Raw genomic sequence first — 45,075 nt, 5'->3', positions numbered from 1 at the left:
AACAGGCTTATCTCCCCCAAGAGTCCACATCGACGGGGAGGTTTGGCACCTCGATGTCGGCTCATCGCATCCTGGGGCTGTAGTCGGTCCCAAGGGTTGGGCTGTTCGCCCATTAAAGCGGTACGCGAGCTGGGTTCAGAACGTCGTGAGACAGTTCGGTCCCTATCCGTCGTGGGCGTAGGAAATTTGAGAGGAGCTGTCCTTAGTACGAGAGGACCGGGATGGACACACCGCTGGTGTACCAGTTGTTCTGCCAAGGGCATCGCTGGGTAGCTATGTGTGGAAGGGATAAGTGCTGAAAGCATCTAAGCATGAAGCCCCCCTCAAGATGAGATTTCCCATAGCGCAAGCTAGTAAGAACCCTGAAAGATGATCAGGTTGATAGGTCAGAGGTGGAAGCGCGGTGACGTGTGGAGCTGACTGATACTAATCGTTCGAGGACTTAACCAAACATAAAAGGCGAAAGCGACTGTACAGCCTCGACAAACACTGGAGGCTCCGACGAAGAAGCGAGATCTTTGCTTCTGAAAGAGGAGGTGAAGTGATCGAAAGGTTAGGAGCTGTAGCTGGACACTATCTTCGTTGAATGTCTAACGTTATCTAGTTTTGAGGGAATAAATTTCCTCTTGAAATTTTCTATAAAAACATTATAATAGTACTTGTCTATAATAATTTGTCTAGTGACTATGGCAAAGAGGTCACACCCGTTCCCATGCCGAACACGGAAGTTAAGCTCTTTTGCGCCGATGGTAGTTGGGGGTTTCCCCCTGTGAGAGTAGGACGTTGCTAGACTTTTATACTGGAGGATTAGCTCAGCTGGGAGAGCACCTGCCTTACAAGCAGGGGGTCGGCGGTTCGATCCCGTCATCCTCCACCATTTTAATCTTTCGGTGTAGCTCAGTTGGTAGAGCAATGAGCATTACATCAATGAATATGCTACGAATTGTACACATCGGGCTGCTACTTGATTTAGCTTCCTGAGATGTGGACACATCAAAGTGCATCATTCAAAACCTTTTATCTTAATCGAGCTGCTATATGAAAAGTCCTTCTGAGATTAGAACGACAAGTTCCAAGTTTGAAACTGAATACTTTTTAAATTATTTATTCGCCGGTGTAGCTCAGTTGGTAGAGCACGACCGAATAAGCATCCTGAATAATCTTCAGCGTACAAATCGAGCCACTGCTTGAATAGACACCCCGAGATTAGGACGACAAGTACCAACGTTTAACTATGAATATTTACTCTTTCTTAATTCGCCGGTGTAGCTCAGTTGGTAGAGCAACTGACTTGTAATCAGTAGGTCGAGGGTTCGACTCCTTTCGCCGGCACCACTTTTGTACAAGCCATTAGCTCAGTTGGTAGAGCACGAAGAATACGCTTCTTGAACATACTTCAGCGTACAAATCGAGCCACTACTTGAATAACATCCTGAGATTTGGACGTCATAGATGCAACAGAAGACGAATACTAGTTATAAATTTGTTAAAATTAATTTCAATACGAGCCATTAGCTCAGTTGGTAGAGCACGAAGAATACGCTTCTTGAACATACTTCAGCGTACAAATCGAGCCACTACTTGAATAACATCCTGAGATTTGGACGTCATAGATGCAACAGAAGACGAATACTAGTTATAAATTTGTTAAAATTAATTTCAATACGAGCCATTAGCTCAGTTGGTAGAGCACGAAGAATACGCTTCTTGAACATACTTCAGCGTACAAATCGAGCCACTACTTGAATAACATCCTGAGATTTGGACGTCATAGATGCAACAGAAGACGAATACTAGTTATAAATTTGTTAAAATTAATTTCAATACGAGCCATTAGCTCAGTTGGTAGAGCATCTGACTTTTAATCAGAGGGTCGAAGGTTCGAATCCTTCATGGCTCACCATTTTATTACTAATTATATGTATGCGGGTGTGGCGGAATTGGCAGACGCGCTAGACTTAGGATCTAGTGTCTTTGACGTGGGGGTTCGAGTCCCTTCACCCGCACCATACGCGGAAGTAGTTCAGTGGTAGAACACCACCTTGCCAAGGTGGGGGTCGCGAGTTCGAACCTCGTCTTCCGCTCCAAAAACAGTCTGCAACCAACCAATGCCGGGGTGGCGGAACTGGCAGACGCACAGGACTTAAAATCCTGCGGTAGGTGACTACCGTACCGGTTCGATTCCGGTCCTCGGCACCATTTGTATGCGCCCGTAGCTCAATTGGATAGAGCGTCTGACTACGGATCAGAAGGTTATGGGTTCGACTCCTTTCGGGCGCGCCATATATATACGGGGAGTAGCTCAGCTTGGTAGAGCACTTGGTTTGGGACCAAGGGGTCGCAGGTTCGAATCCTGTCTTCCCGACCATTAACAAATTATTGGGGCCTTAGCTCAGCTGGGAGAGCGCCTGCCTTGCACGCAGGAGGTCAGCGGTTCGATCCCGCTAGGCTCCACCAATAATAACTCTTTTTACTATGGCGGTGTAGCTCAGCTGGCTAGAGCGTACGGTTCATACCCGTGAGGTCGTGGGTTCGACTCCCTCCGCCGCTACCATATTAGAAAAAATGGACCTTTAGCTCAGCTGGTTAGAGCAGACGGCTCATAACCGTCCGGTCGTAGGTTCGAGTCCTACAAGGTCCACCACCATTATTATATTGGCAATACGGAGGAATACCCAAGTCCGGCTGAAGGGATCGGTCTTGAAAACCGACAGGGGTGTAACAGCTCGCGGGGGTTCGAATCCCTCTTCCTCCGCCATTATCTTATTGGAAAAGAAAAATCAACAAGCATCATTATATTATCGCGGGGTGGAGCAGTCTGGTAGCTCGTCGGGCTCATAACCCGAAGGTCGCAGGTTCAAATCCTGTCCCCGCAACCAATTGGTCCCGTGGTGTAGCGGTTAACATGCCTGCCTGTCACGCAGGAGATCGCCGGTTCGATCCCGGTCGGGACCGCCATTTTACTCAGTTGGTAAAGCACATCTTAATTATATGGCTCAGTAGCTCAGTTGGTAGAGCACGCCCGAATAGGCTTCCCTGAAAATACTTCAGCATACTCATCGAGCTGCTTCTTGCATTAACCTCCTGAGATGAGGATGAAGCTAACAATATTCAATTGCACTTAATGTAATGGATTAACAAATTCTATATGGCTCAGTAGCTCAGTTGGTAGAGCACGCCCGAATAGGCTTCCCTGAAAATACTTCAGCATACTCATCGAGCTGCTTCTTGCATTAACCTCCTGAGATGAGGATGAAGCTAACAATATTCAATTGCACTTAATGTAATGGATTAACAAATTCTATATGGCTCAGTAGCTCAGTTGGTAGAGCACGCCCGAATAGGCTTCCCTGAAAATACTTCAGCATACTCATCGAGCTGCTTCTTGCATTAACCTCCTGAGATGAGGATGAAGCTAACAATATTCAATTGCACTTAATGTAATGGATTAACAAATTATATATGGCTCAGTAGCTCAGTTGGTAGAGCAAAGGACTGAAAATCCTTGTGTCGGCGGTTCGATTCCGTCCTGAGCCACCATTTTTTGTTCATAAATAAGTAACAGTTATATTTATGGCGGTTGTGGCGAAGTGGTTAACGCACCTGATTGTGGTTCAGGCATTCGTGGGTTCGATTCCCATCAGTCGCCCCATTTTCTCATAATATATGCGGGTGTAGTTTAATGGTAAAACCTCAGCCTTCCAAGCTGATGTCGTGAGTTCGATTCTCATCACCCGCTCCAATTTTATCTAATGTAACTTATTAGGGCCTATAGCTCAGCTGGTTAGAGCGCACGCCTGATAAGCGTGAGGTCGATGGTTCGAGTCCATTTAGGCCCATCATACTATTCCACAGTAGCTCAGTGGTAGAGCTATCGGCTGTTAACCGATCGGTCGCAGGTTCGAGTCCTGCCTGTGGAGCCATAATGGGGAAGTACTCAAGTGGCTGAAGAGGCGCCCCTGCTAAGGGTGTAGGTCGTGTAAGCGGCGCGAGGGTTCAAATCCCTCCTTCTCCGCCATTATGATATCGAATTTATGGCCCATTGGTCAAGCGGTTAAGACACCGCCCTTTCACGGCGGTAACACGGGTTCGAATCCCGTATGGGTCATCAAAAAGGCGTAACAAGATTAATCTTGTTACGTCTTTTTTTGATTATAGATAAATAGAAGGCTGCTATTATTAGAACTCGTTCAGTCATGATTTAATCCACTTCGATAATCCGTTATTACTCAGAGTTATGGTAATTTTCCACTTTGAACAAAATGTGTCTTGTTTTTTTATCGACAATATTTGTTTTTTAAAGAAAGTAAACGAATTCTTTAACACTAGAATAATAGTTTATAATAAAATTGCGATTATTGAGCACTATCTAACTACTTATCCTCTATTTGTTTAGATAACACTTTGTTTATCTACACCTTATCCTTGAATCCTACTACCTATTTTTGAATTGTACTACAGGTCACTTTTTCAATAGTAGAATAGTTTTTATATAAAAATAATGTAACCGTTTGCAAATAAAATTACTTATTATATAAAAATAGTTTTTACATGGACAATTAAATATTTTGTAAAATCGTGTCATACAAAACATACTATCACCTACTTAGATTTTCTGTAAAATGAATAATTATAATAAAAATTAGTTATTTTATAGATTCTAGAAAGGATGAATAACAGTGTTATCGACCCTCCCAACTAATTACGATATTCATTTATTTCATGAAGGAAACCTCTTTAAAAGTTATCACTTATTTGGAGCACATATTATACAAGAAAATGGCCAAATGGGTACTCGTTTCAGTGTTTGGGCACCACATGCTGCACAAGTGAATGTAGTAGGGAATTTTAATAATTGGGAAGGAGAGGAACATTCTCTTACTAAAGTGAGTAAGGAAGGAATATGGACCAACTTTATTCCTGGTTTACTTGAAGGTGAAATTTACAAATTTGAGATTATTACAGCTACGGGACAGAAGCTTCTAAAATCTGATCCTTATGCTTTTTTCTCTGAGGTTAGACCCAATACGGCATCGATTATCTACGATCTAAATGGATATAAGTGGAATGATAGCCAATGGAGAAGAACCAAACGAAAAAAAGCTAGTGATGATTTGCCTATATTTATTTATGAAGTCCATCTTGGATCATGGAAAACAAAAGAAGACGGAAGCCATTATTCATACAAAGAATTGGTTAATATACTTATTCCATATGTAGTAGAGCATGGCTTTAGTCATATCGAGCTATTACCAATTACTGAGCATCCGCTCGATAGGTCTTGGGGCTATCAAGGCGTTGGTTATTTCTCTGCAACCAGTAGATATGGTAATCCACATGAACTGATGGCTTTTATTGATGAATGTCATCAACATGGAATTGGAGTATTGATGGACTGGGTACCTGGTCACTTTTGTAAGGACTCGCATGGTTTATATCTATTTGATGGGAAACCAACCTATGAATATAGTTCCCTTTATGATAGGGAAAATGAGGTTTGGGGTACAGCGAATTTTGATTTAAGTAAGCATGAGGTGCGAAGTTTTTTAATATCCAATGCTTTATATTGGATTGATTATTTTCATATTGATGGATTTCGTGTGGATGCTGTAGCGAATATGATTTATTGGCCCAATAGAAATGGTGAGCCAATAAATAATCCATATGCACTTGATTTTTTAAAGAAGTTAAATGAAGAGGTTCATTCGTTTGATAGTACCGTATTAATGATTGCTGAAGATTCCACTGACTGGCCTATGGTTACCACACCAACATCAGAAGGTGGTCTAGGTTTTACGTATAAATGGAATATGGGGTGGATGAATGACATCTTAACCTATATGGAGGCTAGACCCGATGAGAGAAAAGGGCTTCACCATAAAGTAACATTTTCACTATTGTACGCATTTTCAGAAAACTTTATATTGCCGTTTTCACACGATGAAGTAGTACACGGTAAGAAATCGTTGCTTGATAAAATGCCTGGTGACTATTTAGATAAATTCTCACAGTTACGCTTATTATATGGTTTTTTAATTTCTCATCCTGGTAAAAAACTTTTATTCATGGGCGGAGAGTTTGGTCAATTTGCTGAGTGGAAGGATCAAGATCAATTAGATTGGAATTTAGATGAATTTGTCATGCACAAGAATATGAGTGCATATGTTAAAGAGTTGCTCAAAATTTATAAAAAACAACATGCTTTATTTGATTTAGACCATTCATCAGAAGGGTTTGAATGGATTGATGTAAATAATAACGACCAAAGTATTTTCTCTTTTATTCGGAACGGGAAAAGAACGGGTGATCATTTAGTTATTGTTTGTAACTTTAGAAATGTGACTTACCATGATTATAAAATTGGAGTACCTATTGGGACATCCTATAAGGAAATCATAAATAGTGATGATAAGAAGTTCGGTGGTTCAGGGGAAGTTAATAAAGGTGAATTACTATCATCCGAAGGACAGTATCATGGAAAACCATGTCAACTATCTATCACTATACCACCATATGGAGTTTCTATATTACGACCAGTAAAAAAACGAGGGGAGAAAACAAATAATGGTCAAAAAAAAGTGCGTAGCAATGCTATTGGCGGGAGGAAAAGGTAGTCGTCTAAGTACCTTAACCAAAGATATTGCCAAACCAGCTGTTCCATTTGGTGGAAAGTATCGAATAATTGATTTTACACTTAGTAATTGCACGAATTCTGGCATTGATACAGTTGGAGTATTAACACAATATCAGCCGCTAGTATTACATTCTTATATAGGTATTGGAAGTGCGTGGGACCTTGATCGGAAAAATGGTGGCGTGACTGTACTTCCTCCGTATGCAGAGTCTACAGGTGTAAAGTGGTACACAGGGACAGCAAGTGCTATTTATCAAAATGTAACGTATTTAAAGCAGTATGATCCAGAATATGTGTTAATTCTGTCAGGTGACCACATCTATAAAATGGATTATGCTGAAATGCTTGATTACCATATTAAAAGAGAGGCTGATGTATCAATTTCGGTTATAGAAGTGCCTTGGGATGAGGCGAGTCGCTTTGGAATCATGAATACAAACGATGACATGGAGATAAAGGAGTTCGAGGAAAAACCCCTACTTCCGAAAAATAATTTAGCCTCAATGGGAATATATATATTTAAATGGTCTGTGCTAAAAGAGTTTTTAGAAATGGATGATCGTAATCCTGATTCTAGCCATGATTTTGGTAAGGACATTATTCCACATTTATTAGAAGAAAAGAAAAAACTAGTTGCCTATCCGTTTAGGGGGTATTGGAAAGATGTTGGTACTGTTAAAAGTTTATGGGAAGCCAACATGGACCTATTACGAGAGGATTCGCAATTAAACCTATTTGATCATTCTTGGCGAATCTATTCGGTAAATCCAAATCAACCACCCCAGTTTATTGCTCCTACAGCACAAATTAACGAATCCCTTGTGAACGAGGGGTGTGTGATTGAGGGAACAGTGGATCATTCTGTTTTATTTCAAGGTTCGGAAGTTGGTAGTGGGTCATTTATAAAGGATTCAGTTATCATGGCTGATGCTAAGATTGGAAAAAATGTATTTATTGAAAAAGCAATTATTCCATGTAATCTGCAGATACCTGATGGCACTGTTATCCGTTCAGAAAATGTCGATGAAGTCATCTTAGTAACAGAGGAAATGTTAACCGCAGGACAACTATAGGTCATTATTAGTCTAAAAGGATGTGCAAAATGATTAAAAATCTACTTGGTGTTATCGACGCAACTACATACCGAAATGAATTAGAGGATTTAACCATCAACCGTTCAATGGCTGCAATACCTTTTGCAGGTAGATATCGATTAATTGATTTTATTCTTTCAAATATGGTTAATTCAGGTATTGAAAGTGTAGCCATTTTTCCAAGATATCAATATCGCTCTTTAATGGATCATTTAGGCTCTGGGAAGCAATGGGATTTAAATCGTAAGCGAGATGGATTATTCTTCTTTCCGGCATCCGATCTTGATTTGAATGAGGAAATTGGTTCATTTAAACAATTTCAAAACAATATGGACTATTTTTTAAGAAGTACTCAAAAGTATACATTAATCGCTAATAGCTATACAGTCTGCAACATTGATTATAATATGATTTTGAAAAGACATATTGAGGCCGATTGTGATATTACAGAAGTACGTAATCTTGGAAAGTCACTTGAAATGTTTATTTTGGAAACGTCATTACTGATTGATTTGATTACTAACCATAAGAAGACCGGCTATTTAAGTATTTTAGATGTGGTGCGTGATCATCGTCATAGTTTGAAAATATGTGACTATGAATATAGAGGATATGTATCTGTAGTCGATTCAATTAAAAAATACTACACTCATAGTATGGAATTATTACAACCTACTGTTTGGAAACAGCTATTTTTACAATCAGATCCGATTTACACAAAAGTAAAAGATGAACCTCCTACCAAATATACCAAAAACGGGGTAGTAAAAAATTCAATTATTGCTAATGGCTGCATAATAGAAGGTCACGTTGAAAATAGCATCATTTCACGAGCTGTTAAAATTGGAAAAGGTACAATCATAAAAAATAGTATTATCATGCAAAAAAGCTTAATTGGTGAAGATTGTGTGTTAGATTCAGTCATTATTGATAAAGATGTAAGAGTAGAGAGTAATGTGAAACTTCAAGGAAGTGAAATTTCTCCGTACGTAGTTCGAAAAGGAACAATACAAGGAGCGTTGATGAGATCGTGAAAGTGCTATTTGTCGTTTCAGAGTGTGTCCCATTTGTTAAATCTGGTGGCTTAGCAGACGTAGCTGGTGCACTTCCAAAGGAGTTGAGAAGTCTAGGAACTGATGTTAGGGTCATACTTCCTAAATATGGTCAAATCTCTAACCAATTTAAGCAAAACATGGAAAAAGTGAACGAAATGACAGTTAAAGTTGGTTGGAGAAATCAATACTGCGGAATTGAAATGCTAACATATGATGGGATTATTTATTATTTCATCGATAATGAATACTACTTTAACCGAGACAGTTTATATGGCCATTATGATGATGGGGAACGTTTTTCGTTTTTCTGTCAAGCGGTGTTGGAGTCTTTACCTTTGTTAGAGTTTATTCCTGATGTCATTCACTGTCATGATTGGCATACGGGAATGGTCAACTTTCTATTGGAGAATGAGTATAGTACCAATGTAGATTATGCTTCGATTCGGTCTGTGTTTACGATTCACAATCTACAGTTTCAGGGTATCTTTCCAAAAGAAATTTTAGGAGATTTGTTAAATCTTTCTGACGAATATTTCAACCAAGAACAGCTTGAGTTTTATGGGAATGTTAATTTTATGAAAGGTGCTATAGTTTCGTCTGATATTATTACAACGGTTAGCCCTACATATAAAAATGAAATCCAGACTGAGTTTTTTGGAGAAAAATTAGATGGTCTATTACGTGAGCGAAGTGATGCACTGGTTGGCATTTTAAATGGAATTGATGATGACCTGTATAACCCTAGAAATGATATGTTAATAAAAGCACAATACGATCACTCTGCCCTAAAAAATAAGGCGAAAAATAAACGTGCACTTCAAAGATATTTTGGGTTACCAGAAAGAACAGATGTCCCAATTATTTCAATTATTTCTCGGCTAACCGAGCAAAAGGGACTAGAGCTGGTCATTCGCGTGATTGAAGAAATGCTTTCAAAAGATATTCAGTTTATCATTCTTGGAACAGGAGACTACCAATATGAAAATTGTTTCCATACACTAGCATATCGCTATCCAGAAAAATTTAAGGTATTTATAGGCTTTAATGAAGCTTTAGCACACCAACTGTATGCTGGCTCTGACCTATTTTTGATGCCATCAAAATTTGAACCTTGTGGCTTGGGACAATTGATTGCTTTACGATATGGAACGATTCCCATTGTAAGGGAAACGGGTGGTCTTAATGACACCGTCCAATCGTTTAATGAGCATACATGTGAAGGGAATGGATTTAGTTTTAAGAACTTTAATGCCCATGACATGCTGTATACCGTAAACAGGGCAATTGACTTTTACCACAAGAAAATAGAATGGAATAAACTTGTTATTGAGGCGATGTCTAGAGATTATAGTTGGGCTCAGTCAGCGTTTAAATATAACCGGCTTTATGCTGAGTTAATTGCTAGGAGTGGAAGTTATGTTCTCTGACAAAGATGCGTTTAAAAAAGCCTTTTTAAAAAAATTAGAAATGCAATGTGGAAAAAGCTTTAACGAATCAACTGTAAGAGATCAATATAATACACTGGGGAATATGGTAAGGGAATATATAAGTTCTGATTGGATTGTATCAAATGAAAAAAACCGTGGAGAAAATCGTAAGCAAGTGTATTACTTTTCTATCGAATTTTTACTTGGTCGGTTGTTAGGGAATAATCTGTTAAATCTTGGTATTTTTGAAACGGTTGAAGCTGGTTTACTTGATTTGGGAATCAATCTTAGGGATATTGAAGAAAGTGAAGCAGATGCTGGATTAGGAAATGGTGGTTTAGGTAGGTTGGCTGCATGTTTCTTAGATTCCTTAGCATCTTTAAATTTGCCAGGACATGGTTGCGGCATTCGCTATAAGCATGGTTTATTTGACCAAAAGATCGTTGACGGTTATCAAGTTGAGCTGCCAGAACAATGGCTTAGACATGGAAACGTGTGGGAAGTTCGGAAATCAGACCAAGCAATTGAAATTGGTTTTTGGGGAGAAATTGAGACATTAATACATGTTGGGAGACCCACGTTTAGACATGTAGATGCGGAAAAAATTTCAGCTGTACCTTATGATATCCCGGTGATTGGTTATGAAACAAATACGGTAAATACATTACGACTATGGAATGCAGAACCCTCTCCTTTCCCACATAATAAGGATGTATTAGAGTATAAGCGTGAAACAGAATCGGTTTCGGAATTTTTATATCCAGATGATACGCATGATGAGGGCAAGATATTAAGGCTGAAGCAACAATATTTTTTAGTTTCTGCAAGTTTGCAAAGTATTGTACGTAATTTCAGAAATAGAAATGGCAGATTAGATAATTTCCATAACAGTGTGGCAATCCATATCAATGATACACACCCTGTTTTAGCCATTCCAGAGCTGATGAGGCTCTTATTGGATGAAGAAGGAATGGGGTGGGAAGAAGCATGGCATATTACGACAAACACGATCTCTTATACAAACCATACGACATTATCGGAGGCTTTAGAAAAATGGCCGATTTATATCTTTAAACCGTTGCTTCCTCGGATATATATGATAGTTGAAGAAATCAATGAACGTTTTTGCCGGGAGTTATGGAATCGGTATCCTGGTGAATGGGGTCGGATAGAAGAGATGGCTATTATAGCCCATGATCTCGTAAAGATGGCTCATCTAGCAATTGTAGGTAGCTATAGCGTAAATGGTGTAGCAAAGATCCACTCTGAGATATTAAAGCACAGAGAAATGAAATTATTTTATGAATATTTCCCTGAAAAATTTAATAATAAGACAAATGGAATTACACACCGTCGTTGGTTACTGAAGGCTAACCCGCAACTATCTCATTTACTAACAGAAACAATAGGGAATAAATGGATTAATAGCCCTAGTACTTTAATAGAGTTAGAAAGTTATAGATATGATGCTGGGTTTCAACAGAAATTATTTGATGTTAAAATTGCCAGAAAAGAAATCCTGGCCAAACGAATTAAAGCTCAAACCGGAATAACCGTAGATGAGTATTCTATTTTTGATGTTCAAGTAAAACGGCTCCATGCCTATAAACGACAATTATTAAATGTACTACATATCATGTATCTCTATAATCGTATTAAAGAAGATTCGAATTTTACTATATTTCCTAGAACTTTTATTTTTGGAGCAAAGGCATCTCCTGGCTATTATTATGCAAAAAAGGTTATTAAACTTATTAATTCTGTAGCTGAAAAAGTAAATTATGACAAACAACTACGTGGCTTGCTAAAAGTAATTTTTGTTGAGAACTACAGAGTGTCTGTAGCTGAAGATATTTTCCCAGCAGCAGATGTGAGTGAGCAAATTTCAACAGCTAGTAAGGAAGCTTCTGGGACTGGAAATATGAAGTTTATGATGAATGGTGCACTAACAATTGGGACGTTAGATGGAGCGAACATTGAAATTCTTGAAGCAGTCGGTGATGAAAATATCTTTACGTTTGGATTAAAAGCTGATGAAGTGCTTCACTTTAACCAAAACGGGGGATATTACTCTAATGAATATTATCATCATGATAAACGAATTCAGCAGATACTAGAACAATTAATTAATGGTCATTTTCCAGATACGGAGGGAGACTTTGAAGCTATTTATGATTCGTTACTGATGCAAAATGATCAGTATTTCGTTCTCCGTGATTTTTCAGCTTATGTTGCTGCCCAGGAGCGGGTAAATGAAGCCTATCAGGATAAAAGTAGCTGGATAGAAAAGAGTATTACCAATATTGCAAGGTCTGGCAAATTTTCTAGTGATAGGACCATTCAAGAGTATGCAAAGCATATTTGGAATATTAAAGCATAATTTTTTGGAGTAGGTCCTTTTTTGAAGATACCTTCTCACTTGTAATATCTGAAATTATATGTGAAAGATAAAATTTTTACCTGGTTATGGTCTAGCTCCAGGCGCCGTCGAACCTGAGGTCATAAGTCAAACCGTCCGGAAGGTTAAAGAACAATCTTCCGGACGGCTCGTCTTATGCTTAACTTGGGCAGGATGTTTAGTAACGATGATAAAAGCGCTCGATTATTCAATCGTGATCTAATTCAATTTCAACAGATTGGATGTTATCACCATAAACTTTGTTCTCAATTTCAAGTGCGTTCACATCTTCCCCCCTCCTTTCATATCTTCTTTAATTTAACAGTCCTCATTTAAAGAAAGATTATTTTCCGTATTACTATGAAAAATCTGTAAAAATATACTGTCAAAAAATGATGTCGATGGTTATGCGGTAATTGTCGTTGGGTAATTCCTATTTTTCGAGTGAATTTTTAAATTTGTCGCATTTTAGGAAAGTGAAAAGAGTGACAGAATAAATTCAGAAGATTATAATTAATAAAAGTATTTCGCTAAAATAAAATGTGTAAATATTTACAAAAGGAGGAGTCGGATTTGAGTACAGAGGTTGCTATAAAAAAGAAATATTGGCCAAAAACGAAGCGGTGGAGAGTAGTCATTATAATAATTATGACTCTACTATTTCTACTAATAGCAACAGTACTAACTGGGTATTTATTTATTCGAAAAAGTTTACCTGTTGTGAGCGGCGAAGTAACGGTTAATCAGCTAGATGAAAAGGTAACTGTGTATCGTGATAAAAATGGAGTTCCACACATTGAGGCAAAAAATGCTAGGGATTTATACATAGCCCAAGGCTATGTAACCGCACAGGACCGACTATTTCAAATGGATTTATCAAGGAGACAGGCATCTGGTGAGCTAAGTGAAGTTATTGGAAAAAGTACACTTGAAAAAGATAAGTATTTCAGAACACTCGGTTTACGTAGAGCGGCTGAAGATAGTTATGCTATCTACTCCGAAGAAGCTAGGCAAGCATTGGACTGGTATGCTGAAGGAGTGAATGCTTACATAAATGAGGCAGTCGAGAAAAACTCATTACCTATTGAATTCACACTTGCAGGATATGAGCCTGAGGAATGGAGTTCAATTGATTCGTTAACAATCGGAAAATATATGGCATATGATTTAGGTGGACATTGGGAAGGGCAGGCATTTCGTTACTATATGGCACAAAATTTTCCAGAGGAAAAAGTACTAGAGTTATTCCCTGTCTATCCTGAAGATGGTCCAACTGTATTACAAACATTAAAAGATAATCCTCTAGATATAACGAAGAGCTTTGCTTCTGTAGACATTCCAGCTGAATGGAATGGCAGTAATAACTGGGTCGTATCTGGTGCAAAAACTGAATCGGGATTTCCTTATTTGGCAAATGATCCCCATCTAGGTCTTGGGACACCTTCAATATGGTATGAAGTGCAGCTTAAAGCTCCTGATTTAAATGTAAACGGTGTTATATTTGCAGGTATCCCTGGCGTTATTCTTGGAAGAAACGATAATATTGCATGGGGAGTGACTAATGTCGGACCAGATGTTCAGGATTTATATATTGAAAAACGTAATCCGGACAATCCTAATCAGTTTATGTATATGGGAAATTGGGAAGAAGCTGAGGTTATCTCTGAGCCAATTAAGGTTAAGGATGGAGAAACGATTCCATATGAAGTAACGATTACTAGGCATGGACCGATTATATCTGAATTTGCCCAGGATACAAAAACGGATACAGCACTTGCAATTAGATGGACAGCATTAGAACCTTCAACCGAATTGGAAGCTGTATTAAAGTTTAATAAGGCGAAGAATTGGGATGAATTTAAAGAGGCACTAACATATTTTCATACTCCTGCACAAAACTTTGTGTATGCGGATAAGGAAGGAAACATTGCTTATAGAGCAAATGGACTTATCCCTATTCGAAAAAAAGGTGATAGTTCTGTACCTGTACCAGGTTGGACAGATGAATATGAGTGGGATGGGTTTATTCCATGGGGTGAGCTACCAACATTAATTAATCCAGATGAAGGATTTATATCAACAGCAAACAACAAAATTGTTGGTGTAGACTATCCATATCATATTACAAATACATGGGCCCAGCCTTATCGTCAGCAACGAATTCGTGATGTGTTAATGAGTAAAGAAAAACTCTCAATCGATGATATGAAAGAACTTCAATTTGATCAGTACAACCTCCAGGCTCAGGAATTTGTCCCAATATTATTAGAAGCGTTAAAAGGAACAAGTTTACGACCTATTGATGAAAAAGCAAGGGAAATGCTTAGTAAATGGGATTATTATGACACTGTAGAAACTGGGGGACCGTTACTATTCAATTTATGGATGATTGAATTTGCAAATGTCTTATTTGAAAATGACATTCCAGAAGAAATAGCTGATTTTTTCGAAGGTAAGGCACAAATCGTTGATGAGATGATACGCGATGCAGTAAAAGGTAAAGAAGGCATTTGGTTAAAAGATGCGGGTGGATTTGATAAGGTAGTTATAAGCTCTTACCAACGGACAGTTGATAAAATTTCAGAGCTTCAAGGTAATGATGCATCGAAATGGCAATGGGGAGAATATCATGCTGTTCAATTTAGTCACCCACTTTCAGCAATTAAACCATTGAACTACCTCTTTAATTTTAAGAAACCAACTCCGATTGGTGGTAGCCGCGTTACTGTTGAAGCAGCGGGTTGGAATAATACAACTGGGCTGGTGAATCATGGTGGCGCTTGGAGAACTGTTGTTGACTTGGAAAACCTCTCAAAAAGTTATAATGTTGTAGGTCCAGGCCAGTCAGGCAATGTGTTAAGTAATTGGTATGATGATCAAGTGGATGAGTGGACTACAGGTGAATATCACACTACCTATACAGAATCATATGAAAACGAGGAATTAAGGCTCGATTTAATGCCAGGTAATTAAGAAAAGGGCGGGGGCGCCCTGCACTTTTTTAAAGCTAAATTTAGTGTCTAGCTCCGGGCGGGCGCCCTTCGCTTTTCTTAAAAGATAAGAAAGTATAAAAGTTAGTACCTAGTTTTAGTGTCTAGCTCCGGGCGCCATCGGACCTGAGGTCATAAGCCAAGCCCTTCCCGAAGGCAAAGAACGCCTTCAGTCAGGGCTCGTCTTATGCTTGACTTGCACAGGATGTGCTGATGTCGATGTTCGCCACAGGACGTGGCGGGTTTTAATCGATGCGCCGATAGGCGGGCGCCCTGCGCTTTTCTTATTCTCTTGCTTCTGCTTCTTCTTCTGTGTAAGGGTCTTTTTCATAAGCAGGTAAGTCACCAAAGATTGTCATTGTACCTAATTCGTCTAACTCAGTTTCGTATCTTTGATGTTGTTTGTTTGGATAGACTCTGATTTCATTGCCATCAATATCATTTGCAGCAAAGTTTTCATATGCTTCCACATAACCAACTTGGTCATGAGATTCGATATATACATCATTATAATGATCAATGTTTTCATTTATATCAGACGGTGTTTCTGAGGTTCCATACCGGGCTACATCTTGCCAAGAATCCTCAGCGTCATACGCCTCTACATCTTCATCATCAAATTCGAATTTACCAAACGGAGTCATTAACACTCCCTCTTCAATTGGACGATTATGAGAAACAACTTGGTCTGGACTATGATCTTTACAAAAGTTGGTGGTAGGAAGTACTTCTAGACGTTCTTTAGGGATATCAATCCCACATACCTCACATTTACCATATGTTCCGTCCTCAATTTTTTCTAATGCAAGGTATACATCCTTCAGTTCTCTTTCAGTATGGTCATTTAAAGCAATATCTTTTTCTCTTTCATATAATGCACTACCTTCATCTGCAGGATGGTTATCATAGCTTGACAACTCACCCATTGATTCATGGTAGTGTCCATTATCAAGATCAAAATTATCATTTTCTTGTAAACGACGTTCAATATCCTCTTTTGCGTTTATCAACTGTGAACGGAAGGTTGATAATTGCTCAGATGTAAGCATAAAAACACTCCTTCCTATGATTATATAAGTATTATCTGCTGAAAAAGCAAAAAAATAATTGTAAAAAAAAACTTATTTGAAATTGCTTCAAATTTGTATAAGAATAGTTTTTATGAAAAAAAGAGACCAACTCACACGAGTTAGTCCCTAAAATCACACAATATAACTTACGATCAACCCAATTGATAATAAAAACCCGAAGTGGATATTTGTTTGAGCCGTTGCTTTCATAGCTGGCATCATTTGAATGGGCTGTGTTTTACCGATAAAGCCTTTTGTAGCCTGAATAGCTTTAGGAATACTAATTAAAACTAATAAAGACCACACAGATGCTAAATCAACAAATATGAGAACGATAATCCAAATATATGATGTAATAAACATAAGAGCTAAAAATGTAATAGCATTTTTTCTTCCAATTAGAATTGCAAGTGTTTTACGACCGTTTTCTTTATCACCATCAAGATCACGGATATTATTTGCTAAAAGAATAGCTCCAACCAAAATAGAAATGGGTACAGAAATCAAAATAATTGTGGCTGTAATTGTTCCAGTCTGGATATAAAATGATAGTAGGATAATGATAAGACCCATAAACAGCCCAGCAACTAATTCACCAAACGGAGTGTATGCAATCGGCACAGGACCTCCAGTGTAAAAATAACCTGCTGTCATACAGATTGTTCCAATCAAGGCTATCCACCAACTACTGCTCATAGAAATATAAACACCAAGGAGCGTAGCAATACCAAAAAATATAAATGCAAGCCTTAATACTGTATTTGCTTTAATACCATCACGAACGATTGCACCACCTATGCCGACAGACTCAGCGGTGTCTAATCCACGCTTAAAATCAAAGTATTCATTTATCATATTTGTACCAGCTTGAATTAGTAAACAAGCCAATAACATTACAAAAAATAAAGGAATGTCTATTGTTGTTACAAATAAAGCAGAAGCTGTCCCAATGAAAACCGGAATAAATGCTGCAGATAGTGTATGAGGGCGTAATAATCTCCACCATACCTTCCAGTTTGCCATTTTCCTAGGAGAGGATTCTGGTTGTGTCTGTATTTGTGGTTGCATGAATTGTTTCTCCTTTCCTTACTATATAAAATAGAAGGGCAATTAAAGACCTACAAAGCTGTGTGTTTGAATATATACCAACGGACTCTAGGCGGTTGTGGATAAAAGCATGGGTGAATATTTAAGTTACTAAACAAGGGTGAGAGCTATTTTCTTTGTCACGTTGCTCCGCGCCCTTTTCTTCATACAAACTAAGTTTAGATAATTGTCGAATATGTGTCAATTACTTTTAAATGTTTTATGTAATAATCCATATAGTACCAAAGTCCAAATCTCTTTGTTTTCTTATATAAAATAGAAGTAATTTAATCATCACTTAGGAGGTAATACTGGTAAAATCGTGTCTGTTGACACATAATTATATTGAGGTGTATCTTAAAGTTAGCTTACTATGACAACTTATCTGAAATTAAATTTGTCGATTCGACTAATATATAGGTAAATGAAAAAATATTTTAGGTTTTTAATTTAACATTATAATCTATTCATCTACAAAGTTTTTTAATTGGAATAGATTTTTCACGGGGGGATAAAAGTGGTAATCATTCAAGAAAAAAATATAAAAAAGCATCTTAGAAAAGTTGATGATTTACATTCGTATAAAAACTTTAATCCAATACTTGTTAGCGAAGTGAAAAAAGTGGAGAATATTGACCCCCTCAGTTTCTTTATTTCCGGAAAAAAATACTTTCAGGGACAACGTTTTTATTGGAATGACCCTACTAACCATACGGTCATTATTGGTGTTGGTTATTTACATACGATAGAAGTAAACAAATCCTCCGACCGTTTCGGAGATGTCGATCGACAGTGGAAACAAATCCTTGCCAATAGGTACAGAACAAACGATGATGAGGTAATTGGAACAGGCCCAATGTTATTTGGTGGATTTTCATTTGATCCATTAGGAAAAAGAACAAGTTTATGGAAAAAATTCCCTGATGCTAAATTCATCATGCCTACCATAATGTTGTCTATTATAGATGGCGAGTCATGGTTAACAACTAATTATTTTTGTAACGATAGGGAAAATGAAAATAGGTTTTCTGAAGATCTTGAAAATGTTGCAAAAGGTCTACTTGAAGAAAGTGGAAAAGTAGTAGCTAATAACTCTGCTGAAAGTCCTTACCATAAAACAGAAGTTATGCCCGAAGAATGGAAAGCAAGTGTTAGCAAAATTGCTGACAAGATCCAAGCGGGAGAGGTTGAAAAAGTAGTATTAGCAAGGGAAATAAGATTACAATTTGACCAAACAATCGATGCGGCGGTAGTTATAGCAACCCTAAGAGAGCAGCAACCGATGAGTTATACCTTTGCATTTGAAAATGGTGATGATTGTTTTGTGGGCGCTTCACCTGAAAGATTAGTAAGAAAGAAAAACAATGAATTGCTTTCAACATGTTTAGCAGGGTCAATTAAGAGAGGTAAAAGCCTAAAAGAAGACGATGAATTGGGTAATATTCTTTTAAAGGATAAGAAGAATATTATCGAGCACGAAGTAGTAGTCCATATGATAAAAGAGGCAATGAGTGAGGCCTGTGATAAGTTAGAAGTACCCAATAAACCTTCACTTTACAAAATGAGGGACATACAGCATCTGTATACACCAGTTAAGGGAATTGTGAAAGATGGAGTATCATTACTTTCTATGGTACAACGTCTACATCCGACTCCTGCTTTAGGTGGCTTTCCTAAAGAAGTCGCAATGCAGCAAATAAGGGAAATTGAAGTTCTCGACAGGGGCTGGTATGCTGGCCCAATAGGATGGTTTGATGGAAATGACAATGGGGAATTTGCAGTTGCAATCCGTTCGGCTTTACTACAAAGCAAGGAAGCATCTCTTTTTGCAGGTTGTGGTATTGTAGGAGATTCCCAGCCTGAAAGTGAATTTAAGGAAACAGAGATTAAATTTAAGCCAATGCTCTATGCATTAGGAGGAGAGAAAAATGACTCAAAATGATTCACTTACTGCATATGTCGCTTCTTTTGTAGATGAGTTGGTTCGTGTGGGGGTTACAAATGTAGTGATTAGTCCTGGTTCTCGTTCTACTCCAATGGCGATCTTAATGGCTGAGCATCCCAACTTAAACGTATATGTAAACATTGATGAGCGCTCAGCCGCTTTCTTTGCATTAGGAATAGCAAAGGCAAAAAAATCGGCTGTTGCGATTCTTTGTACATCCGGAACGGCAGCGGCCAATTATTATCCAGCAATTGTAGAGGCTAGCATTTCAAGAGTGCCATTACTTGTATTAACTGCAGACAGGCCACATGAACTGAGGGATGTCGGGGCGCCACAAGCGATTGATCAGCTCCACTTGTTTGGTAAGTATGCAAAATGGTTTGTTGAAATGGCGATTCCTGAAGGGTCAGATGAAATGCTTCGCTACGTAAGAACAGTTGCAGCGCGCGCAACAGGAAAAGCGTTAGCTTCACCTGCTGGACCAGTACATTTGAACTTTCCATTCCGTGAACCATTACTGCCTAATCTAAAAATGGACAACCTCTGGAATAAAGGTCAATGTAATCAACCATCACATGTAAACGTTTTAATAGGTGATCCAAAATTAGAAGAGGTTGATATTGAATATCTTTATTCAATCATTGGTTCCAATGAAAAAGGCTTAATCATCTGTGGTGAACATTACGAAGGTAATTTTACAGATTCAGTAGTAAAGTTAGCGGAAGTATTACAATTTCCGATATTAGCTGATCCCTTGTCACAGCTTAGAAGTGGTAGCCATTCAAAGGAATACATAATTGATTGTTACGACGCCTTTTTAAGAAATCATGAATTTATTAATGAATATAAACCAGGAGTAGTTATCCGATTTGGAGCAATGCCAATTTCTAAAGCCTTGCTTTTATATTTAAAATCATTAACTAACTACAAACAAATAGTTGTTGATGGTGATGGAGGTTGGCGCGAACCAACCCTAACAGCTTCCGAGATGGTTTATTGTAATGAAATAGATTTCTGTGAGGCCATAGTTAAGAAAAGGACAAAGGGTAATCATTCATCTTCACAATGGCTGAAAACATGGCTGCATATTAACGAGCGTACAAAAACAAAAATTTATAAAGCAAATATGGGAGAAACTCTTGTTGAGGGAAAAGTGTTTAATGAAATACTTCAACTATTACCAAATGACTCAACAGTATTTGTGGGTAATAGTATGCCAATCCGAGATCTAGATACATTTTTTATCAACAATGAAAAAAATATAAAAGTTATGGCAAATCGAGGTGCAAACGGAATTGATGGAGTAGTCTCTACTGCGTTAGGTGTATGCACAACATCTGATTCTCCACTTGTATTAGTGATTGGTGACTTATCTTTTTATCATGATCTAAATGGGTTGCTCGCTGCGAAACAACATAGAATATCGATTACGATCGTTCTGATTAATAATGAGGGGGGAGGAATTTTTTCATTTTTACCACAGGCAAAGGAGGAAACACATTTTGAAACATTGTTTGGTACTCCAATAGAATTGGATTATAAACATGTGGTAAAAATGTATGGTGGTACTTTTGAAAGAATTCTTTCATGGCAAACCTTCCAACAAGCTTTTGAAAACTCGATTAATACAACTGGTTTATCAGTAATTGAAGTACCTTCAAATAGAGCAGAGAATGTCATGATTCATCGTACTTTGTGGAATCATGTTTCCCAGGAAATATCAAATTTCATTGCAAATGGTGAAATTGAATGAATATTGTCGTAAACCAAAAGTCCTATCATGTCGAAGTTTACGGTAAAGGTGAACCTGTAGTGTTATTACATGGTTTTACGGGTAGCACCCAAACTTGGGATCAGATCTTACCACTTTTACAAAACAATTGTCAATGTATCTTAGTTGACATTATAGGACATGGAAAAACAGATTCACCTACTTATTATTACTTGTATGAAATGGAATCAGTCGGAAATGATATCATCTCAATTTTAGATAAACTGTTAATTAGTAAGACAGCGTTAGTAGGGTATTCGATGGGTGGAAGGCTCGCACTCTCCATTGCTGTTAATCATCCTGATAGAATTAGCAAACTTGTGTTGGAAAGTAGTTCACCAGGCTTGCGATCAGAAGAAGAACGAAGTGCCAGGAAAAAATCTGATGAGGAATTAGCCTTTAAAATTGAGAAGTATGGGATTGATTGGTTTATTGATTATTGGGAAAGCATTCCTTTATTTCAATCACAGAAATCTTTAGCACTTGAAACTCAAACTTTAATCAGGAAACAAAGAGGGCACAATAATGTTATTGGTTTGGCTAACAGCCTTAGGGGAATGGGTACAGGCTCACAGCCTTCCTATTGGGACAACCTATTAACTCTTTTTGTTCCCGTATTATTAATTTGTGGTGAAATAGATGAAAAGTTTTGTTTCCTAGCTGTGGAAATGGAAAAAATGCTACCCAAATCGAGAGTTGAAAAAATAAAAGCCGTCGGCCATGCAATTCATGTGGAAGAACCGAAATTTTTTGGTAAAATAGTAAGTGGGTTTTTATTTGATCAAACATATCATTAAAAATACCAAGCCAATAGGTACTATACATAATTAAGGAGGACAAGCTAATGGCATCATTTGAATGGGTTGCAGAACGCAAGTATGAAGATATTTTATATGAAACGTTAAATGGCATTGCTAAGATTTCAATTAATCGCCCAGAAGTACGAAATGCGTTTCGTCCTAAGACGGTTATGGAATTAATCGACGCTTTCGCTTATGCACGTGATGATTCCAATATTGGGGTTATTGTTTTAGCAGGTGCTGGAGATGAAGCATTCTGTTCTGGTGGAGATCAAAGAGTACGTGGACATGGTGGATATGTGGGTGAAGACCAAATCCCACGTTTAAATGTTCTAGATTTACAACGCCTAATCCGTGTAATTCCTAAACCAGTGGTTGCAATGGTTTCAGGATATGCAATTGGTGGAGGACATGTTTTACATATCGTATGTGATTTAACTATTGCTGCTGATAATGCAATCTTTGGACAAACAGGACCTAAGGTAGGAAGTTTTGACGCTGGGTATGGCTCAGGCTATTTAGCTCGTATTGTTGGTCATAAGAAAGCTCGTGAAATCTGGTTCCTATGCCGCCAGTATAATGCACAAGAAGCTCTTGATATGGGATTAGTTAACACTGTTGTTCCGCTCGAAAAACTAGAGGAAGAAACGGTCCAATGGTGTCAAGAAATGCTTGAGAAAAGCCCAACGGCACTTCGTTTCTTAAAGGCAGCATTTAATGCAGATACTGATGGTCTTGCAGGTCTTCAGCAATTTGCCGGTGACGCAACGTTATTGTACTATACAACTGACGAAGCGAAGGAAGGTCGTGATGCGTTTAAAGAAAAACGCAATCCGGACTTCAAGCAATTCCCTCGTTTTCCTTAATTCGAAGAAAAAAACAGTTTGGTTACTTAACCAAACTGTTTTTTACATTTTTTAAGATTTTCCGCAGAATTTCACTTATATACTCAAATCTTGCTGATAATTGGCGCTATATCTTCACATTAATTATACTTATCTTGAATAGGTCAACAAACAACACTATGATGAGGAGAAAGAATATGAACAACATAGCAGAAACACCAAATTGGTTAAAAAACCGAGCTTTCCTAACACCTAACCGACTTGCCTTAATAACTAATAAGGATAAGTTAACATTTCAACAACTTCATGAAAAAGTACTAATCTTTGCTAAACAATTAGCTAGTCTTGGTATAAAAAATGGTGAAATGACAGCGGTCTTAATGAAAAACAGTACAGAGATGGTTGTTACTATTCACGCACTAAAATACCTAGGGGCAGTCACAGTCCTATTAAATACAAGATTAACAAGCCACGAACTTTTGTGGCAAGTAGTTGATTCAAAACCATCTTTTATACTAACAGAGCTAGAATTTATGAGTAGATTAGAGGTTATTAAGGAAAACAATCCATTAACAGCAATCGTCGAAGTGGAAAAAATTGAATCTCTAGAGCTGGCAGAGTGTGAAATTGTAACTGATTTCCTTATGGATAAAGCCGATACAATTATGTATACATCTGGAACCACAGGTAAACCAAAAGGAGTTATCCAATCCTATGGAAATCATTGGTGGAGTGCAGTCGGCTCTGCACTTAACATGGGGTTACGTGACGATGATTGTTGGTTAGCGGCAGTTCCTCTATTTCACATAAGTGGCTTATCGATTTTAATGAGAAGTGTTATATACGGAATTCCTGTGGTATTGCATGAGAGTTTTAATGTTAAAGATGTAAACGACTCAATACATAAAGATAAGATAACCATTGTGTCAGTAGTTAGTGCAATGCTAACACAAATGATTGAACAACTAGGAAATAATAAGTATCCAAGTCAGTTACGATGCATGCTTTTAGGGGGAGGTCCAGCTCCGAAGCCATTACTCGAAGCTTGCAGAGATCGTTCAATACCTGTATTTCAAACATACGGAATGACAGAGACATCATCACAAATTGTTACTTTATCACCAGAATATAGTTTGAGTAAATTAGGGTCTGCTGGTAAACCATTATTTCCTTCACAGCTGATGATTGTAACAGATGGTAGTGCTTCCTTAGCTTATCAGGCTGGTGAAATTGTTGTAAAAGGCCCAAATGTTACGAAAGGTTATTTAAATCGAGCTGACGAAACAAAGGATGCCTTGCGAGAGGGGTGGTTCCATACAGGTGACATAGGCTATGTTGATGAAGAGGGATTTCTCTTTGTACTTGATAGGCGCTCAGATTTAATTGTTTCTGGTGGAGAAAATGTATATCCAGCTGAAATTGAAGAGGTGTTGCTTACACATTCTGATATTTATGAAGCAGGAGTCATCGGGATTGAAGATGATAAGTGGGGACAAATACCGTGCGCATTTATAATAGGAGATAACCTTAGCGAAAAGGATGTAATTCATTTCTGTGAACATAAACTTGCAAAGTATAAAATTCCAAAGAAAGTATACTTTGTTGATGAGCTTCCTAGAAATGCTTCTAATAAACTAGTCCGCCGTAAACTTTTAGATTTACTCAAATAAAGAGGTGTACACATGAAAATAAAGAAATTGACGCTTCATCTTATTGAGATGGAGCTGGTGTCTCCATTTAAGTCTAGCTTAGGGAAAATAAGTAAAAGAGAAAGTATTTTAGTTGAAGTAGAGGACTGTGATGGAATCATTGGCTGGGGGGAAGTCGTTGCTTTCTCGTCACCTTGGTATACTGAAGAAACGATAAAAACGTGCTGGCATGTGATTGAGGACTTTTTAGTGGATAAACTGTTCGGTATATCGATTACCCACCCAGAAATGCTTCGTGAACTTTTTAAAAGTATTAAGCGTAATCAAATGGCCAAAGCTGGGGTAGAGTCAGCGATTTGGGATCTATATGCAAAGCGTAAGAACTTACCACTAGCACAGGTTTTAGGAGGCACTAAAGAGAAAATTGAAGCTGGTGTTGTAATAGGAATAGAGTCAATTGATTCAATGCTGAGAAAAATCGATAGTCATCTTAATGATGGCTATAAACGATTTAAAATCAAAATAGAACCAGATAATGATATTGCTATCATAAAAATGATACGAAAACATTTTGCTAACCTTCCTTTAATGGCTGATGCAAACTCAGCCTATAGTTTGCAAGACGTCGAAAGGCTTAAGGCACTTGATGAGTATAAATTAATGATGATAGAACAGCCACTTGGTTCTGATGACATTGTTGATCATTCAAAATTACAAAGACAGCTTGAAACGCCTATTTGCCTTGATGAGAGTATTACTTCATTTGAGGATGCTAGAAAAGCGATTGAGTTGGAAAGTTGTAAGGTCATAAACATAAAAGCAGGACGTGTTGGTGGATTGTCAGAGGCTATTAGAATTCACGACTTGTGCAAAGAACATGGTATTCCTGTTTGGTGTGGTGGGATGCTTGAAACAGGTATTTCAAGGGCACATAATATTGCGCTTGCATCACTACCCAATTTCACAATACCAGGTGATATTTCAGCTTCATCACGGTATTGGGAACAAGATATTATCGTACCTGCAGTGACTATTCATAATGGAATGATTGATGTTCCAAAAGGACCTGGAATGGGTTTTGAAATTAATCGAAACGTAATCAAAAGGCATTTAAAACAAAAAAAGGTATTCAGTATGGGCTAGATGCTATTATGTCTAGTCTTTTTTTAAGGTAATAAGTATTTGCACATAGTTTTAGGTCTAGTTCGTGGCGACCTGAGATCTTCTAATTGACTTTCTTACGGAGTAGATGCCATTTCTTTTTCGTTTGTCGAATAAAAATGTTTGACAAAAGTTAGATGAAGCCTTAAATTTTGTATAAGGTAAACTTTTTAGTGAAAAATCATGAAGTGTTCTTTTGGTTAAAATGTTGTTCACATTTTATTCTGTGGCTCATATTGTATATAAGATTATTTAGCGCATTTTTTTTGAATTAAAGTTGCGTTTAGGAAACACTTATAGCTTTATCTAATTGTTGATTTGCAAATACTTATTTCTACATTCAAAACTAATAAAGGGGAGAAGGCATAATGACTGAGGGTGTATTATTTGCATTGGGATTGACTGTGTTTGCTGGTCTTGCAACAGGAATAGGAAGTCTTTTAGCCTTATTAACATCTAAAACAAATACAAAATTCTTATCTATTGCACTAGGTTTTTCTGCAGGTGTGATGATCTATGTATCCATGATAGAAATCTTCGCAAAGGCTAATACTTCACTCTCGGGGGCATTAGGGAAGGAATTAGGTAGCTGGCTTACCGTCGGTGGTTTTTTTGGTGGTATGATTTTAATAGCTTTAATTGATAAATTTATTCCAAAGCAGGGTAATCCGCATGAGCTTAAAAAAGTGGAGGAGATGAGCCAATCATCTGTAAATGGAGCACAAGATCCAGCGTTACTAAAAATTGGTACTTTTACAGCTCTAGCGATTGCGATTCATAACTTTCCTGAAGGTATAGCGACTTTTACATCTGCTTTACAAGATCCCGCTCTTGGGGTTGCCATTGCAATCGCAATTGCCATTCATAATATTCCTGAAGGTATAGCAGTATCAGTTCCTATTTACTTTGCAACAGGAGATAAGAAAAAGGCATTTAAATTATCATTTTTATCGGGTTTATCTGAACCAGTTGGTGCAATCGTTGCTTACTTTTTTCTAATGCCATTCCTCAACGATGTAATGTTTGGCATTATATTTGCTGCGGTTGCAGGAATCATGGTATTTATTTCGCTTGATGAATTATTGCCTGCAGCCAAAAAGTATGATGAAACCCATCTCTCGATATATGGTTTGATGGCTGGTATGGCTGTTATGGCACTTAGTCTACTTTTGATTTAATTTAAGAGTGAAGTAATTTTAAAGAAAAGCGCAAGGAGCCCCCTTATCGGTCCGTCGATTAAAACCCGCCACGTCCTGTAGCGAACATCGACATCAGCACATCCTGTGCAAGTCAAGCATTATAAGAGCCCTAACTGAAAGCGTTTTTTGCCTTCGGGAAGGGGTTGGCTTATGACCTCAGATCCGATGGCGTCTGAAGCTAGACACTAAAACTAGGTACAAATTTTTTACTTTCTTATTTTTGAACAAAAGAAAACACCGGAAACGGTGTTTTCTAAAAATCTGGATCCATTAATCCTAATTCGATTGCACGATCTGCAATAATATTATCCATATCTCTTGGAAGATCCTCAAGTGAGCCAAATTTATATTCCCATAAATTCGTAAAAGAATCCACACAAATAGGAAAAGTCATTTGATTGGCATTTTCCACTTCTTCTTTAAATGAGTTAATGAGGCTATCCTTATTTGTCACAATGCTCCCACCCTTAGCCACTTGTATGTAGGACAACTATACACGAATATTATCTGTAGACTAAATTGGATTTATGAGGTTTATCAAAAAATATTTTCGGCAATAAAATTTATTTTTGTGTTATCAGAGACAGATTTTTCGATATCTAAACATACAGTTGAGAATATTTATCAATAATACATTGACAAGGATAATCATTCTCAATTAATATGGATGTATAGATAATTAGAAATAAAGTGAAACTTCATTCAGTAGAGGTCTTACTGCCCGTTTATGCGGGATAAATTTAGGTATAAAATAATAATTAGTTGGAGGTAGGGAGATGGCTTCATTATTAGTGGTTGGCGCTGATCATTTAGGTAGCATCACGGAAAAACTCATAAATTCCGGTTTTAAAGAGGTTATTCATTTAGATGGCCGAAAAGTGAACATGGTTAAGCGAGAAATACCGGACAATATCGATATTGTTTTTGTCATCACAGATTACATTAATCATAACTTAGCAAAGATAATAAAACAAAAAGCTAGGGAACAAGCAAAGCCAATCTATTTCGTAAAACGTTCATGGAGCTCAATACATAAAGTAATTGATCAGTTACAACCGATTGCTTTTGTCAATTAATAGTGTATTTAGAAGAAAGATAATCATTTAAGATTTGCTATCTTTCTTTTTTTGATTATATACTTTGTATAGTGTTTTTTAGCAAATACTAGCATTAATAGAAAGTTATTGATAAAATATGTACAAAAAGAGGTGGAACCATGCGATTGCTTGAAGAAATAATCGAACACAATCGAAGCTTTGTTGAGAAAGAGGAATTTCAAAAGTATCAAACGACGAAATTTCCTGATAAGCGCTTAGTAATATTATCTTGTATGGATACCCGCTTAGTTGAACTATTACCACAAGCACTCAATTTGAAAAATGGTGATGTGAAAATTATTAAAAATGCAGGGGCGATTGTGGCCCATCCATTTGGAAGTATCATGCGGAGTATTTTAGTGGCTGTATACGAATTAAATGCCGATGAAGTATGCGTGATTGGGCATCGTGATTGTGGTATGAGTCATTTAGATTCTAAAAAGATACTTGATAAAATTGAGGCAAGAGGTGTGCCGACAGATAAAATTGATACATTAAAGTATTCTGGGATTGATTTACACCGTTGGTTTGAAGGCTTTGACAGCGTAGAAGAAAGCGTGGAATTTAGTGTTAACATGATTAAAAAACATCCACTTCTACCACCAAGTATTCCTGTTCATGGTTTGGTAATCGATCCAGGGACTGGGAATTTAGATATTGTTGTGAATGGCTATGAACTTGAAGCGTAACTTTGTAGTTAAGCATGAACTCCTATATGGGTTCATGCTTTTTTAAAGATATAAGAATAATTTGGAGATTATTAAACGGTTTTGTATGATTGAGATTGATAATAAGAGTCAAGGTTATGTTAAAAATATGTTGTAAGTGATATGTGAGGTGAGGGAGTGAAGAAGTTAAGTTTTCTTTTTTTTAGTATATTTATTGTCTTAATTGGGTGTAGCGGTGAAGTCCAAAACACTGGAGAGGTTCATTTTATTGAGGTTGAAATTCAAACTCCTGAAAAGATTGAACCAAATGAAGAAATTGAAATTAGTGCGTTTGTTACACAAGGTGAAGAAGAAGTAAATGATGCCAATGAAGTTAAGTTTGAGATTTGGAAAAATGGCCAAGAGGACCATGAAATGGTTGAAGGTAACCATAAAGGAGAAGGAATTTACTCTATTACAAAGACATTCGACAAGGATGGAATTTATAGTGTAGTAGCACATGTTACAGCTAGGGATATGCACAGCATGCCTAAAAAAGAATTCGTAGTTGGGGACCCAAGCTGAAGCTAGTGAAGAAAATCAGCAAAGATGCTGTGAAAAATGGTCATTCAATACATGAAGATCAACCATATAGTTAGAATTCATGTCAGTGGGGGAGGATGAAGGAAACCCCACTGATTGAAGTTTCACTTTAGTTTGTTCCTTCCTTTTTTAAAAATATAATGAGGGAGTATAAAATTTGTACTTAGTTTTCACCATGAGTATCTAAATCTACTTTTTATCAGGAACATTATCGATACCGCCAGGGTGAAATGGGTGACATTTGGATATTCGTTTAATGGTAAGCCACCCGCCTTTGAATGGTCCAAAACGTTTAATAGCTTCCAAACCATAATGTGAACAAGTGGGGTAGAATCTACACGTTGGTGGCTTAAGAGGAGATAAAAATTTCTGATAAAATCGAATGATTCCGATAAAAAGTAATTTAAGCAATGTGAAGCACTTCCTTTACATAAATGGGGATATATATACTATACTATAATTGTAGATAATAGTAGCTTATAAAAAAATAATCTTAATTCGGTTTAAATAGATGAAATTTATCGGAATTAACGTTATGATAATAATAAGTATTGAAAAGGAGTGGTAATATGCCATCAGTCGAAAGTTTTGAACTTGATCATGATGCTGTAAAAGCACCATATGTTAGACATTGTGGAGTGCACAAAGTTGGAAGTGACGGTGTTGTAAATAAATTTGATATACGTTTTTGTCAGCCAAATAAACAAGCAATGAAGCCGGATGCTATTCATACTCTAGAGCACTTGCTTGCTTTTAATATTCGTAAGCACTCAGAAAAATATGATCATTTTGATATTATTGATATTTCACCTATGGGATGCCAAACAGGTTACTATTTAGTGGTAAGTGGTGAGCCGACTGTAAGTGAAATTGTAGATTTATTAGAAGATACATTAAAAGAGGCAGTTGAAATCACTGAAATCCCTGCAGCAAATGAAAAACAGTGTGGTCAAGCTAGACTACATGATCTTGAAGGTGCTAAACGTTTAATGCGCTTCTGGCTAGAGCAATCAAAAGAAGATCTTCATAAAGTTTTCGGGTAAACAAAAAGATAAGAAAGTATAAAAGTTTGTACCTAGTTTTAGTGCCTAGCTCCTGGCGCCCTGCGCTTTTCTTAATTAGTTTAGGTGTCCAACTCCGAGCCAGTATTGGCCCCGAGGTCAAAAGCCATAAGCGGCCACCCTGCGCCTTTTTTCTTAGTAAATCAGAATTTAAATCGAAAAATTCTTAACGCATAAGTGCAACTACGCTTCTTTGCACAAGGCACTCGGTGAGTTTTTTTACCTAGTTTTTATCACATAAAAGCCAGTTATATCAAAATTTTAGATGATATAACTGGCTAAATACTTTTAACGGTTCTCCGTTTTTATATGACGTTCCTCAATCTTTTCGATAATTTTCTCAACCTGACGAGAATCTTGAATAATGTCTTGTTTGTTTTTATCGATTAATTTCTTGAAACTTAAGTGCATCGCACTTCTTTTTCTCATTTAAATGATCCTTCTTTCTCATATATGCCTTCTTACGATACTAAGTATACAACGAAAAGTCTGACTTGTAAATATTTTACACCTAGTAAGAATTGTAAAAATATATAGATAGTAGAAGTCCACTCCTTTAGGTGTGGGAGTATCACAGAAAAACAAGTAATGCATTGAAAAATGGTCCGAAGCTTTGTTGATAAGGAAATTAATCCATATATTTAGGAATGGGATGCACAGGGGCATTTGAACCAAGTATATTGAAGCAGTTAGCAAAAGAGATAAAATTAAATGCGACTACCATTAAAAATACTACTATTGACAGTCGTTCTGATGGTGATATACTCGTAAAGGGGCATTAGGACAAACACCGATTGAAGTTTTACTTTATAAGAATAAAAACCTTTTATAGGATCGTGGACTTTTCTAGAGGAGCACTCTATTTTCGCCACACAACTGTCTAATTGACAATTGTGTGGTTTTTTTATGCAATGAAAGGGGGAGTTTAATTGAAGAATTGGCATTATGCACTTGTTGTTTTTTTAGGTGGATGCTGTTACGGAGTATTATCGACGTTTGTTAAACTTGCTTACGCTGCTGGATATTCAATGGCTGAGGTAACTGGAAGTCAATTTTTAGTAGGAACGTTAGTAATATGGGGTGTGTGTCTATTTACGAAAAAGGAAAAGATTCATCCTATGCAAGCCTTCAAGATTATATTGGCGGGAATACCAATGGGATTAACAGGGATATTCTATTATCAGTCTTTGCAGACAATCAATGCTTCCCTAGCAATTATCTTCTTATTTCAATTTGTATGGATCGGCACACTGGTAGAATGGATCGTCGATAAAGAAAAACCAACGAAAGGTAAACTAGTTTCTATCGTCATTCTTCTATTTGGCTCAATTCTAGCAGGAGGACTTATTGGGAAAGATGAACTGGTTCTATCTTGGGTAGGAATTTTTTGGGGGATTCTTGCAGCTTTGTCATTTTCAATCTTTATTTTTGTTAGCGGGACTGTTGCAAAAGAGACACCACCCATTCTAAAGAGTGCACTCCTTTCAACAGGGGGATTATTCGTTGTGTTTGTATTTTTTCCACCGATGTTTTTGTTAGATTATCAAGTAGTAAGCGGTGTAGCGCCATTTGGATTGTATCTTGGAATATTTGGTGTAGTTTTACCACCGTTGTTATTTTCGATTGGAATGCCGCATATTGGACCAGGACTTGGCACAATATTGTCAGCCTCTGAGCTTCCAGTTGCTGTTATAATGTCTGCTCTCATACTATCCGAATATGTAGGATTGATACAGTGGTTTGGAGTAGCTCTTATTTTAGGAGGGATTATTATTGGGAATGTAAAATTTTCAAAAGGAACATCACTGAAAAGTTCATTTAAAAATAGAAACTACAAAACCAATATTAATTAAAAATAGTAGGTATACAATCTAGCTCTAGGGCGAATATATAAATAATCTAATAGGGAGGTTGTTAAACTGGATATTAGGATGAGCCTTATGTGTGGGTGGGGGCCAAGGAATGGCGATGATGATTGAACGAGAATAAGGCCGTAGTAATGAAATGTTACTAGTAAAAGATTAGGGACATATAAATTTATAAGAGATTAACAAAAGCCCATGCAAATACACGGGCTTTATTTACATTAAAATTTTGGTGAAATGCGATGCTTAGTAGCTTGTTCAAAAGCGTATGCAACTTTTAATAACGTGGGTTCGCTATATGCTGTACCGGTGAATGTGATACCAACAGGCTCACCTTCACTGGTATAACCTGCAGGAACAGTAATTGATGGATAGCCTGCTTTAGCAGGAATACTAGCACCATAATTATTCGGAAATACAATTACATCGAGTTCATTTTCAATTAAGGCCGAGTCTATTCCTTGTTTAGTTGACAGGTAAATGTCTTGTTCTAATGAATGTATATAATCTTCCTCTGTTAGTGACCCACTTGTTAGTTCTGATTCAATTAGAATCTTTTGTCCATATTTGAGTGTCTCTTCTTTGTGTCCATTGTTAAAAGCAATTACATCCTTTAACGTCCGGATTGGAACGGATGGATGAAGACCATTCAAATACGAATTTAAATCTGCTTTAAATTCGAATGTCAGTACATCATAAGTCCATTTTGCTTTTGTTGAGGGTATGTTAACTTCATCGATCACTGTCATACCGATTTCTTGTAATTTTTGTATCGCTTTATTTAATAGTTCCCGTTTCTCTTCGTTTAGATAGTCAAAATAGACATCTCTTGCTATACCGACTTTAAAGGAACCATGGTATGTATCTTGTAAAAAGGTTGTATAATCAGTTTTAGCAAGCTCACCACTAGTCAAGGTAATTGGATCATTTTCATCAATCCCAATCATTGCGTTTAATAATAAAGCAGCATCTGTTACTGTTCTAGCCATCGGACCTGGCGTGTCTTGACTATGTGAAATAGGAATAATACCAGAGCGGCTCACCAGACCGACAGTAGGCTTTAGACCAACAAGAGAATTTTGACTAGCCGGACTTAAGATTGATCCAGAGGTTTCAGTTCCGATAGCAACAGCAGCAAAGTTAGCAGCTATTGCAGCACCAGAACCAGAGCTAGATCCACCAACATCGAACCTACCGGGACCATATGGATTTAATACCTGTCCACCTCTTGAACTATAGCCGCTTGGCATGCCTTCAGTCATGAAGTTTGCCCATTCTGTCATATTTGTTTTTCCAAGAATAACGGCACCTGCTTTACGCAATTGTCTAGCTACAAAAGAATCCTTCATTGCGATTGAATGCTGTAGCGCAAGTGAACCAGCAGAAGTGTGCATTTTATCAAACGTATCAATATTATCTTTTATAAGTACTGGAATCCCATGTAATGGTCCACGTGATCCGTTTGTTTTCCGTTCCGTATCAAGAGCTATAGCAATATGTAGTGCATCAGGATTTACTTCAATTATTGAATTGATTGTCCTATCATGCTCTGCAATTCTAGAAAGATATAAAAGAATGAGCTCTTTTGATGTTAACTCACCAGATTCCAACTTTACCTGCATGCCTTCAATTGTAGCTTCATTCAACCATGATTCATATAATTCCTTTAGGCGAGGATCCTGCACCTGTTATTCCTCCTTGTTTGAATCGCTTTTATTTTCTTCTTCTACATATTGATTTTCATCAAGCTCGTCTACTGTATGTTTATAGTCATATGCTTTTGAGGTAGTCATAAGTGTAAGAACTAAAACAACAATAACGATAAGTATAGAGATAATAAGGATTGTATACAAAAAAATTATCCTCCTATTTTGTGTTAACAATAGTTTATCACGTTAATGCTAGTAGTTGTTAAAAGAAACAATCATTTATTTATAAAAATCTATTAATAATATTGACAAGTATATGTAGGTTTTGAACAAGAAAAACAGGGTATGTTAAAGGGTAAGGAGGCGAAGGAATTATGGATAATCAATTAACAGTAATAGTAAACAAGCAAATAGCGAATTGGAGTGTTCTTTACATTAAGCTACATAATTACCATTGGTTTGTAAAAGGTCCTTCATTTTTTACACTACATGACAAATTTGAGGAACTCTATAATGAATCTGCCGTTCATATTGATGAGCTAGCAGAACGTTTATTAGCATTGCAGGGTGAACCGGTCGCTACTATGAGAGAAATTTTAGAAGTATCAACGATAAAGGAAGCAAATGGAAATGAAACTGCTGAACAAATGGTTCAAGAGATTACAAATGATTTCAATACATTAACAAATGAACTTAAAGAAGGCATGGGTGTAGCGGATGAAGTAGGAGACGAAACAACAGGTGATATGTTGTTGGCTATTCATCAGAGTCTTGAAAAACATGTATGGATGTTAAACTCATTCTTAGGTAAATAACAAGATGTGACCTCTGACTTTCTATCCTTTTGGATAGAAGGTTTTTTTGTTGTTTAGGAATTTATAAAATTGTAAGTTTGTGTATAACTTCGTGTCTTTGTCTATCTACGTCTAGCTCCAGGCGCCATCGGACCTTAGGTCATAAACCATTTCCTTTAAGAAGGAAAAACCACCTTCTTGAATAAACCGTCTTATGCTTGACTTGCACAGGATGTGCTGATGTCGATGTTCGCCACAGGACGTGGCGGGTTTTAATCGACGCTCAGGTAAGCGGGCGCGCCTTGCGCTTTTGTTATGTTAAGATAGTCTAAATAATAGAAACATTTCGTTTCGTTGTATATAATAGAATCTATGAAGGGAGAGCAGACTTATGGATATTAGTAGTATTATGGCAAATAATGTTGCAGAAATACAAAGAACACTAAGTTCAAACCTTCTAAAAAGTCAAATGGCTACACAGGCTGCACAAGCAACTGTCATGCTTGATGATCTGACGAAGGCACAAGCTTCTACACAACAAGCCCCTCATCCAACACATGGGAACAGACTAGACTTAAAAGGTTAAAATGATAAGCTGGATTTTTATAGCTTCTTTTAATAGAAAAAGTAATGATAGGCTCATAGAGTAGAATAAGGGAGGTATAATGGATGATTGATTTAAGAAGTGATACTGTCACAAAACCGACAGAAGAGATGAGAAGAGCCGCCTATGAAGCAGAGGTTGGTGATGATGTCTATCAAGAAGACCCTACAGTTAGAAAACTTGAAGAAGTAGCAGCAGAGATGTTAGGTAAAGAAGATGCACTTTTTGTTACAAGTGGTACACAAGGCAATCAAATTGCGGTTCTAACTCATTGTGTTCCAGGCAATGAAGTGTTACTGGAGGAGGACTCTCATATATTCTATTATGAAGGTGGAGCTGTTTCGGCATTTGCTGGTGTTCAAACACGAACCATTAAGGGTATACGTGGTGCAATGGATCCTTTGGTGGTAGAAGCAGCAATTCGTGGTGAAGACATTCATGTGCCTGAAACTGGCCTGATTTGCTTAGAGAATACTCACAATCGTGCAGGTGGGGCAATAGTGCCTGTTGAAAACATGGCTGGGATTTATAATGTTTCGAGGAAGTATAATGTGCCCGTCCATTTAGATGGTGCTAGACTTTTTAACGCAGCTGTGGCATTAAATAAACCTTTAACAGATTTTACTCAGTATACAACCTCGGTTCAGGTATGTTTATCAAAAGGCCTAGGAGCTCCCGTTGGTTCAATCATTGCCGGTGATAAACAATTTATTGCAAAGGCAAGAAAATGGAGAAAGCGGCTTGGTGGTGGCTTACGACAAGTAGGAGTTATTGCGGCACCAGGATTAGTTGCACTAACTAACATGGTGGACCGTCTTTCTGGCGACCATGAAAATGCAAAAATTCTAGCTGATGGTGTAAGGGTAATAACTGGATTAGAAGTAGTGAATGAGGTTGATACTAATATTGTATTAATTGATGTCTCTAAAAAAGGTGTAACATCTAATGAGTTCATTGATCTTCTCGAAAAAGAAGGCGTACAGGCTGTCTCATTTGGTCCTAGCCTAGTAAGAATGACCACACATTATGATGTGCCAAGAGAGCAGATTGATAAAGCATTAACTATCCTTCATAAGATTTAAAATTCTAGCGGAAGTCATTTTCCGCTTTTTTTGACTTTTATTAGGTATTGAAACAGAAAAAGGAAATATGTCGCCATAAGACATATCATCCTTTATAATCATAAATCTTCTTAGTGTAAATTTCGAACACTATCAGAGGGCACCATTTTGGTGTCACCAAATTCTTCACGAGCCATCTTTGCCTTTAGTTTTTCAATCATATAAAATCCAACTAAATTATAAAGTTCTTGATCACTCAATTCAGTTATTAGTGTGATCATATCTTCACGGTCAAGCTGTTCAAGAACAGAGAAAGCTAAGATGTCTGCATCCTCTTCGTCACCAGTTAATTTGTTACGATACATCTCGTATAATTCATCAATAAATTTCATGAAATAGCCCCCTCTAAAACCCGATGTTATCAACTAGTATATCGTATCATACTGAAAAAAATGCGAATAAAAAGTTTGTCCACTTAATTCTTTCCTATTTTTTAGTATAAATGACTTTAAGAAAACTCTCTACAAATAAGTATGAAACTAGCCAAAATAATTGGTTAAAAGGATAATTCAAACAGTTTACTATACATATTTCAAGCAGATCTTGAAAAAGCTATGAAAAGGATTGTTAAAGGGGTGAATAAGGTGGATCAATCGAAAAAAACGTATTATGTTACAATTTCATCTGGAGAAATATCGCAACTAAGTACTGCATCTCCATGGGATTATAAAATTGAGGCGACAGATGAGGATGTTGTTCACCTACGAGAGTATTTTGAACAAAGTTATTCATCAGATTGGCAAGGTTTTTTCCGTGCTCACGTCCCATACCTAGAGTACCATCATGATCCTACAAATGATGCAGTTGATGATACAATGCAAAAAGTGTTTAAGATGATTTATGAATTAGGCGATGAAGAAGCTAGAGAGCATATTAAATCACAAAACATTATTACTAAAATTGGGGAATTAGAATAAGAAAGGCCTCGAGCCGATGTCGCCCGGAGCTAGACACTAAAACTAGGTACAAACTTTTATACTTACTTATCTTTAAGAAAAGGTCACTAAAGAAGTGACCTTTCCCAACCGTTATATTTCTTTTGTAAAGATACATCTATCTTCTAATGTTAATTTCTTTAAAACAGCTTGCATTCCTAATGCTGATGGCATTGCTACAATAGGTATAGATACTAATCCCACCCTATACTTTTTCGATAAAATCACTTCCTTGTGTTCAACATATTTTGAAAATTACATTTTTATAAACTCTCGTCTTTGTACTTATATAGTGATTATGTGGTAACATGGAAGAAATATTATTTAATGGAGAAAGAAGTTATTATGATTGTTTTTCAAGATATGTATTTAAATGAAGTTAATTTATCATTTTCAGAACTCCCTTTTTCAAGCGATCCTAAACATGTTTGGGTTATTTGTCGCTACAAAAATAAATGGTTATTAACAGACCATAGTGAACGTGGTCTGGAATTCCCTGGTGGTAAGGTAGAAGTTGGTGAAACGGCCGATGAAGCAGCTATACGCGAGGTTAAAGAAGAAACCGGTGGGGTTGTTTCAGTACTGACATATATTGGGCAATATAAAGTAATAGGTAAAGGTAAAACGATCATAAAGAATATTTATTTTGCAGAGGTTAGTGAGTTAGTTAAACAAGAAGATTATTTAGAGACGAATGGTCCCGTTTTATTGTCCATTCTTCCAAAAAATATTGACAATGATAATAGGTATAGCTTTATTATGAAGGATGCCGTTCTCTTTCATAGTATAGAATATGTAACAAAAAGGCTCTCTAACTTTTGCTAGAGAGCTTATCTATTGACTTGTGTCTTTAATTAATTTCCTTTCAAGCCACTCTACACCTTGGTACATTAACGTTGCAAACACTGCTATTAATAGTAAGCTTAATAACACAAGTGTAAAGTTGAAAACTTGGAAGCCATAAATGATCATATAGCCTAAGCCTTTTGCTGACACTAGGAATTCCCCGACAATGACACCTACCCAAGACAATCCTACGTTTACTTTCAATGTTGAAATAATTGTCGGGAAGGAAGCTGGTAAGATTGCTTGGGAAAAACATTGCTTTCTTGTTGCACCAAAGGTTTTTAGTACTTTAATATAGTTAGGATCTACTTCTTTAAATGAAGTGTAAACGACAATCGTTGTGATTATTATTGATATTATCGCACCCATCGTAATAATGGAGACAAAGCCCGGACCTAACGCAACAATGAGTATCGGTCCAAGCGCTACCTTTGGCATGGCGTTTAATATCACAAGGTAGGGATCTAAAATATTAGAAAGTCTAGCTGACCACCAAAGAATGGCTGCTAACACTGTACCTAACAATGTTCCGATAATAAAGCCTAAAACCGTTTCGAATAAGGTTATACCCACATTAGACAGGATAGAACCATCGGCTAATTTTGTTAAAAATAACTTCCATATTTTTGAGGGTGAGCTAAAGATAAGCGGATCTAACCACATTTTTCTACTCGCTATTTCCCAGCCCGAAAAAAAGACAAAGAAGATAAGAATTTGGTAAAATCGAACTAACCGTTTCTCTTTTTTAATTTCATATAAATACTGTTTATGGAGGAGACCTATAGTATTAGTCTTGTTCAAATTTATCTAACTCCTTCCATATCTCTTGAAAGATTGGTGCAAATTGTCCGTGTTGGCGTGCTTCAAAAGGAGTTAAATTTCGCAATTGACTAGGGATAATGAACGTTCTAGCGAGTGAACCAGGGTTAGGAGATAACAAAAAAATACGGTCACTCATTGCAATTGCTTCCCCAATATCATGGGTTACAAGTAATGCAGTTTTTTCATATTCCTTCAATGTTTTAGACATTAAGTCTTCAAGTTTGAGTTTTGTTTGATAATCAAGAGCTGAGAATGGCTCATCGAGTAATAGAATCTTTGGATTAGTTGCTAGTGTTCTAACAAGTGAAGCCCTTTGTCTCATCCCACCTGATAGTTGTTTTGGATAAGACTTTTCTACTCCTTTAAGTCCCATTTCTTTCAGCAAGCCAATAGTTTTTTGTTTATTTTCATCCGTATACTTCTGCATCGTACGCAAGCCTACAAAAATATTTTCTTCAATTGTTTTCCAAGGAAACAAGTAATCATGTTGAAGCATATACCCAATCGATGGACGACTGTTATTTGATGTATTACCTTCCACTATTATTTGTCCTTCTGTCGGTTTCAATAGTCCGGCGATGATCGAGAGTAGTGTTGTTTTCCCACAACCACTTGGACCAAGGAAGGAGACAAACTCTCCCTCCTCAATTGTCAGAGATATATTTTCTAGTGCGTTTGTGGCGGACTCTTTTGTAAAATAGGTATGGTGAATCCTATCTACTTTAAGAAAACTCACAGTTACCACTCCTATTTGGAAATGACTTTTTCAGCAAAAGTTGTGTTAACTAATGTGCTGTAATCTATTCGTGCTGGCAATTCACCTGCTTCATCCATAATATTTTGGAGATTATTCCACTCTTCTTCATCTAAGATTGGGTCAGTTGCAAATGAACCTTGGTTTCTATAGCGTTCTACTACTGTTTCAATTGTTTCAAGTGAAGTATCTTCGAAAAATGCTTGAATCGACGTAGCAACCTCCATCGCACTATGTGTTTCAACCCATTGCTGTGCTTTGTAGATGGCCCGAGTGAATTTATCAATAACGTCTTTATTACCATCTAAATAGCTTTGTTTTGCCATGAAAGTGGTATATGGTACATAGCCGGACTCTTCGCCAAACGAAGCAACGATGTAGCCTTTACCCTCTTGCTCAAAAATACTTGCTTGTGGTTCAAACAATTGAACATAGTCACCTGTTCCAGAAGCAAAGGGTATGTATAACAAGAAACACTACTATTTTAACCTAAGATTAATTAGCAATTACTTTTAATCATTGGCTAGGATAATTCAGATAATATAATGATATTGAACCAATTAGAATAGGAATTCAAATGGGAATTAACATTGACAAGGGTATTATACAAAAAGTATCGATGGGAGAATAAATACAACATGTTGAAAAGTTAAAGAGGTGAACAATGAAGCAAAAGGGGAATGTGAAAAATGTCAGTGACCCTTTTTTTTGAACAAAACACAAAAAGAAAGTATCAAAGAGGTCTTATCAGTTTATTGTAATATGTCAATGATTAGGAAAGAACCTTTGATATCGGTTGTTTGTCATGTAAAGGTAATAATATTAATTGAATTTACTGTGGCTAGACCTATAACAGCCATTATTTATATGATGCACAGTATAAGGATACTGGTAATATACAATCATTAAGAGGTGATTATGCTTAGTGAACTTTAGGTTCTAAAATAAGTTAATATGGTTAAAAAGGGCTAAAGCCCATGTGATAAGAACCTACAAAGGACGATAAAAAAAGAGCCAGTAGGCTCCATTTGAAATATTATTTATCGTATTTTATATTGCCCCTGCCAGTGATACGACCGGCATCCTGTTGATTTTCCTTCAGTCTTTGTTCCGCATCCATTAAGTTCTTTTCCGACAATTCATATGCATCGGTAACTTTTTTCAACAGCTCGTTCTGCTTCTTGATGTATTCCCAGTCTTCTTCACGTTCCTTTTCGAACCGCTGAACCCGGTCAAACATCAATTCGTAATGCTCTTTTAGTAATTCTTCATGCGTTATTTTGCCTAATTGTTCCTGTGTCAAAATTATATACCTCCCATAAATGAATATTTCAGTAGCAGTTTACCCCCGAAAAGGTAAGCTAATTCAACAACTGAAATTTAATTAAAAGTATCTGGAAGTTTTATACCATTTTTTCTTGTATCCAAAACTTATAAGTTTTGTTTTTGGTGTTCCACCAGAAGTTAAGGAGAGTGTCAATAGTGAATTAAGCAGGTTATAGCAAAGGGAAGCAAGTGATTTCATTCACTTAAAACCAGAACTCTCTTGTTGAATATAACAAAGGAGGGGTATTGCGAATACCTCTTTGTAAGCCTTAAAACGTATGGGTAATTCCGTAACGTTTTAGTAGACTTAGAATCTAAACCGGACAATTAATTATACTTTGGAACCTCGAATGTTAAAGGAGCATTTGGAAAGTTATCCATAATTTTTTTTAAATCAAATGCTTGATCATATGCCCACCTTACTGTTCGCAGCCATCCTTAATGTCGCTATCTAATGGAAGTTGGTCTTTATTTTTGTCGGATGGTATTAAAAGAAAGAGCCGTCAGCTCTAATGACTATTGTATAATGTCATTAGAGCTGACGGCTCTTAAACTAGAAAAGGAAAAGGTTATTTGTTCCTCTTCGCTTGGCGGCCCAGAGAACAAATAACCTCACACTATGATGACTATTATACTAAAGTGCCCCATTGCTATCAATAAATATAAGAGATTTGTTAAAACTTTTAATGAAGAGGTTTTTTGCCCCTGTTGTGGAAGGAAAACCAGAAAACACGGAAAGTATAAAAAAACGATTCATTTTAAGCATCAATCCTTCCGGATTCCTATCATGCGTAGAAGGTGTCCAGATTGTAATAAAACCTTTTCGTTGATGCCTTGCTTTGCTATCCCGTGGGGAAGGTTTGCCATACATATTTATGAATTTTTAGGAAGATGGTTGATTAGCGGCATTCCCATTAGTCAATTAGCTGAGCTTTTAACGACCTCATCAGTTTCAGTCGTTTCCCTTAAGACACTTTATCGTTGGAAGCGTCGGTTTCAAGAACTATGGGGAAACTGGTGGATTGATCAACGAAAGAAATGGATAGCTGAGTTCGATGGTGAAGAAGGGGTACTGCCCTTATATCGAGAAGGAATAAGCTCTAGCCAAGAGATTCAACTTCTTCTCTCCTTCTTTTTTAATGATGGCGCTATTCCTTGTAAAGGAAGGCTTCTTTCCATGATCAATCTCCGCCAGCCCATTTTCTATCGGTGAAGTCAGGTAAAACGTCGGATTAATTGGTCAATATTTATAAAAATTCCTTTTTCTTGCTCCACAAAATATGTCCCTATCTTAGAAGCTAAAAATCTAGGAAAATGGGGTTGTTTCCTATTTTATGGAATGAGAGGAGAAAAAGAGATGAATGAAACGACGCGAAACGAGGTAGCTGCCTTTCGATTTGGATTAATTGCACCAATCGTTCAACGGCAACTACAGCCTGGGGAGAGGTATGCCCTTTTAAAGGAAGTTGCTAAACAAAGATATACTGTCCCAGGCAGTGAAAAGAATACAGTGAGTATTCGATCATTAGAGAGGTATCTTCAAGCTTACGAGCAGGATGGGTTTGAGGGACTTAAACCTCAATTGAGAGAAAAAAGAGGAAGCTTACAGAATCAAGATCCAGAGGTGCTGAAACGAGCGATTGAGTTACGAAAGGAATTACCTAGTAGAAGTGTTGAACAGGTTATCCGAATACTAGAGTTAGAGGGTATGGTTTCAGTGGGTGTTCTAAAACCTCGCACTCTATCACGATATTTCCAAGAAACGGGCTGGAGTAAAAAAGACATTTACCGTGCGGTAAAGAAGGAATTCCGACATTTTGAACATGATTCACCAAATGATTGCTGGCAAGCAGATACGCAGCACACCCTCTATTTACCCGATCCAAAAAATCCTGATAAGCGAAAAAAGGCCTATCTCATAGCGATTATAGACGATCATAGTAGAAGAATTATGCATGCCGAATTTTTTATGGAAGAAAGATATCCTCGTTTAGAACGTTGTGTTCAAAAAGCTGTTGTAAGATTTGGTGTTCCAAACCTTTTTTTCTGCGATAACGGTTCGGTTTATAGTGCCAAGCAGTTTCAAATTATGTGTGCACGAATGGGTACAAAACTTGTGCACGCAAAGCCATATTCGCCAGAATCAAAAGGAAAAATTGAGAAATATTTCCAATTTGTAGATAGTAGTTTTACAGGAGAAGCGAATTTGTTAATCAATCAAGGAAAACTCACGACATTAAAGCAATTGAACGAATACCTACGGTCTTGGTTAGAAGCATATGATAACCGTATTCATCGCAGTACAAAACAAACGCCTAAGAAACGCTATGAAGCGAAGGAAGAACAAACTCGTCACCTTCCCGCAGAAAGCTTGAAAGAGATTTTCCTTTGGGAAGAGGAACGAACTGTACGAAAAACAGCGATCATCGAATTAGAAGGCAATCAGTATGATGTAGATTCCTCGTTACGTGGAAAACGAATTCAAATTCGCTATAATCCATTCGATTTATCAATGATTCAAGTATGGAAGGATGATGAGCGCTTTGATGACGCTAAGCCTGCGGAACTCCGTAATCAAAGCCACTCCAAATTACCAGAGGATGCGGAAAATGACCACTCTCCTGTAGGTGTTTCTAGTTTCTTGGAACAATTGAAGAGGCACCAGGAAGAAGAAAAACGAAAACAAGTTGGTACAACCAGTTTTGCCAAATTAAAAGAGAAACAATCAAGGGGGAATGAATGATGCTAGACTTTTTCGAAATGAAGGGTGTTCCTTTCACACGTGAGATTTCACCTAAGCATCTATTCAATTCCTCTAGCCAAAGGGAAGCATCTGCACGATTAGAATATGCCGTGCAGAACCGTCAATTTTGTCTTTTAACAGGGGAAGCTGGGATGGGAAAATCAACGGCAATCCGGTCGTTAGTTCATCAATTAGATCCTATTCATTATCATTATCTATATATATGTGACTCTTCCTTGAATCCAAAACTTTTTTACAGAGAAGTTCTGCAGAACTTCGGCATTCAACCTGCCTTTCGTTCAACGGATGTAAAGCGACAGTACCAATCTTTGATGCTTGATCTTTATGAAAATGAGAGAAAGCGTATCGTCATTGTTCTAGATGAGGCACATCACTTTTCTGACTCAATGTTACAGGAACTACGCTTCATTCTCAATTTTAAAGAAGATTCAATGTCCCCTTTATCTCTTATTGTGGTGGGGCAACCAAGTCTAAGAAATCTATTAAGGGTAAAGCAACTTGAAGCAATTGAACAACGAATTCAGATGCGCTACCAAATGAGTGGTCTAACAGAAAAAGAGACGATTGATTATATACGACATCAGTTAAAAGTGGTTGAAACCCCTCATGAAATCTTTTCAGAAGAGGCTATCCAGGCAATTTATAATTTTAGTCAAGGGATTCCACGTAAGATCAATACACTTTGTAGTCAAAGCTTATTGGATGCCTTTATTCAAGGTAATAAGATTGTAGGCGAATCTCATATACATCGGGTGATAAATGAACTGTAGTAGAGGGATTCCCCAGTATTATGAACAGTTGGAGAATGGCATTGCCGAGATGGAAGCAACTATTGAACGATTAAGAACGGAGATACATGAGTTAATCAAAATGAAAAATGCATTATATCACTTGAATGGTTTTCTTGAAAAAGAGTCGAAAGAAAAAATCGGGAACTTTCCGTTTTAATCTTCGACAACCAAATTGTCCATTGTAAATGCCAGTGGTGTTGAGGGTGACCGTTAGTCAGTTGCCCCGTCACTGCCGCTGGCAATAAAACCGCCATCGAAGGTGGCTGCGGACA

38 protein-coding genes, 21 tRNA genes, 2 rRNA genes and 1 pseudogene are annotated in these 45,075 nt (G+C 37.2%); 50 read left to right on the top strand and 12 right to left on the bottom strand.

All coding sequences use genetic code 11. The features are described 5' to 3' along the window. The 29 genes from PY093_RS17300 to PY093_RS17160 all read left to right on the top strand — a co-directional run. Nucleotides 1-450, top strand: a 23S ribosomal RNA gene (locus PY093_RS17300); the annotation flags it as partial. A 226-nt stretch (nucleotides 451-676) separates the two neighbouring features. Then, a 5S ribosomal RNA gene (gene rrf, locus PY093_RS17295) occupies nucleotides 677-792 on the top strand. A 9-nt stretch (nucleotides 793-801) separates the two neighbouring features. Continuing rightward, nucleotides 802-877: transfer RNA gene (locus PY093_RS17290), tRNA-Val, on the top strand. Between the two features lie 382 nt (nucleotides 878-1,259). Next, a tRNA-Thr gene (locus PY093_RS17285) sits at nucleotides 1,260-1,335 on the top strand. Nucleotides 1,336-1,827: 492 nt separating this feature from the next. Beyond that, nucleotides 1,828-1,903: transfer RNA gene (locus PY093_RS17280), tRNA-Lys, on the top strand. Nucleotides 1,904-1,925: 22 nt separating this feature from the next. Next, nucleotides 1,926-2,009 (top strand) — tRNA-Leu (locus PY093_RS17275). Nucleotides 2,010-2,012: 3 nt separating this feature from the next. Next, a tRNA-Gly gene (locus PY093_RS17270) sits at nucleotides 2,013-2,087 on the top strand. A 23-nt stretch (nucleotides 2,088-2,110) separates the two neighbouring features. Further along, nucleotides 2,111-2,199, top strand: a tRNA-Leu gene (locus PY093_RS17265). 7 nt (nucleotides 2,200-2,206) lie between these two features. Beyond that, a tRNA-Arg gene (locus tag PY093_RS17260) sits at nucleotides 2,207-2,283 on the top strand. Between the two features lie 8 nt (nucleotides 2,284-2,291). Then, nucleotides 2,292-2,368 (top strand) — tRNA-Pro (locus PY093_RS17255). Between the two features lie 13 nt (nucleotides 2,369-2,381). Beyond that, a tRNA-Ala gene (locus PY093_RS17250) sits at nucleotides 2,382-2,457 on the top strand. A gap of 20 nt (nucleotides 2,458-2,477) precedes the next feature. Next, nucleotides 2,478-2,554, top strand: a tRNA-Met gene (locus PY093_RS17245). Between the two features lie 13 nt (nucleotides 2,555-2,567). Beyond that, a tRNA-Ile gene (locus tag PY093_RS17240) sits at nucleotides 2,568-2,644 on the top strand. 21 nt (nucleotides 2,645-2,665) lie between these two features. Next, nucleotides 2,666-2,758, top strand: a tRNA-Ser gene (locus PY093_RS17235). Between the two features lie 44 nt (nucleotides 2,759-2,802). Further along, a tRNA-Met gene (locus tag PY093_RS17230) sits at nucleotides 2,803-2,879 on the top strand. 3 nt (nucleotides 2,880-2,882) lie between these two features. Continuing rightward, nucleotides 2,883-2,958, top strand: a tRNA-Asp gene (locus tag PY093_RS17225). Nucleotides 2,959-3,464: 506 nt separating this feature from the next. Then, nucleotides 3,465-3,540: transfer RNA gene (locus PY093_RS17220), tRNA-Phe, on the top strand. A gap of 36 nt (nucleotides 3,541-3,576) precedes the next feature. Then, nucleotides 3,577-3,652 (top strand) — tRNA-His (locus PY093_RS17215). 16 nt (nucleotides 3,653-3,668) lie between these two features. After that, nucleotides 3,669-3,742: transfer RNA gene (locus tag PY093_RS17210), tRNA-Gly, on the top strand. A 23-nt stretch (nucleotides 3,743-3,765) separates the two neighbouring features. Then, a tRNA-Ile gene (locus PY093_RS17205) sits at nucleotides 3,766-3,839 on the top strand. Nucleotides 3,840-3,848: 9 nt separating this feature from the next. Next, nucleotides 3,849-3,923, top strand: a tRNA-Asn gene (locus PY093_RS17200). A gap of 4 nt (nucleotides 3,924-3,927) precedes the next feature. After that, a tRNA-Ser gene (locus PY093_RS17195) sits at nucleotides 3,928-4,018 on the top strand. Nucleotides 4,019-4,036: 18 nt separating this feature from the next. Continuing rightward, nucleotides 4,037-4,108: transfer RNA gene (locus tag PY093_RS17190), tRNA-Glu, on the top strand. 571 nt (nucleotides 4,109-4,679) lie between these two features. Beyond that, complete coding sequence (gene glgB / locus PY093_RS17185) at nucleotides 4,680-6,614, top strand: 1,4-alpha-glucan branching enzyme (RefSeq protein WP_275647067.1); 1,935 nt, start codon at nucleotides 4,680-4,682, stop codon at nucleotides 6,612-6,614. Next, nucleotides 6,565-7,707, top strand: coding sequence for a glucose-1-phosphate adenylyltransferase (locus PY093_RS17180; protein WP_275647066.1), 1,143 nt, complete (start codon nucleotides 6,565-6,567; stop codon nucleotides 7,705-7,707). The genes glgB and PY093_RS17180 overlap by 50 nt, the downstream gene beginning before the upstream one ends. A 29-nt stretch (nucleotides 7,708-7,736) precedes the next feature. Continuing rightward, nucleotides 7,737-8,762 carry a glucose-1-phosphate adenylyltransferase subunit GlgD gene (gene glgD / locus PY093_RS17175; RefSeq protein WP_275647065.1) on the top strand — a complete coding sequence of 342 codons (1,026 nt, stop codon included), beginning with the start codon at nucleotides 7,737-7,739 and terminating at the stop codon, nucleotides 8,760-8,762. Further along, the gene (glgA, locus tag PY093_RS17170) at nucleotides 8,759-10,210 is read left to right on the top strand and encodes a glycogen synthase GlgA (RefSeq protein ID WP_275647064.1); all 1,452 of its coding nucleotides are present in this window, start codon (nucleotides 8,759-8,761) and stop codon (nucleotides 10,208-10,210) included. Before glgD ends, glgA begins: the two co-directional genes overlap by 4 nt. Continuing rightward, on the top strand, nucleotides 10,200-12,590 hold the full coding sequence (locus PY093_RS17165; RefSeq protein WP_275647063.1) for a glycogen/starch/alpha-glucan phosphorylase: 2,391 nt from the start codon (nucleotides 10,200-10,202) through the stop codon (nucleotides 12,588-12,590). Before glgA ends, PY093_RS17165 begins: the two co-directional genes overlap by 11 nt. Nucleotides 12,591-13,181: 591 nt before the next feature. Continuing rightward, nucleotides 13,182-15,581, top strand: coding sequence for a penicillin acylase family protein (locus PY093_RS17160; protein WP_275647062.1), 2,400 nt, complete (start codon nucleotides 13,182-13,184; stop codon nucleotides 15,579-15,581). A gap of 301 nt (nucleotides 15,582-15,882) precedes the next feature. Here the strand turns inward: PY093_RS17160 and PY093_RS17155 are convergent, their stop codons facing one another. Then, nucleotides 15,883-16,647, bottom strand: coding sequence for a TraR/DksA C4-type zinc finger protein (locus PY093_RS17155; protein ID WP_275647061.1), 765 nt, complete (start codon nucleotides 16,645-16,647; stop codon nucleotides 15,883-15,885). A 153-nt stretch (nucleotides 16,648-16,800) separates the two neighbouring features. Beyond that, entirely contained in the window at nucleotides 16,801-17,736 is a 936-nt protein-coding gene (locus tag PY093_RS17150) for a 1,4-dihydroxy-2-naphthoate polyprenyltransferase (RefSeq protein ID WP_275647060.1), read from the bottom strand. A gap of 535 nt (nucleotides 17,737-18,271) precedes the next feature. Here PY093_RS17150 and PY093_RS17145 point away from each other — a divergent pair. The 7 genes from PY093_RS17145 (at nucleotide 18,272) to zupT (ending at nucleotide 27,103) form a co-directional block, all read left to right on the top strand. Beyond that, a complete protein-coding gene (locus PY093_RS17145) occupies nucleotides 18,272-19,696 on the top strand; it encodes an isochorismate synthase (protein ID WP_275647059.1) in 1,425 nt (474 codons plus the stop codon). Next, nucleotides 19,683-21,452, top strand: a complete 1,770-nt coding sequence (gene menD, locus PY093_RS17140) for a 2-succinyl-5-enolpyruvyl-6-hydroxy-3-cyclohexene-1-carboxylic-acid synthase (protein ID WP_275647058.1) — start codon at nucleotides 19,683-19,685, stop codon at nucleotides 21,450-21,452. The genes PY093_RS17145 and menD overlap by 14 nt, the downstream gene beginning before the upstream one ends. Then, on the top strand, nucleotides 21,449-22,267 hold the full coding sequence (menH, locus tag PY093_RS17135; RefSeq protein ID WP_275647057.1) for a 2-succinyl-6-hydroxy-2,4-cyclohexadiene-1-carboxylate synthase: 819 nt from the start codon (nucleotides 21,449-21,451) through the stop codon (nucleotides 22,265-22,267). Before menD ends, menH begins: the two co-directional genes overlap by 4 nt. A 47-nt stretch (nucleotides 22,268-22,314) precedes the next feature. Beyond that, nucleotides 22,315-23,136 carry a 1,4-dihydroxy-2-naphthoyl-CoA synthase gene (gene menB / locus PY093_RS17130; protein WP_275647056.1) on the top strand — a complete coding sequence of 274 codons (822 nt, stop codon included), beginning with the start codon at nucleotides 22,315-22,317 and terminating at the stop codon, nucleotides 23,134-23,136. Nucleotides 23,137-23,312: 176 nt separating this feature from the next. Continuing rightward, nucleotides 23,313-24,785, top strand: a complete 1,473-nt coding sequence (locus PY093_RS17125) for an o-succinylbenzoate--CoA ligase (RefSeq protein WP_275647055.1) — start codon at nucleotides 23,313-23,315, stop codon at nucleotides 24,783-24,785. A 12-nt stretch (nucleotides 24,786-24,797) separates the two neighbouring features. Next, nucleotides 24,798-25,907: an o-succinylbenzoate synthase gene (menC, locus tag PY093_RS17120; RefSeq protein WP_275647054.1), complete on the top strand. Its 1,110-nt coding sequence runs from the start codon at nucleotides 24,798-24,800 to the stop codon at nucleotides 25,905-25,907. Nucleotides 25,908-26,293: 386 nt separating this feature from the next. Continuing rightward, nucleotides 26,294-27,103 (top strand): zinc transporter ZupT, encoded by an 810-nt coding sequence (zupT, locus tag PY093_RS17115; RefSeq protein ID WP_275647053.1) that lies wholly within the window; start codon nucleotides 26,294-26,296, stop codon nucleotides 27,101-27,103. Nucleotides 27,104-27,377: 274 nt separating this feature from the next. Here zupT and PY093_RS17110 read toward each other — a convergent pair whose 3' ends face one another. Next, nucleotides 27,378-27,578, bottom strand: a complete 201-nt coding sequence (locus tag PY093_RS17110; RefSeq protein ID WP_275647052.1) for a hypothetical protein — start codon at nucleotides 27,576-27,578, stop codon at nucleotides 27,378-27,380. Between the two features lie 322 nt (nucleotides 27,579-27,900). Between PY093_RS17110 and PY093_RS17105 the strand changes: the two genes are divergently transcribed. The 3 genes from PY093_RS17105 to PY093_RS17095 all read left to right on the top strand — a co-directional run bounded on the left by PY093_RS17105 (nucleotide 27,901) and on the right by PY093_RS17095 (nucleotide 29,453). Beyond that, entirely contained in the window at nucleotides 27,901-28,200 is a 300-nt protein-coding gene (locus PY093_RS17105) for a DUF2325 domain-containing protein (protein WP_275647051.1), read from the top strand. A gap of 140 nt (nucleotides 28,201-28,340) precedes the next feature. Then, on the top strand, nucleotides 28,341-28,910 hold the full coding sequence (locus PY093_RS17100) for a beta-class carbonic anhydrase (protein ID WP_275647050.1): 570 nt from the start codon (nucleotides 28,341-28,343) through the stop codon (nucleotides 28,908-28,910). A 156-nt stretch (nucleotides 28,911-29,066) separates the two neighbouring features. Next, a complete protein-coding gene (locus PY093_RS17095) occupies nucleotides 29,067-29,453 on the top strand; it encodes a FixH family protein (protein ID WP_275647049.1) in 387 nt (128 codons plus the stop codon). 207 nt (nucleotides 29,454-29,660) lie between these two features. Here the strand turns inward: PY093_RS17095 and yidD are convergent, their stop codons facing one another. After that, entirely contained in the window at nucleotides 29,661-29,882 is a 222-nt protein-coding gene (gene yidD, locus PY093_RS17090; protein WP_275647048.1) for a membrane protein insertion efficiency factor YidD, read from the bottom strand. 158 nt (nucleotides 29,883-30,040) lie between these two features. Between yidD and PY093_RS17085 the strand changes: the two genes are divergently transcribed. Then, nucleotides 30,041-30,514 (top strand): S-ribosylhomocysteine lyase, encoded by a 474-nt coding sequence (locus tag PY093_RS17085; protein WP_275647047.1) that lies wholly within the window; start codon nucleotides 30,041-30,043, stop codon nucleotides 30,512-30,514. 306 nt (nucleotides 30,515-30,820) lie between these two features. Here PY093_RS17085 and PY093_RS17080 read toward each other — a convergent pair whose 3' ends face one another. Next, nucleotides 30,821-30,961, bottom strand: a complete 141-nt coding sequence (locus PY093_RS17080; RefSeq protein ID WP_275647046.1) for an FbpB family small basic protein — start codon at nucleotides 30,959-30,961, stop codon at nucleotides 30,821-30,823. A 500-nt stretch (nucleotides 30,962-31,461) separates the two neighbouring features. On the opposite strand from PY093_RS17080, the gene PY093_RS17075 reads away from it, so the two are divergent. Then, a complete protein-coding gene (locus tag PY093_RS17075) occupies nucleotides 31,462-32,385 on the top strand; it encodes an EamA family transporter (RefSeq protein WP_275647045.1) in 924 nt (307 codons plus the stop codon). Between the two features lie 233 nt (nucleotides 32,386-32,618). Here the strand turns inward: PY093_RS17075 and PY093_RS17070 are convergent, their stop codons facing one another. Together PY093_RS17070 and ytzI are read right to left on the bottom strand one after the other, a co-directional pair. Beyond that, nucleotides 32,619-34,082, bottom strand: a complete 1,464-nt coding sequence (locus tag PY093_RS17070) for an amidase family protein (protein WP_275647044.1) — start codon at nucleotides 34,080-34,082, stop codon at nucleotides 32,619-32,621. Between the two features lie 3 nt (nucleotides 34,083-34,085). Beyond that, complete coding sequence (ytzI, locus tag PY093_RS17065) at nucleotides 34,086-34,250, bottom strand: YtzI protein (RefSeq protein ID WP_275647043.1); 165 nt, start codon at nucleotides 34,248-34,250, stop codon at nucleotides 34,086-34,088. A 170-nt stretch (nucleotides 34,251-34,420) separates the two neighbouring features. On the opposite strand from ytzI, the gene PY093_RS17060 reads away from it, so the two are divergent. The 3 genes from PY093_RS17060 to ltaE all read left to right on the top strand — a co-directional run bounded on the left by PY093_RS17060 (nucleotide 34,421) and on the right by ltaE (nucleotide 36,526). Beyond that, entirely contained in the window at nucleotides 34,421-34,861 is a 441-nt protein-coding gene (locus tag PY093_RS17060) for a Dps family protein (protein WP_275647042.1), read from the top strand. 370 nt (nucleotides 34,862-35,231) lie between these two features. Further along, the gene (locus PY093_RS17055; protein ID WP_275647041.1) at nucleotides 35,232-35,426 is read left to right on the top strand and encodes a polyribonucleotide nucleotidyltransferase; all 195 of its coding nucleotides are present in this window, start codon (nucleotides 35,232-35,234) and stop codon (nucleotides 35,424-35,426) included. Nucleotides 35,427-35,509: 83 nt separating this feature from the next. Then, the gene (ltaE, locus tag PY093_RS17050) at nucleotides 35,510-36,526 is read left to right on the top strand and encodes a low-specificity L-threonine aldolase (RefSeq protein WP_275647040.1); all 1,017 of its coding nucleotides are present in this window, start codon (nucleotides 35,510-35,512) and stop codon (nucleotides 36,524-36,526) included. Between the two features lie 110 nt (nucleotides 36,527-36,636). Here ltaE and PY093_RS17045 read toward each other — a convergent pair whose 3' ends face one another. Further along, entirely contained in the window at nucleotides 36,637-36,897 is a 261-nt protein-coding gene (locus tag PY093_RS17045) for a DUF6154 family protein (RefSeq protein ID WP_275647039.1), read from the bottom strand. A gap of 222 nt (nucleotides 36,898-37,119) precedes the next feature. Between PY093_RS17045 and PY093_RS17040 the strand changes: the two genes are divergently transcribed. After that, nucleotides 37,120-37,482 carry a hydrolase gene (locus tag PY093_RS17040; RefSeq protein ID WP_275647038.1) on the top strand — a complete coding sequence of 121 codons (363 nt, stop codon included), beginning with the start codon at nucleotides 37,120-37,122 and terminating at the stop codon, nucleotides 37,480-37,482. 363 nt (nucleotides 37,483-37,845) lie between these two features. Next, complete coding sequence (gene ytkD / locus PY093_RS17035) at nucleotides 37,846-38,325, top strand: RNA deprotection pyrophosphohydrolase (RefSeq protein ID WP_275647069.1); 480 nt, start codon at nucleotides 37,846-37,848, stop codon at nucleotides 38,323-38,325. A gap of 9 nt (nucleotides 38,326-38,334) precedes the next feature. Here ytkD and PY093_RS17030 read toward each other — a convergent pair whose 3' ends face one another. From PY093_RS17030 to PY093_RS17015, 4 genes and pseudogenes are all read right to left on the bottom strand, one after another. After that, nucleotides 38,335-39,147: an ABC transporter permease gene (locus tag PY093_RS17030; protein WP_275647037.1), complete on the bottom strand. Its 813-nt coding sequence runs from the start codon at nucleotides 39,145-39,147 to the stop codon at nucleotides 38,335-38,337. Further along, the gene (locus tag PY093_RS17025) at nucleotides 39,134-39,904 is read right to left on the bottom strand and encodes an ABC transporter ATP-binding protein (protein ID WP_275647036.1); all 771 of its coding nucleotides are present in this window, start codon (nucleotides 39,902-39,904) and stop codon (nucleotides 39,134-39,136) included. The genes PY093_RS17030 and PY093_RS17025 overlap by 14 nt, the downstream gene beginning before the upstream one ends. Before the next feature lie 11 nt (nucleotides 39,905-39,915). Then, nucleotides 39,916-40,377: pseudogene (locus PY093_RS17020) on the bottom strand (ABC transporter substrate-binding protein); the annotation flags it as partial. A 581-nt stretch (nucleotides 40,378-40,958) separates the two neighbouring features. After that, nucleotides 40,959-41,225, bottom strand: coding sequence for a hypothetical protein (locus tag PY093_RS17015; protein ID WP_275647035.1), 267 nt, complete (start codon nucleotides 41,223-41,225; stop codon nucleotides 40,959-40,961). Nucleotides 41,226-41,867: 642 nt separating this feature from the next. Here PY093_RS17015 and PY093_RS17010 point away from each other — a divergent pair. The 4 genes from PY093_RS17010 (at nucleotide 41,868) to PY093_RS16995 (ending at nucleotide 44,960) form a co-directional block, all read left to right on the top strand. Continuing rightward, complete coding sequence (locus PY093_RS17010; protein WP_345774247.1) at nucleotides 41,868-42,461, top strand: DUF6431 domain-containing protein; 594 nt, start codon at nucleotides 41,868-41,870, stop codon at nucleotides 42,459-42,461. Nucleotides 42,462-42,605: 144 nt separating this feature from the next. Then, the gene (locus PY093_RS17005; protein ID WP_275647034.1) at nucleotides 42,606-43,991 is read left to right on the top strand and encodes a DDE-type integrase/transposase/recombinase; all 1,386 of its coding nucleotides are present in this window, start codon (nucleotides 42,606-42,608) and stop codon (nucleotides 43,989-43,991) included. Further along, a complete protein-coding gene (locus tag PY093_RS17000) occupies nucleotides 43,988-44,782 on the top strand; it encodes an ExeA family protein (protein ID WP_275647033.1) in 795 nt (264 codons plus the stop codon). Before PY093_RS17005 ends, PY093_RS17000 begins: the two co-directional genes overlap by 4 nt. Beyond that, nucleotides 44,772-44,960, top strand: coding sequence for a hypothetical protein (locus PY093_RS16995; protein ID WP_275647032.1), 189 nt, complete (start codon nucleotides 44,772-44,774; stop codon nucleotides 44,958-44,960). The genes PY093_RS17000 and PY093_RS16995 overlap by 11 nt, the downstream gene beginning before the upstream one ends. The last annotated feature ends 115 nt before the right edge of the window (nucleotides 44,961-45,075 follow it).

The organism is Cytobacillus sp. S13-E01, from assembly GCF_029193815.1.
Lineage (GTDB): Bacteria > Bacillota > Bacilli > Bacillales > Bacillaceae_L > Bacillus_BV.
Note: the sequence above shows the minus strand (reverse complement) of the source record. Positions and strands in the feature narration are given on the sequence as shown.

Coding starts and splice junctions, on each gene's coding strand:
- PY093_RS17180 (WP_275647066.1), top strand. CDS start 6,565: ATGGTCAAAAAAAAGTGCGTAGCAATGCTATTGGCGGGAGGAAAAGGT.
- glgD (WP_275647065.1), top strand. CDS start 7,737: ATGATTAAAAATCTACTTGGTGTTATCGACGCAACTACATACCGAAAT.
- PY093_RS17165 (WP_275647063.1), top strand. CDS start 10,200: ATGTTCTCTGACAAAGATGCGTTTAAAAAAGCCTTTTTAAAAAAATTA.
- PY093_RS17155 (WP_275647061.1), bottom strand. CDS start 16,647: ATGCTTACATCTGAGCAATTATCAACCTTCCGTTCACAGTTGATAAAC.
- PY093_RS17150 (WP_275647060.1), bottom strand. CDS start 17,736: ATGCAACCACAAATACAGACACAACCAGAATCCTCTCCTAGGAAAATG.
- menD (WP_275647058.1), top strand. CDS start 19,683: ATGACTCAAAATGATTCACTTACTGCATATGTCGCTTCTTTTGTAGAT.
- menH (WP_275647057.1), top strand. CDS start 21,449: ATGAATATTGTCGTAAACCAAAAGTCCTATCATGTCGAAGTTTACGGT.
- menB (WP_275647056.1), top strand. CDS start 22,315: ATGGCATCATTTGAATGGGTTGCAGAACGCAAGTATGAAGATATTTTA.
- PY093_RS17125 (WP_275647055.1), top strand. CDS start 23,313: ATGAACAACATAGCAGAAACACCAAATTGGTTAAAAAACCGAGCTTTC.
- menC (WP_275647054.1), top strand. CDS start 24,798: ATGAAAATAAAGAAATTGACGCTTCATCTTATTGAGATGGAGCTGGTG.
- zupT (WP_275647053.1), top strand. CDS start 26,294: ATGACTGAGGGTGTATTATTTGCATTGGGATTGACTGTGTTTGCTGGT.
- PY093_RS17105 (WP_275647051.1), top strand. CDS start 27,901: ATGGCTTCATTATTAGTGGTTGGCGCTGATCATTTAGGTAGCATCACG.
- PY093_RS17100 (WP_275647050.1), top strand. CDS start 28,341: ATGCGATTGCTTGAAGAAATAATCGAACACAATCGAAGCTTTGTTGAG.
- PY093_RS17085 (WP_275647047.1), top strand. CDS start 30,041: ATGCCATCAGTCGAAAGTTTTGAACTTGATCATGATGCTGTAAAAGCA.
- PY093_RS17080 (WP_275647046.1), bottom strand. CDS start 30,961: ATGAGAAAAAGAAGTGCGATGCACTTAAGTTTCAAGAAATTAATCGAT.
- PY093_RS17060 (WP_275647042.1), top strand. CDS start 34,421: ATGGATAATCAATTAACAGTAATAGTAAACAAGCAAATAGCGAATTGG.
- PY093_RS17055 (WP_275647041.1), top strand. CDS start 35,232: ATGGATATTAGTAGTATTATGGCAAATAATGTTGCAGAAATACAAAGA.
- ltaE (WP_275647040.1), top strand. CDS start 35,510: ATGATTGATTTAAGAAGTGATACTGTCACAAAACCGACAGAAGAGATG.
- PY093_RS17045 (WP_275647039.1), bottom strand. CDS start 36,897: ATGAAATTTATTGATGAATTATACGAGATGTATCGTAACAAATTAACT.
- PY093_RS17040 (WP_275647038.1), top strand. CDS start 37,120: ATGAAAAGGATTGTTAAAGGGGTGAATAAGGTGGATCAATCGAAAAAA.
- ytkD (WP_275647069.1), top strand. CDS start 37,846: ATGATTGTTTTTCAAGATATGTATTTAAATGAAGTTAATTTATCATTT.
- PY093_RS17010 (WP_345774247.1), top strand. CDS start 41,868: ATGATGACTATTATACTAAAGTGCCCCATTGCTATCAATAAATATAAG.
- PY093_RS17005 (WP_275647034.1), top strand. CDS start 42,606: ATGAATGAAACGACGCGAAACGAGGTAGCTGCCTTTCGATTTGGATTA.
- PY093_RS17000 (WP_275647033.1), top strand. CDS start 43,988: ATGATGCTAGACTTTTTCGAAATGAAGGGTGTTCCTTTCACACGTGAG.
- PY093_RS16995 (WP_275647032.1), top strand. CDS start 44,772: ATGAACTGTAGTAGAGGGATTCCCCAGTATTATGAACAGTTGGAGAAT.